The sequence below is a fragment of the Magnetococcales bacterium genome, from assembly GCA_015232395.1.
Classification (GTDB): Bacteria; Pseudomonadota; Magnetococcia; order Magnetococcales; family JADFZT01; genus JADFZT01.
On sequence record JADFZT010000036.1, the window covers coordinates 1 to 47,690 of the forward strand.

General features: G+C 55.2%; 40 protein-coding genes. 15 read left to right on the plus strand and 25 right to left on the minus strand.

Going from position 1 to position 47,690, the window contains the following annotated elements; translation table 11 throughout:
• The 4 genes from HQL52_11170 to HQL52_11185 all read right to left on the minus strand — a co-directional run.
• Positions 1-365, minus strand: a 365-nt coding sequence (locus HQL52_11170) for a hypothetical protein (GenBank protein MBF0370004.1), incomplete at its 3' end; no start/stop codon positions are given.
• 396 nt (positions 366-761) lie between these two features.
• The gene (locus HQL52_11175; GenBank protein MBF0370005.1) at positions 762-1,244 is read right to left on the minus strand and encodes a hypothetical protein; all 483 of its coding nucleotides are present in this window, start codon (positions 1,242-1,244) and stop codon (positions 762-764) included.
• A gap of 60 nt (positions 1,245-1,304) precedes the next feature.
• Positions 1,305-1,670: a hypothetical protein gene (locus tag HQL52_11180; GenBank protein MBF0370006.1), complete on the minus strand. Its 366-nt coding sequence runs from the start codon at positions 1,668-1,670 to the stop codon at positions 1,305-1,307.
• Between the two features lie 28 nt (positions 1,671-1,698).
• On the minus strand, positions 1,699-2,055 hold the full coding sequence (locus HQL52_11185; GenBank protein MBF0370007.1) for a hypothetical protein: 357 nt from the start codon (positions 2,053-2,055) through the stop codon (positions 1,699-1,701).
• Positions 2,056-2,333: 278 nt separating this feature from the next.
• On the opposite strand from HQL52_11185, the gene HQL52_11190 reads away from it, so the two are divergent.
• The 3 genes from HQL52_11190 (at position 2,334) to HQL52_11200 (ending at position 6,990) form a co-directional block, all read left to right on the plus strand.
• Positions 2,334-3,692 (plus strand): sigma 54-interacting transcriptional regulator, encoded by a 1,359-nt coding sequence (locus HQL52_11190; protein ID MBF0370008.1) that lies wholly within the window; start codon positions 2,334-2,336, stop codon positions 3,690-3,692.
• Between the two features lie 138 nt (positions 3,693-3,830).
• The gene (locus HQL52_11195; GenBank protein MBF0370009.1) at positions 3,831-4,994 is read left to right on the plus strand and encodes an S-layer homology domain-containing protein; all 1,164 of its coding nucleotides are present in this window, start codon (positions 3,831-3,833) and stop codon (positions 4,992-4,994) included.
• A gap of 208 nt (positions 4,995-5,202) precedes the next feature.
• Positions 5,203-6,990: a tetratricopeptide repeat protein gene (locus HQL52_11200; protein MBF0370010.1), complete on the plus strand. Its 1,788-nt coding sequence runs from the start codon at positions 5,203-5,205 to the stop codon at positions 6,988-6,990.
• Positions 6,991-7,123: 133 nt separating this feature from the next.
• On the opposite strand, the gene alr is transcribed toward HQL52_11200, so the two are convergent.
• Together alr and dnaB are read right to left on the minus strand one after the other, a co-directional pair.
• Complete coding sequence (gene alr, locus HQL52_11205; protein MBF0370011.1) at positions 7,124-8,302, minus strand: alanine racemase; 1,179 nt, start codon at positions 8,300-8,302, stop codon at positions 7,124-7,126.
• Entirely contained in the window at positions 8,303-9,673 is a 1,371-nt protein-coding gene (gene dnaB / locus HQL52_11210; protein ID MBF0370012.1) for a replicative DNA helicase, read from the minus strand.
• Positions 9,674-10,043: 370 nt separating this feature from the next.
• Here dnaB and radC point away from each other — a divergent pair, with 370 nt between their 5' ends.
• Both radC and HQL52_11220 read left to right on the plus strand, forming a co-directional pair.
• Positions 10,044-10,745, plus strand: a complete 702-nt coding sequence (gene radC / locus HQL52_11215) for a DNA repair protein RadC (protein ID MBF0370013.1) — start codon at positions 10,044-10,046, stop codon at positions 10,743-10,745.
• A gap of 707 nt (positions 10,746-11,452) precedes the next feature.
• A complete protein-coding gene (locus tag HQL52_11220) occupies positions 11,453-15,157 on the plus strand; it encodes a PAS domain S-box protein (GenBank protein ID MBF0370014.1) in 3,705 nt (1,234 codons plus the stop codon).
• Between the two features lie 37 nt (positions 15,158-15,194).
• On the opposite strand, the gene HQL52_11225 is transcribed toward HQL52_11220, so the two are convergent.
• Positions 15,195-16,574, minus strand: a complete 1,380-nt coding sequence (locus tag HQL52_11225) for an insulinase family protein (protein ID MBF0370015.1) — start codon at positions 16,572-16,574, stop codon at positions 15,195-15,197.
• Between the two features lie 206 nt (positions 16,575-16,780).
• Positions 16,781-17,440 carry an ABC transporter ATP-binding protein gene (locus HQL52_11230; GenBank protein ID MBF0370016.1) on the minus strand — a complete coding sequence of 220 codons (660 nt, stop codon included), beginning with the start codon at positions 17,438-17,440 and terminating at the stop codon, positions 16,781-16,783.
• A 294-nt stretch (positions 17,441-17,734) separates the two neighbouring features.
• Between HQL52_11230 and HQL52_11235 the strand changes: the two genes are divergently transcribed.
• Positions 17,735-17,935, plus strand: coding sequence for a hypothetical protein (locus HQL52_11235; GenBank protein ID MBF0370017.1), 201 nt, complete (start codon positions 17,735-17,737; stop codon positions 17,933-17,935).
• 183 nt (positions 17,936-18,118) lie between these two features.
• Here the strand turns inward: HQL52_11235 and HQL52_11240 are convergent, their stop codons facing one another.
• From HQL52_11240 to HQL52_11270, 7 genes are all read right to left on the minus strand, one after another.
• Positions 18,119-18,745 (minus strand): MucR family transcriptional regulator, encoded by a 627-nt coding sequence (locus HQL52_11240; protein ID MBF0370018.1) that lies wholly within the window; start codon positions 18,743-18,745, stop codon positions 18,119-18,121.
• Between the two features lie 471 nt (positions 18,746-19,216).
• Entirely contained in the window at positions 19,217-19,570 is a 354-nt protein-coding gene (locus tag HQL52_11245) for an STAS domain-containing protein (GenBank protein MBF0370019.1), read from the minus strand.
• A gap of 140 nt (positions 19,571-19,710) precedes the next feature.
• Complete coding sequence (locus HQL52_11250; protein ID MBF0370020.1) at positions 19,711-20,097, minus strand: response regulator; 387 nt, start codon at positions 20,095-20,097, stop codon at positions 19,711-19,713.
• A 71-nt stretch (positions 20,098-20,168) separates the two neighbouring features.
• A complete protein-coding gene (locus HQL52_11255; GenBank protein ID MBF0370021.1) occupies positions 20,169-20,597 on the minus strand; it encodes a hypothetical protein in 429 nt (142 codons plus the stop codon).
• 760 nt (positions 20,598-21,357) lie between these two features.
• Entirely contained in the window at positions 21,358-22,386 is a 1,029-nt protein-coding gene (locus tag HQL52_11260) for a rod shape-determining protein (protein MBF0370022.1), read from the minus strand.
• Positions 22,387-22,455: 69 nt separating this feature from the next.
• Entirely contained in the window at positions 22,456-24,837 is a 2,382-nt protein-coding gene (locus HQL52_11265; GenBank protein MBF0370023.1) for a hypothetical protein, read from the minus strand.
• A gap of 518 nt (positions 24,838-25,355) precedes the next feature.
• Entirely contained in the window at positions 25,356-25,592 is a 237-nt protein-coding gene (locus HQL52_11270) for a hypothetical protein (protein MBF0370024.1), read from the minus strand.
• 295 nt (positions 25,593-25,887) lie between these two features.
• On the opposite strand from HQL52_11270, the gene HQL52_11275 reads away from it, so the two are divergent.
• Entirely contained in the window at positions 25,888-26,886 is a 999-nt protein-coding gene (locus HQL52_11275) for a hypothetical protein (protein MBF0370025.1), read from the plus strand.
• 569 nt (positions 26,887-27,455) lie between these two features.
• On the opposite strand, the gene HQL52_11280 is transcribed toward HQL52_11275, so the two are convergent.
• Positions 27,456-27,989: a hypothetical protein gene (locus HQL52_11280; GenBank protein MBF0370026.1), complete on the minus strand. Its 534-nt coding sequence runs from the start codon at positions 27,987-27,989 to the stop codon at positions 27,456-27,458.
• 273 nt (positions 27,990-28,262) lie between these two features.
• Here HQL52_11280 and HQL52_11285 point away from each other — a divergent pair, with 273 nt between their 5' ends.
• On the plus strand, positions 28,263-28,469 hold the full coding sequence (locus HQL52_11285) for a hypothetical protein (GenBank protein MBF0370027.1): 207 nt from the start codon (positions 28,263-28,265) through the stop codon (positions 28,467-28,469).
• Positions 28,470-28,576: 107 nt separating this feature from the next.
• Positions 28,577-29,014 (plus strand): methylated-DNA--[protein]-cysteine S-methyltransferase, encoded by a 438-nt coding sequence (locus HQL52_11290; protein ID MBF0370028.1) that lies wholly within the window; start codon positions 28,577-28,579, stop codon positions 29,012-29,014.
• A 295-nt stretch (positions 29,015-29,309) separates the two neighbouring features.
• Here HQL52_11290 and rpmE read toward each other — a convergent pair whose 3' ends face one another.
• The 4 genes from rpmE to HQL52_11310 form a co-directional block, all read right to left on the minus strand.
• Positions 29,310-29,519, minus strand: coding sequence for a 50S ribosomal protein L31 (gene rpmE / locus HQL52_11295; GenBank protein ID MBF0370029.1), 210 nt, complete (start codon positions 29,517-29,519; stop codon positions 29,310-29,312).
• A 53-nt stretch (positions 29,520-29,572) separates the two neighbouring features.
• The gene (gene rho / locus HQL52_11300; GenBank protein ID MBF0370030.1) at positions 29,573-30,826 is read right to left on the minus strand and encodes a transcription termination factor Rho; all 1,254 of its coding nucleotides are present in this window, start codon (positions 30,824-30,826) and stop codon (positions 29,573-29,575) included.
• 496 nt (positions 30,827-31,322) lie between these two features.
• Entirely contained in the window at positions 31,323-31,961 is a 639-nt protein-coding gene (locus HQL52_11305) for a dephospho-CoA kinase (protein MBF0370031.1), read from the minus strand.
• Positions 31,962-31,970: 9 nt separating this feature from the next.
• Positions 31,971-32,753, minus strand: a complete 783-nt coding sequence (locus HQL52_11310) for a prepilin peptidase (protein ID MBF0370032.1) — start codon at positions 32,751-32,753, stop codon at positions 31,971-31,973.
• Between the two features lie 500 nt (positions 32,754-33,253).
• Here HQL52_11310 and HQL52_11315 point away from each other — a divergent pair, with 500 nt between their 5' ends.
• Positions 33,254-34,672 (plus strand): S-layer homology domain-containing protein, encoded by a 1,419-nt coding sequence (locus HQL52_11315; GenBank protein MBF0370033.1) that lies wholly within the window; start codon positions 33,254-33,256, stop codon positions 34,670-34,672.
• A 260-nt stretch (positions 34,673-34,932) separates the two neighbouring features.
• Here the strand turns inward: HQL52_11315 and HQL52_11320 are convergent, their stop codons facing one another.
• The 5 genes from HQL52_11320 to HQL52_11340 form a co-directional block, all read right to left on the minus strand.
• Entirely contained in the window at positions 34,933-36,321 is a 1,389-nt protein-coding gene (locus HQL52_11320) for a sigma-54-dependent Fis family transcriptional regulator (GenBank protein MBF0370034.1), read from the minus strand.
• Positions 36,311-37,930, minus strand: a complete 1,620-nt coding sequence (locus HQL52_11325; protein ID MBF0370035.1) for a PAS domain-containing protein — start codon at positions 37,928-37,930, stop codon at positions 36,311-36,313. Before HQL52_11325 ends, HQL52_11320 begins: the two co-directional genes overlap by 11 nt.
• A 214-nt stretch (positions 37,931-38,144) precedes the next feature.
• Positions 38,145-39,350: a type II secretion system F family protein gene (locus tag HQL52_11330; protein ID MBF0370036.1), complete on the minus strand. Its 1,206-nt coding sequence runs from the start codon at positions 39,348-39,350 to the stop codon at positions 38,145-38,147.
• The gene (locus HQL52_11335) at positions 39,350-40,285 is read right to left on the minus strand and encodes a shikimate dehydrogenase (protein ID MBF0370037.1); all 936 of its coding nucleotides are present in this window, start codon (positions 40,283-40,285) and stop codon (positions 39,350-39,352) included. The genes HQL52_11330 and HQL52_11335 overlap by 1 nt, the downstream gene beginning before the upstream one ends.
• Positions 40,282-41,043, minus strand: a complete 762-nt coding sequence (locus HQL52_11340) for a Nif3-like dinuclear metal center hexameric protein (protein ID MBF0370038.1) — start codon at positions 41,041-41,043, stop codon at positions 40,282-40,284. The genes HQL52_11335 and HQL52_11340 overlap by 4 nt, the downstream gene beginning before the upstream one ends.
• A gap of 209 nt (positions 41,044-41,252) precedes the next feature.
• Here HQL52_11340 and HQL52_11345 point away from each other — a divergent pair, with 209 nt between their 5' ends.
• The 5 genes from HQL52_11345 to HQL52_11365 all read left to right on the plus strand — a co-directional run bounded on the left by HQL52_11345 (position 41,253) and on the right by HQL52_11365 (position 47,456).
• Positions 41,253-42,374, plus strand: a complete 1,122-nt coding sequence (locus HQL52_11345) for a hypothetical protein (protein MBF0370039.1) — start codon at positions 41,253-41,255, stop codon at positions 42,372-42,374.
• A gap of 355 nt (positions 42,375-42,729) precedes the next feature.
• Complete coding sequence (locus tag HQL52_11350) at positions 42,730-43,797, plus strand: uroporphyrinogen decarboxylase (GenBank protein MBF0370040.1); 1,068 nt, start codon at positions 42,730-42,732, stop codon at positions 43,795-43,797.
• Between the two features lie 2 nt (positions 43,798-43,799).
• On the plus strand, positions 43,800-45,209 hold the full coding sequence (hemN, locus tag HQL52_11355) for an oxygen-independent coproporphyrinogen III oxidase (GenBank protein ID MBF0370041.1): 1,410 nt from the start codon (positions 43,800-43,802) through the stop codon (positions 45,207-45,209).
• A 320-nt stretch (positions 45,210-45,529) separates the two neighbouring features.
• A complete protein-coding gene (gene hemG, locus HQL52_11360) occupies positions 45,530-46,906 on the plus strand; it encodes a protoporphyrinogen oxidase (GenBank protein ID MBF0370042.1) in 1,377 nt (458 codons plus the stop codon).
• Between the two features lie 145 nt (positions 46,907-47,051).
• On the plus strand, positions 47,052-47,456 hold the full coding sequence (locus tag HQL52_11365) for a response regulator (protein MBF0370043.1): 405 nt from the start codon (positions 47,052-47,054) through the stop codon (positions 47,454-47,456).
• Positions 47,457-47,690 lie beyond the last annotated feature (234 nt).

Sequence of the window (47,690 nt, forward strand, 5' to 3'; positions counted from 1 at the left end):
TCCTGGTCGGAACGCCTTTCCACCCGGCTGGGTCGATGCACCCAAGCCGGACCCAACCAACCCCAGGGAATCACCTCGCCATTGAGGTCGGGCAGGGAAAGACCTGCCTCACTCAACGCCAATACACGATGCTGTTTGGCCCGGTGGCCTCTCACCATCACCAGAATGGCACAACCGATCAACACCGATACCAGAGCCCCCACCAACCCGATACGCCAGCGACCGCTCATCCCCATAAATCCCGCCATCCCGGTCAGTACCCCAAAAAAAGCCAGGCGATGGGGGGTTCCCCAGCGGGGGGAGGACAAGGGGAGGTAGAGGGGCGTTTGCAGCCCTTGCCGGCGATAGGTTTCCATCGGGTTCATCCAGTGGTTTCCTTTCCTGTGTGCCGATTTTCCAGCCGATCTTTCGACCCGCCACACCTGCCAAAAAAAATCTCTGGAGCCAGGGGGGGCAGGGGATCGGTTCTGAACGTGGCGAATGCATCCATTGGCTTGAAAAGGTAGGGGAGGGGAGGTCATCCCGCAAGGTGGAGAGGAGAATGGATCGACAGGTGTCGGGTTCTTGTGGAGCTGAGGAATAAAAAGGGATGATGAATCAACGGAGTTCAAAAAAGGTCAACCGAAAAAATGCCGCACCCTGACCTGACGGTGGTTTCCTGGTGTCTCCCCAGGAAACCACCATAGGAGTTTATAGCCACTTATTCTCTGATTCAGCCTTTACTCAGATTTAGCCTCCTATTCGGTACAACCCCTGAGGCCCTATTCAACCTGTTTGCAGATGGTGCGGATGCGATCAGCCACCCGTTGACGATCCTGATCGAGTACCTGTTTGAGATCATCGAAGGTGGTGAGCACATTTTGCCATTTTTCGATCAGCTCCACCGACAGCACTGGAGCCATGGTTTCCGGGTCAAAATCAGCCGGGGTGGCGGTGGCCCCCTCCTGGGTCAGATTTTGGGCATCGAATGTGGCCAACATGCGATCAAAAAGCGCTTTTTGAAACGCCTCCCAAGAGGCCTCCTGACCCGCACCGATGCGGAAATGGCGCTTCATATCCTGGAGAGTGCCATCCCTGGGGCCCAACCCTTTCCAGCTCCCCTCCGACCCCGAGTGGAAGGCTGCCGGATTATGGCACATGGGACCACACTTATCGGTGTCGTAGGCACTCACCACCTGGGGAAGGGTGGCCGTGGCCAAAAACAGCCCTGCGACAATCATGGTTTTTCTGCTGCAAACGTTCATGATGCTCTCCTTTGACCCTGTTTCAGGTGGAAGTGGTTGACTGGTTGGCATGCCTGATCATCACTCTGGAAACCCGGCGGCTGACCCAAGAGATGTGGCCTCTACCTGGCGCAGGGCATTGACGATCATGCGGTCATAGATCGGCGTGCTGACCGGGTTGCGATTCAACACCAATAGGCGAAATCGCTCCCAGGCCGAATTCTGGGTGGAAGGGGAAACGAAACGGGCCTGCATCTGCTCAAAATGCCCCTCCCGTGGCCCCAGCCCCTGCCACGCCATGGGTCCACTCCCTCCCTGCCAGGCCATGGGCACGTGGCACATGGGACCACAATAACTCGACTCCTGGGCCCAACCCGGTTCATTCAAGGAACAGTTGCCCACCAGAACCACCGCCGAAACCATCACCAATTTTTGGATAGCGTTCATGGGATCAAACTCCTCTTTGGCTTACCGGTCACATCTGCCCACCTGACCGCTGGATCTCTCCTGGGGATAAATCTCCGATAGAAGCGCCTGTGGCATTGGACCCGGCCCCCTGGAGCCTCAATGCGATCTCCTGGGCCAAGGTCTCTGGAAGATAGGCTTCCATCCAACGATTCAACGCCGTCATCGTCGCTGGATCGGGTTGACTGGGAATCTGTCTGAACCGGGCAATGACCCAGTTTTCAGCGTTCAGACGATAGGCCTCGATGAGCCCTTCGATCAGCTTTCGAACCAAAGTAAAATTTTCCGGAGAGAGCTGGAACGGCAGGGGGTCCATCGTCACCTCGTCATCCGGAAAAGAGGAGCCTGGTTTCCAATCCCAATCCATCTCCCCAGTGGCAGCCTTTACCCTGGATAAGAGCAATTACCAGGCCCAATTCAGAGGGAATGGCACTCTGATATAAAACAATCATTTCTCTTTATTTAACTGTCAGTTGCGAAGGATCAAATCCGGGGATCCGGCAGAGAGTCCAAAAGGATGTGGCGACTTGTGAAGGGTTGTGCCATAAATGACATGTCAGTATGTGTTGGATGTCATTTTCGTCATATTGCTACCCCTTGATGACCCTGGAAGAGGCCCTCTCCGGGGATGACCGGGAGCGACCGATGTCTGAACAACCCGACAGCCAGAATCTCCTCAACTGCCATCCGGAGCCGGCCCTGCTGCTGGACCGGGCATTTCGCATTTTGGCGGCCAATCGCCCCTACCTTGAAAACTATGGCGGGAATAAAACCGGAGCGGTGATCGGGGCGTTCTGCTTTGCCACCTCCCACCATCTGGATCAACCCTGCGCCCATCACAACCATCCCTGCCCCCTGGCCCGGGCAGCCGAAACGGGTGTGCCTCAGCGGGCGCTGCACATTCATCACACCCGCCGGGGGGCGCTCTATGTGCATGTGGAAATCCTGCCCATCGTCGGGGACGACGGCGCCATCGGACCCTTCGTCGAAATCATCCGGCCCATCACCTTTGCCAGCCCCCAACCTTCGGCGACCGGCTTGGTGGGAAGTTCTCCAACCTTTGTCACCATGCTTGACATGATCCACCGGGTCGCCCCCAAGCCTTTTCCGGTATTGCTGCTGGGAGAGACCGGCACCGGCAAGGAGTTGGTGGCCCGGGCCATTCACGGGGCGAGCCGTCAATCCAAGGGACCATTTGTACCGGTGGAGTGTTCGGAGCTTGCGGAAAATCTCTTCGAAAGCGAACTTTTCGGCCACAAGCGGGGGGCCTTTACCGGGGCTGTGGCTGACAAGCCGGGTCTTCTGGAAACCGCCCACGGGGGAACGCTTTTTCTGGATGAAGTGGGGGAGATCCCCCTGCAACAGCAGGTTAAATTATTGCGCGCCCTGGAGACCCTGAGCTTTCGTCAGGTAGGAGAGACCAAATCCCGGCTGGTGGATTTTCGTCTGATTTCAGCCACCAATCAGGATCTCAAAGGAATGATGGATGCGGGCACCTTTCGCCCGGATCTCTACTACCGGATCAGCGCCTTTCCCATTCAACTCCCCCCCCTGCGTGAGCGGGTTTCAGATATTCCCCTGGTGGCCTGCTCCCTGTTGGAGCGCATTACGTTGGATAAACGGGTGACCCTTTCACAAGCGGCCGCCGCTCTCCTGAAACACTATCCCTTTCCAGGAAATGTCCGGGAGCTGCAAAACATGTTGGAGCGGGCTTTTCTGCTCTCAGGGGGAGGTCTGCTGTTACCGGAACACTTTCCCGACATCTCCCCCAATGGATCTCCCCCACTCCCCCAGCCGGAAAACCAACTGACCCAAACCCCAGCCGAAGAAGAACCGATTCTATCGCTGAAAGAGGTGGAACAGCGCTATCTGATCCAGGCGCTTGCCCGCTATCCCAACGACCGGCAAGCCCTGGCCGATCAACTGGGAATCAGCCTGCGGACCCTTTTTCGGAAACTGGAGGCATTGCCCTCTTCCCTTCGCAACGGTGACCCAAAACAATGAACGCCCATCCGACCTCAAGCCTGGAGACCCTGGAACCATCAAAAGCAATAGCCTCTTACCGAACCCGGGCCTACCTGTTAGAATGATTCCTTCTGATAGCGAAAGAATCCCCTTCTCATAAACTAAAAAGGCCTTCCCATGCCCCCCCTCCACCGCGTTCCCCTGCTGCTCACCCTTCTGCTGCCACTCCTTATGCCGGGTCAAGCCTGGGGATTTACCGATGTCACCAGCGACCGGTGGGGGTATGAATCCATCGAAATCCTCTCCTCAGCAGCAATCACCAGTGGCTGTGACAGCGAAAACTTTTGCCCGGACAACACCCTGCAACGAGCTGAAATGGCGATCTTTCTGCTCCGCAGCCAATATGGCTCCGACTATGCCCCCTCTACCGCCACGGGGACGGTATTCGACGATGTGGCGGCGGACTATTGGGCGGGTAGCTTTGTGGAGCGGCTCTCCGAGTTGGGTATCACCAGCGGCTGCACGGCCACTGAATTTTGCCCCAGCCGGGAGATCACCCGAGGAGAGATGGCGATCTTTCTGCTTCGGACCAAATATGGCTCCGACTATCAACCCCCCTCATCCACGGGAGCGGTTTTTGGGGACATTTCAGCCGACTATTGGGCCGCTTCGTTCATCGAACAGCTCTCCGCCGAAGGGCTCACCGACGACACCTTCGACACCACCCGCGAGTGTGACGAAGGCCACTTTTGCCCGAGCCTCACCATCAACCGGGCGGAAATGGCGGTTTTTTTGGTACGCACCTTTGAGCTGACCGCTGATGATGATTCCGGTAGCGGCACACAAACCGGGGAGATGGCTCTGACCAGTAGCGCCATTGAGGATGGGGAAATTCTCGACGATTACAAATGCGAACAGAAGGTGGATGATATCGAGGATTCCATTCCCCTGGCCTGGTCCGGGGTGCCCGACTCTGCCGGGTCGCTGGCCATCACCATGCACCACTACCCCAACTCCGAAGACACCACCCAGGCCAACGCCTACCTGCTGCTGTGGGATATCGACCCGTCAGTCACCGAAATAGCCCACGGTGGGGCGGATGATGGCGCGTGGTATATGGGTTCCAATAAAGACGGCACCGCCATCTCCTACACCTCCCCCTGCTCCCCTTCAGCCGGAAGCCACGAATATATCCTGACCCTCTACGCCCTCTCGGAAACCCCGGCCTCCCTGCCCAGCTACAGCACCCTGGATGTCACCTATGATGTGCTGCTGGAAGCCATCGAGAGTGTCACCGTGATCGAAACCACCACGTTAACTTTTGAGGATGTGACGGAATAATCCTTTATTTATCAAAATTTCGGACACAGTGCCCCCCTTACGCTGGCGTTTGGGCGGAGTGAGGGGAAGGAAAACGATCGCAAGGCTGAGACGTGATATGAACTGAAAGGTCTTCCCCCGGATGGAACGAATATGGCACCGTAACCTAATGGAAACCGGAGCAGTGACCGGTAGAAAAAAACTGGGCCATCAACACCAAGGATCTCCTGTGAGCGACCAAACCACTCTGACCCTCCCCGAAGCCCTGAATCTGGCGATGAGCCATCAAAAAGCGGGCCGCCTACAACAGGCTGAGGTCATTTATCAAAACATATTGAAGGCCCAGCCCAATCATCCTGCTGCCAATCACCTTCTCGGTGTTTTGGCCATTCAGGGAGGGCGATATGAAGTGGCAACAAGCTTGATCAAAAAAGCGATCCAATGCCAACCTAATATTGCCGACTTTCACCTCAATCTTGGCAGTGCCTATCTGTTGGCAAAAAAATTTGACCAGGCCATCACCTGCTTCCGTCAAGCCCTGACCCTACAACCCAACCTGGCAGAAGCATTTTGCAACCTGGGCATCGCCCTTTGGGAAACCGAAAGGTGGCATGATGCCATCGTCAGCTACAATCAGGCGCTTGCTTTTAAGCCAAATTACCCGACGGCTCTGTTCAATCTGGGTCTCGCCCTGGCAAATCAAGGGCAATCGGAAAAGGCGCTCACCTATTATCAAAAATCCCACGAACACCTTCCAAATTCTTACAGATACCTAAGCAGTTATCTGTTCATGTTGAGTCATCTGCGCATCAACGATCCTGGAATCATTATCGACACTCACCAAAAAATGGAGCAAATCCATGCGCGGGTAGGCCGAGGAAAGATCCAACCCCATGATATCACCGCAAGAAGCGCAAACCCCCGTCTGCGGATCGGCTATGTCTCCCCTGACTTCCGAAATCACGCAGTCAGTTATTTTATCGAACCCATCCTGCGCAACCATGATCGAAGCCGGTTTGAAATATTTGCCTATGCCGAGGTATCCAAGCCGGACGCAACAACGCACAAACTGCGATCACGGGTGGATACCTGGCGTTCGACGATCAAACTGAGTGACGAGCAACTAGCCAAAACCATCCATGCGGACCAAATCGATATCCTGGTCGATCTGGCAGGCCACACAATCAATAATCGTCTGACCACCTTTACCTATAAACCAGCCCCGATTCAGGCCACCTATCTGGGCTATTTTGCCACCACTGGTCTGAAGAGCATGGATTATTGGATTACCGATACCACTATCCATCCCCAAGATGACATGCAGTGGACAACTGAATCTCTCTATCGGCTGCCGCGTTGTTACATGTGCTATCAACCCCGTGCGGGTCTGCCCGAACCGGTAAAAAGCCCCCGAGGGGATGAGACCGTTATTTTTGGATCCTTCAATACCATGGGCAAAATCATGCCCAAAGTCCTCAATGCCTGGTGTCAGATCTTACAACGCGCTCCAAACTCCCGTTTACTGCTGAAAAATAAAATGCTGGGAGACAAACACCTGGCCGAGGAAATGCTGGCCTATTTTACTCATCACGGGATTGAACCGAAACGGATTCACCTTGTCGCCAGAGTCCCGACCTACAACGACCACATGGCCATGTATTCGGAAATGGATATCGCCCTGGACACCTTTCCCTATACTGGCGCAACCACCACAGCGGATGCCCTGTGGATGGGAGTTCCTGTGGTGACTTTGGCAGGCCGCCATTTTGTCGAACGCATGAGCTTAAGTCTGTTGTCAGCGGTGGGACATCCAGAATGGAGCGCCGAAAATCTGGACGACTATGTAGACTTGGCGGTTGATATGGCAGCCCGGGGAGTCAGGTCCAGCCAAGAACGGCAGGCGCTCCGCCAACAGATGGCTGCATCCCCTTTGTGCGACCCACAGGGGATGACCCAAAGCCTGGAAGAGGCCTATCGGAAAATGTGGCTGATGAAAGTAGCTGAACAGGAAGAATAAACCGTTTCAATTGAAAATCAGATATATCGTGATCTGCCAATCTCCCTTTTTTTTCATCACTCTCATGCAGATAGGGATCCAGGGCGTAGATCGTAGACAGCCATTTCAATGTTCGCTCAATAGAGCCACGCTATCACGTCCAATCTCCTCCCAAGTAGTGCCTGGGAAGCCGCTTGCCCAATCGGCAGATCACCTCATAGGGGATGGTTTGCTGCCAGGATGACATCTCCTCCAGAGAAATCGCCCCGGCTTCGCTCCCTCCCATCAAAGTCACCCGGTCCCCCACCCGGGCTTGGGGAATATCGGTAATATCCAGGGTGATGAGATCCATGCAGACCCGTCCCACCACCGGCGCTCGACAACCGTGCAGCGTCATCATCCCCCGGTTGCTCAAAAAACGTGGATAGCCATCGGCATAACCCACGGGAATCTGGGCCAGGCGGGTGGGACGGCTGGTGGTGAAGGTGTGGCCATAGCCGATGGCGGTGCCGGAGGGGAGTTCTTTCACTTGCAGAATGCGGCTCAGCCAGGTGACCACCGGTTTCAGTCCGGTTTCCCGGGTATCTGGAAAAAAAGGCGAGCCCCCATAGAGCATGATACCGGGGCGCAGCCAATCAAAGTGGGTCTCGGGGTGAGCCAGAATGGCGGCGCTGTTGGCGAGGGAGGCGGTCAACTGGAGCCTGGCTATTTCAGGCTGTTGCAGCAGCCCCGAAAATCGGTCTGTTTGCGCCGCTGTTTCCGGGCGTTGTGGTTCATCGGCACAGGCCAGATGGGAGGCGATGCCCACCACCCGGATCCCTGGCAGCCTGGTCAACTCTGCCAGCACCTCCGCCACCTCCTCTACCCCAAACCCCAACCGCCCCATCCCGGTATCCACCTTCAGATGGACCGCTACCGGCCGCTCTTGGGGGGCGTGTTGGGAAAGCCTCCGGGCTGCGGCCAAATCATACAAAAAAGGCTCCAGCCCCAGATCCACCACCCGGGACTCCTCCCCGGGTGAAAATCCGGAAAGAAGCCGAATGGGGCCGGTGATGCCCCCCCCACGCAACGCTTCAGCCTCCTTGATCAGGGCCACACAAAACCCCGGGGCACCGATCTGCTGCAACGCCCTGGCGATGGGTACCGCACCCAGGCCATAGCCATCGGCCTTGACCACCGGAAACACCTCTACACCATTTCCAGCGCTACCTTGAGTTCCAACCCGGCTTTGACCCCCAGCCTTTTTTCGAGCCAGGTTAAAATTATGCACCACCGCTTCCAGGTCGATCTCCAACCAGGTAGGCCGACCCGACCCTGGCGTTTGGGTATCCATTCAAAACCCCTGGGGGGCTGCATGGTTTTCGAAGCGGGTAAATTTTTTCAGGAAGGTGAGCTTGACCGCCCCGACGGGGCCGTTACGCTGCTTGGCGATGATCGCCTCGGCCAACCCTTCCAGGCTCGGGTCGTCCTTTTTGTAGACCTCCTCCCGATAGACAAACATCACCACATCGGCATCCTGCTCAATGGCCCCGGACTCCCGAAGATCCGAAAGAATCGGTCGCTTGTCGGGCCGTTTTTCCACCTCCCGGGAGAGCTGGGAGAGGGCGATGACCGGTATGCTCAACTCCTTGGCGACCGATTTGAGCCCCCGGGAAATTTCGGAAATCTCCTGCACCCGGTTATCGCTGCTGCCGGAAGATCCGGTCATGAGCTGGAGATAATCGACCACGATCATCTGAATATCCTTTTCCCGCTTCAGGCGTCTGGCCTTGGAGCGCAGGGCCATCACCGAAATCGCCGGGGTGTCGTCAATATAGAGCGGTGCGGCGGAAAGCTCCCCGGCGGCATTGATCAGGCGGCCATATTCGTCATCCTTGATCCAACCGGTTCGCAATCCCTGGGCATCCACCCGGGCGGTGGAGGCGAGCAGACGCATGACCAGCTGCTCCTTGGACATCTCCAGAGAAAAAACCCCCACCCCCACCTTGTGCCCCAACGCGGCATTTTCGGCAATGTTCATGGCCAGAGCCGTCTTGCCCATGGAGGGACGCCCTGCCAGGATGATCAGATCCGATGGTTGCAGGCCAGCGGTCATCTTGTCCATATCCTCATAGCCCGAAGGCACCCCGGTGACCGCCTCCTTGCGCTCCATGAGCTTGTCGATACGCTCAAAGACCGGCGTCAGGATTGATTTTACATCATAATAGGCTGAACGCCGCTGGTCCCGCCCTTCAGCGACAGAAAAAATCCGCTGCTCGGCATCATCCAGCACCTCGTCCACCTTGCGCCGGGGATCCCGATAGACCCCTTCGACGATCCCGGTAGCCTGTCGGGCCAGCTCCCGAAGCACCGACTTGTCGTGAACCAGGCGGGCATAAGCCTTGACATTGGCGATGGCAGGGACAGTATTGACCAGTTCGGCCAAGTAAGCTGCACCACCAATGGAGGTTAACTCTTCCTGCTTTTCCAGATACTGTTTTAATATAACCGTATCCGCAGGCTCTCCCCGGTCGTCCAGGGTTTGGATCGCTTTGAAGACAATACGGTGTGCGGCCACATAAAAATCGTCTGGAGCCAGGACATCGGCCACCTGGTCCAGGGTATCGTTATCCAGGAGAATGGCCCCCAGCACCGACTGCTCCGCCTCCATGGAGTAGGCTGGCTGTCTGGAAGCAGGACCGTCGATTCCGGCATCATATCCCATGCTGGAATAGTTCAGCTCCGGGGCCATGTTCGGGGCCATCTCCAGGGGAGGGGCATAGGCAGCCAGGACAGAGGGATCCAGGGTGTTCAGAGCCGATGGGTCCGGAGAGATCCCAGCCGGTGGGGCCAAGGAGAGACTCTCCTGTTCCAGCCCGGTTTTTCCTTCCACCGGCAGACCGGGATCGACAGAAAACGGGGGCTCGGTTGGTATTTCATTCATAAGGGTTGGTCCCAGGGTTGGTCCATCAGGGGGGGTTCGACATGACAGGGCACATTACACTACGGTTGGCAACTGATCAAAAGGCGACTTGCAAAACAGGTGGTTTAAGGGCGAAATATAGATTCATTTCCTTCAAGACGGCTGACACGGTATGACGGTACGGGATAAAGACGGCGGGCTGCACTATGGTCATCGGGGCCGACTGCGGCGACGGTTTCAGCAGGAAGGGCTGGAAGGGTTCGAGGATCATCAAGTCCTGGAACTTCTGCTCTTCAACGCCCTGCCCAGGCAGGATACCAATAAAATCGCCCATCGGCTGCTGCAACGATATGGCTCCCTCTCCGCCGCCCTGGAGGCAGACCCCAAGGATATCGCCACCATTCCGGGCATGGGGCAGGCTGCCGCCGCCTTTCTCAGCCTCATTCCCCCCTTGACCCGCTACTACCTCACCGATCGATCCAAGCGGATCAAAAAGCCCCTGAACGAAATTCACCGCAGCCTCAACTATGTCATCCCCCTCATGGCAGGCCGCACCGAAGAGGTGTTCTACGTCCTCTGCCTCGACAGCCAGTGCCGCCTGCTCTTCCCGGCCCTCATCAGCCACGGTACAGTCAAGGAGGCTCTGGTTCACCCCCGTCATGTGGTGGAAGCCGCTTTGCGCCACAAGGCAGCCAGCGTCATTCTGGCCCACAACCACCCCTCAGGCCACCCGGAACCCTCCCGCTCCGACATCCAATTTACCCAGCTCCTGCAGAGATCGTTGATTCCCATCGGTATTCGGGTGTTGGATCACATCATCGTCACCGGCAACGAAGGCATCTCCATGGCCCAGGAGGGGTTTTTGGATGATTGATGCCCGTCTCGGGACCAGCCGGTCGCGACTGCCGGGGCTTGGTATCCTGTTTTTCCTGAAAATTCACCTGTACTTCGACTCGTCGGTTAAGCAAAATATACTTAACTGTAAAAAGTAAATTCAAACCAATCAAACCAAAATGCGGTTTTTCTCCCAAAATTCGATTCAATCCTGTTATCCTGACACAAAAAATTGTTTGGCCTTTTAAAAAACAATCGAAATATTCGGTTACTTTATCTGACATCAAGGCATGAATACCATCAGAGCAAAATCCACCCCAAAGGTAGAAGGGTAGCTGGAATCCCCGCTCCCTTTGGCAGCAAAGGTCCGGGGTGTTGGATGCTCCATGTTCAGATATAGCAGGCCTAACTAAAAATTGGACACTCCTCCCTGACTCGTCATCCCCGCGAAGGCGGGGATCCAGGGAGATAATCATGGCCCTCAAGGAAAAAACAAATCTTCAGTAAGGGCGGAATTTTGTTGAAAGTGAAACAAGATTTGGAAAGGTTCGTGTCGGCCCCTCTGGATTCCCGCCTTCGCGGGAATGAAGGCAAAAGTGCAACGGCATATGTCCAATTCTTGATTCGAATTGCTATAAAATGGCGAGAGGCTAAACTCCAGGCAGACCACGCTTTCCAGTTTATTCCGGAACAAGGTTCGCTTTTTTTCAACCTCTCTGGACCAATACTGACCCAACCTCAAGGTTCATGGCCCAGCAACCACACACCCAACAGCCGGGAGAGGCCATCGATTCTCCCCGACAACGCCGATCTCCCCTGCACAAGGGAATAACCATCCTGTTGCTGGGGATGGCGCTCATCGGCAGCTACTGGGTTTCCCTCAACAACTATCTCCTCTTCCACAGCCTGGCCGAAGGGTTCAGCATTGTGGTCGCCATCGGCATTTTCATGGTGGCCTGGAACACCCGCCGATTTCACGACAACCATTTTTTTCTGTTTTTGGGCATCGCTTATCTTTTCATCGGCATTCTCGATCTTTTTCACGCCCTGGCCTACAACGGTATGGGTGTTTTTCCCGATCGCGGTCCCAACCCGGCCACCCAGCTCTGGATTGCCACCCGCTATCTGGAGGCTCTCTCCCTGCTCATCGCCATTCCCTTTCTGAAACGCACCTTTCAGGGAGAATGGCTGCTGTTTCTCTATACCGTTGTAACGGGGCTGTTGCTGTTTTCGATCCTGGTCTGGGACATTTTTCCCGACTGCTTCGTTCCGGGTCTGGGGCTCACCCCCTTTAAAATTATCAGCGAATATGCGATCAGCATGATTTTGCTGGCCAGCCTCATGGCGCTCTTCAACCATCGCCATGGGCTGGACCGGGAAGTGTGGCGGCTGTTGGCGGGTTCGATTCTCCTCACCATCCTGGCCGAGATGGCTTTTACCTTTTATATCAGTGTATTTGGCTTTTCGAATTATATCGGCCACATGCTCAAGATCGGCTCCTTTTATCTCATCTACCTGGGGGTGATCAAAAAAGGCCTCAACCATCCCCTGGAGGTGCTCACTCATGATTTTCGCCGTAGCGAGGAAAAATTCCGGGCCATCTCCCAATCTGCCCGGGAGGCGGTGATCTCCATCAACGAACGGGGTCAGGTCACCTTCTGGAACAACGGCGCCGTCACCATCTTCGGTTTTCCCCCGGAAGAAATTCTCGGTCAATCCCTGGACCGGATCATCCCGAAAAGATTCCGCCTGGCTCACAATCAGGCACTCCTGCGGGCCAACACGTCGGGGCAGACCCGGCTGGCTGGCAAGGTGGTGGAGCTTTTTGGTGTGCGCAAAACCGGTGAAGAGTTTCCCATCGCCATCTCCATCGTCTCCTGGGCGGTGGAGGGGGAGCGCTCCTATTCTGCCATCGTTCGGGATATCACCGAGCGCAAACAGCTGGAGGGAGATCTTAAAAAATTTCGCCATCTGATCGATCAATCCCGGGATGCCATCTTTGTGATCGATCCCGATTCCGGGCAATTTTTGGACGCCAACCATTCCGCTGCCGCGCACCTGGGATACAGCCGGGAGCAACTGCTCACCATGAGGGTCATCGATATCGATGGGGCAATCACCTCACCCGAGCAGTGGCAGGACCATGCAAACCAACTGAGAGAGGTCGGCGATCTGGTTTTCGAAGGAACCCATACCCACCGGGATGGTCACAAGATTCCCGTGGAAATCAGTGTCCGCTATCTCCACACCCCGGACAAACCCTATCTGGTGGCTTCCAGCCGGGACATCACCGAGCGAAAAAAACTCGACCAGGAGCGGGATGACACCCAAAAACGCCTGAAGCATCAACGGGAAACTTTGCTGCATTTGGCCAAAAACCGGGAAATCATGGCCGGTGATCTCAGCCAATCGATCCGCCTGATCACCGAAGCCGCTGCCCGGGGGCTGGGGGTGGGGCGGGCCAGTGTCTGGCTCTACAGCGAAAACCGTACTGCCATTCGGGCATTGGATCTTTTCGAAGTTCAAACCGGGGCCCATTCAGGGGGGCAGGCGCTCTTTAAAAAAGATTTTCCAGGCTATTTCAGCGCCATGGAAGATGACCGCATCATTGCGACCAACGACGCCCAAAGGGATCCCCGAACCTTGGAATTTCGGGATCCCTATCTGATTCCCAACGGCATCTCCGCCCTGCTCGACGCCCCGATTCGCTCCCAGGGGGATACCATCGGCGTGGTGTGTCACGAACATCTGGGCCAACCCCGCACCTGGACCACCGACGAACAACATTTTGCCGGTTCCATCGCCGACATGGTGGCCCTGGCCATGGAAGCGAGCCACCGCCTGGAAGCCGTGGTCCGACAAAACAACCAGCTGGCCTTTCAGCAAACCCTGATGGAAACCATCCCGGTGCCGATTTTTTTCATGGACACCGAAGGGCTCTATCTGGGCTGCAACAAGGCCTTCGAACTTTTTCTCAAGGAGTCCCGGGAAAACATCATCGGCAAGACGGTTTTTGAGACCGCCCCCAGGGATCTGGCCGAAGAGGCCCATGGCAAGGATGGGGAGTTGCTTTCAACCGTGGGTGTTCAGGTCTATGAATCGGAATTTCAGGATGCCCGGGGGGAGCGCCACAACGTCATCTTTCACAAGGCCTCCTATACCGATGCCGGTGGTCGAATCAGCGGCCTGGTGGGGGTGATTCTGGATATCTCCGAACGCAAGCAAATGGAGCGTTCACTCCTGAAAGCCTCTGAGGAAGCCAAGGCCGCCAACCTGGCCAAAAGCGCCTTTCTGGCCGCCATGAGCCACGAAATCCGCACCCCCCTCAACACCATTCTCGGCATGAATGAACTGCTCGTGGAGAGCCAGCTCAATCCCGATCAAAACCACTATGTGGATATCTCCCTGCGCTCCGGCAAGGCGCTCATGTCGCTGATCAACGACATTCTCGACCTCTCCAAAATCGAAGCCGGACAGATGGAGCTTTATCTGGCTCCCTTTGATTTTGGCAACCTTCTGCAAAACATCATCGACATCCTCTCGGTCCGGGCCAAGGACAAGGGAATCGATCTGAAATCCCGCATCTCCCCCAACATTCCCTTGACCGTCCGGGGGGATCAGCAACGTTTCCAGCAGGTGCTCATCAACATCATCGGCAACGCCATCAAGTTTACCGAAACCGGCTCGGTGGTGGTCAAGGCGGAACCGGAAACCGATGGCCGTCTTCTGCTCTGTGTCACCGACACCGGAATGGGTATTTCCGAGGCCAACCAGGAGGTGATCTTTGCCCCCTTTTCCCAGGCGGACAGCAGTGTCGCCGGTCGCTTCGGGGGGACTGGTCTGGGGCTTGCCATCAGCCGTCATCTGGTCCATCAGATGGGGGGGGAAATCTGGGTCAAAAGCCAGGAAGGGAAGGGGAGTTCATTCTGTTTTACCGTCCGCTTTCCCGCCGTTGATAGCCCTGAAACGACCACCTCCACGACCCTTTCGGAGCGGCGGGCGCTGAATCGGGATTTTTTAAAAAAGGTCGGGGTGGCCAAGGCCCTGTCGATTTTGCTGGTGGAAGATAATCCGGACAACCGCCTGCTGGTCAAAGCCTTCCTCAAAAAAACCGCCCACCAAATCACCTATGCTGAAAATGGCCAGATCGCCTTGGAAAAATTTAAAACCGGCCACTTCCATCTGGTTTTCATGGATATTCAGATGCCGGTCATGGATGGCTACACCGCCACCATGAAAATACGTGCCTGGGAAGCACAAACCCGAGCCAAACCCACCCCCATCATCGCCCTGACCGCCCATGCCATGCGGGAGGTTTCAGAGCGCAGTCGGGTGGCGGGCTGTGATTTTCATCTCCCCAAGCCCATCTCCAAAGGGCGGCTTTTGGGCATTTTGGATCGCTTTTCCCGGATTCATTCAACCGATACCGGGGATAGGGAAAAGGCGGGCTGAAACCAAAACCATTTGGCCCGCTTACCTCTTGGCCCACTCAACTCAGCTTTTGCAAAATGGGCAAAAGCTCCCTGGCCTTGGGCCCCACCAAGACCACCACCCTGTTTTCCGGTTGGGTCAATGCCCGGGCCAGCTGGGGCAGCGCCAAAGGATCCACCGCCTGGATACACTCCCAGGAGCGGGAAAAAGGCTCCTGGATCTCAAACAGCGGATCAGCCACATACCGCTCCATCATCTCCGAAGGGCGATCCAGCGCGCTCATCAACCCGGCCCGCCAACGGGTGATCAACCGCTGCCACTCCGCCTCCGGGGGGGGAGCCTCTCCCAGACGATCCAACTCCGCCATCAGGGCCAGATAGACCTCCTCCAGATTGTCCGGAGAAACCGAAGCCCCCACCTCCAGAGCGCCGGTATCGGAATGGAGGGTCATGGAGGCCCAAACGTCATACACCAAGCCCTTTTTTTCCCGTACCGTGGATTGCAGTCGGGAGGAAAAACCGTCGTCCAGGAGGCGACGTAGCGCGGCCACGGGATGATAGTCACAGCTGCGCAGGCCACCGGTCCGAAAGGAGATGGTCAGGCCGAATTGTGCGGTCTGGTCGTTCACCGCCACCCAGTGGGGGCCGACAGGCATGGGGGGGGGGAGGGGGGGCAGAGCCAGGGATCCCGCCCCGGGATAGAGCTTGGGCGCCGACGGCAAGCTGCCCAACACGCGATCACAAAGAGCCACTGCCTGCCCCTGCTCCACAGGCCCGAAAAAGGCGATAGCCATGTTGGAAGCACAATAATAGTTGCCCAAAAAACGCCTCAAAGCGGCCTCATCAATCCCGGCCAAGCTTTCCCGGGTGCCCAATATGGGGCGCGCCAAGGGGTGTTCGGGCCAGAGCTTTGCCCCAGCCAACACCCCCATGTTGGTCATCTCCCCCTGGTCGTTTTCATCCTCCCGCATCTCCGCCAGCACCACCTTGCGTTCGGTCTCAAGCCCAGCCAAAGCGGGCTGGGTAAACATTTCACAAAACAGCTCCAAAGCTTCATCCAGATGCTCCGGAGGCATGGTGATCCAGTAGGCGTTGGTCTCCTGCCCGGTGGCGGCATTCATGTCAGCAGCCAGGGATTCCAGCTTTTCGTGAAAGCGGGTGGGGTCGGGAATGGAAGCGATCCCCTTGAAAAGCATATGCTCCAACAGATGGGCAATCCCGACCTCCTCTTCCCGTTCAAAGCGGGAACCGGCCCGCACAAAAAGGGTCACCCCCACTTCGTGGAGCCAGGGCATGGGAAAGGTGGCGACCATCAGACCATTATCGAGTCGGCTCCGCTGAAACCGGGGCTCGGGTATGGGCAGCGCCGAAAATGGAGACCTGGCAAGAGAGGGAGAATTTTTCATGGATGGCTCTGATTTGGATCGATTTTGGGCCATGACAAGATCCGCAAAGTCGGATTGATTATAAGGATGGCAGGCGCTTCACCGCCGAAAGAGTATACCCCGATCCTCTCCCGGGAAAAGGCGTTGTGATCAGGGAGGGTGCCCGTTTGGATGCTGGTGTTTAAAGTGATTGATTTAATAAGAAAAAAACACCCCCATATTCACCCCCCCAAACCCTGGGAGCCAGCCGGAATGATTCTTCAGGAAAACGGACTCAAGCGCCCCCCTTCCAGGCGATAAATCTCCTCGGCAAACAGCTTGGCCCGCTGGGGTCGGCTGGTAAAAGCAATCAAGCCCCCTGCCTTTGCCGCCACATAATCCCCCAACCTGGCCGCCATCTGCCCCTCCCCCCTTTCGGAGAGCCACCCCCCCGGCTCATCCAACAACAGCAATCGGGGATGGTTGGCCATCACCGCAGCCCAAGCCACCCTGGCCCCTTCAGCTGCGGACAATCCCGCCAAAGAGCGTTTGATATCCCCCCCCCCAAGCCCGGCCAGGGTCAATGAGTCGGCCACGCGCTGATGGAGATTTTCCCCGGAGAGACCCAGGCTGGCTGGTCCCAGGGCCACCTCTTCCCCCACCCGGGGGGTTAAAAATTGCCGGGTGGGATCACCAAAAAGCAGTCCCAGCCGTCGAACCCGCTCCCTTTGGGGGACTAAGATCAGAGGCTCCCCCATGAGCAAAATCTGCCCACTCTCCACAGCCAGAAGCCCCGCCATCACCCCCATCAGCGTGCTCTTACCACTCCCTTCCTCTCCCAGGATCGCCAGGCGCTGCCCTTGGTTCAGGGTGAGTGACACCCCATCCAAAAGGGGATCCCCCCCTCCGGGCCAGGCAAAAACCACCTCCTCCAGTGTCATCAACGCGTTCATCTTAGGGAGTGGAGCATGGGACCAAAGTGTCGTCAAGGTGGGGCGCGAATTTGCCGATCATTATAGTAAGGGCCGATTTTTTTAACCCTGAACCAAGTGCTTGGCGGGAAATACAGAAAGTCGGCCCTGGAAAAGAGTGGCTGGGAAGAGTGAAAAAAAGGATTGATTTTATTTATTGGCCTATCTTTTGCGACGCTTCATCCCATGGATACCATCAACTGGCAGAATCCCTTTCCTTCTGGTACGACCATCCTCCAGCAGGAAATAAATGGAGCCGAAACCATGAAATATGCAGTTGAATTTTTTGACGGCACACAGACCGGCTGGTTATGGATGGATCAGGAGGATGTACCGGAACTCTTGCGCCAGTCCCATCAGGCTGGATTGATGCTCTTCAAAGCCAAGGTGCTTCGGGTGGTACCGGAGAGGGAGTGGCGACGCATGGAGGCGCACATGCCGGCAGCCCAACCCATGATGGTGTGACCCCTTGGCTGGACACCAACTCTTTGGGCAGGAGCGTCCTGAAGTGTGGGGGAGGGGGCGTTACGATCGACTGATCCAATATCCAGTCATCGGTTATCCACCTTAAGCTGCTGGTGTCCACCCCACGCCCTGACTTAAGGGCCACTCTCCCAAGCGCCCCTCCCAAACGCCCATCCCCCCGAGCTATTGGCGCTTTTTGGGGGGAGTCATGGGATAATCCGCCTTCAGATCAAATTGACTCCGATAGGCCTCAGGCTCCATTTGGTGGCTTCTTTTGAGGTGAGATTTTAGCAACTTGACCGATTTGCCACAGATCAGGCAGGTAATACCCTCTGGTGTAATCGCCTGGTCGGGAGAAATGTTGGGAGCTGCCGCCGGTTTTTTAGCAGGCTTTGGGCTCTTTTTAGTAGCTTTGGCAGCGGCTTTGGGCTGGGCCTTCTTGGGCTCGGGCTTGGCAGCGGCTTTGGGCTCGGGCTTGGCGGCGGCTTTGGGCTCGGGCTTCTTGGGCTCGGGCTGGGCCTTCTTGGGCTCGGGCTTGGCAGCGGCTTTGGGCTCGGGCTTCTTGGGCTCGGGCTTGGTGGCGGCTTTGGGCTCGGACTTGGGTGGGGGAGCAGGGTCTCGGATAATGGGGGGGGGGGGCTGGGCTGCTTGGATCGGGGATGGATCGGGGGAGTCTCCCTGGGGAGGCTTTGTTTGAGAGGTAGGCTTGTTCTCCTCACCAGACTCCTGTTCCAGCTTGGCCCAATACATTTTTATCAGGAAAAAACCGATGGTGCTCAACAACCCCACAGTACCAAAAATGCCGTTCATTATTTCTCCCTCCCTCTCGCCTGACCCTCTCCTCCCCCCGGATTCCCACCATCTCAAGTCAGGATGGTCTGGGTTGGACCCGGTTGGGAAAGCCAAAACAAACGATCACTCTCTACCCATCCAACAACCCATTGAGCTACCAGGGAAGAAAAAAATGGGTCTCATCGAAGCGTTCTGAAATAAGTGTTGCTGAATCAACTATCACTCGTTCAAAGATATCATGCCATTTTCCAGGTTGCCACACCACGGCCTCTACCACCGAAGACAAAATATTTACCTATCAACAAAAAAATCCTTCAAAAAAAACAAAAACGCCCGAATAACCCCAAAAAAAAACCAGCCCCAGGGCTGGTGGATAAAACAAAACCGGTTTTTCAGCCCTGGAAACTGGGAGGAAAATATTTCAAAACCATCGAATCGACCCAACCGAGCCTCAGCCAATGGCGAGAGGATAAAAGGAAGAGGGGGCAATCATTCAGCCTGCGAAGAGGTCTCTTCCTCACGCACCTGCGGCTCCCAACGCCGTGCCTGAATCTGGAACAGCCGGTTAAACTGGGCTATTTCCAAAAGTTTTTCAATCTTGGGGGCGCAGTTGATGATAGCCACATCCGAGGCCTCCCCCCCCGCATGTTCCCGCAACAGCAGCAACATGCCCAGAGCTGAGCTGTCCAGATGGGATACCGCAGATAAATCAACAGTGTATCGCATCTCTGGCCGTTTATTTCGATAGGAATCCCTGAAGAGTTTGTGAATGGAAAAGACAAACCCGCCGGAAATGGCAATACGCACTTCATCTCCATCGGTATGGGTATGGATATTTTTCATCTGAGCGTTCTCCTTCTCCCCCTTGGCCACGAAACCCGTGTGGCGATCACGATCACCGGTCGGTCTCGATTGGAGATCGGATGGTGTGCCGGTCATAAATGGATTCATGCCTGTTCCTTCTTTGGAATGATCCGTGGAGATTAAGCTACCCGGGCTTTATCTGTCTGACTCCAAGCCAACACCCCTTCGATCTCCTTGAGAAGGTGGCCAATGACAAACGGTTTGGCGATGACGGCATCGGGTTTGATCCGGTTTTCGATGCAGCCATTGATCACCTTTGGTGAGGCGGTCATGGAAATGATTTTGATCGACTGGTCCATCTCTCTCAGTTGGGTCAGGGTCATCGCCTTGGCAGCTCCGGGCATCAGTTGATCCAAGAGGATCACATCGAAGCGCTTCTGGGAGGCTTTTTCCAGGGCCTCCAGCATGGTTTGGGCTATCTGGATCTTAAATCCCTTCCGCTTGAGAATTTCACTGAGATTGCTTCCGAAAATGGAATCATCGTCCGCTACGAGAATATGGGTCATCTCCTCGTCCTCTCTCACGGCAACTGGGCAAGCCTTGGATTCCAGACCCGATCCCCAGTGAAATGGAACGTTTATGCGGTACAGGCTTCCTGACCCCAGCAGGCGTTCAACTGACCGGGATTCTCCATGGGCTGTGACTCTCTAACCTTGGCGCGTTGAGAATGGCCGTGGCGGGACCAGAGCATCTCACAGAGGCTTCTTTCCACCTGGGCCGGCCAAAGCTTGGGGCTCAATTCCAACGCCCGATCCAGATCCGAAAAAGCGGCTTCCAGATGGTCCTGACTCAGGCGGGAACTACCCCGGTAGTAATAGATCAGGGCTTGAATCTGACGCATCTCTGTGGCCGACTTGTAATAAAGATCTGTGGCTTCTGAAGTAGCTTCCTGCCAACCGATGATCTCGCTGGTGTCGATGGCAGTGGTGAAATAGACTTCGCTCTTGTCAAATTCACTCCGCTTCATCAACCGCTTACCAGCTGCTACCAGTCGCATCACATTCATGGTCACTCTCCTTGTTGGAGAAAATCGTCTTTCGCTTCCCTGTGACGATTGATTGAATCATTCATCCGTTTTTTGTTGTCTCCATACTGACCCGGGGAGCACCACAAAAAATATTGAAGAGTTCTCCACGCCGGTTTTTTATTATGGAAAAGTCCGAGGCTGAATCAATACAGGGAAAATGTTATTTGTCGATTGTTTTCGTTGAGTTTTTTGTGGTTTTCTCACTAAAAAAATACCCTTGGGAGCACCCCATATTCCCTGTGAAACCTGTTCACTTGGAGCAAAAAACCCCAAGGAAACAGCTCCTCCCCAGCCAAAAAAGCCAAAGGGGACAAAACCCCACGATGAGGGAGATATGTGAAACTGATTGAAATATCAGGATAAATCAGAAACAAACGTAGGATGTGGTGAGCTGTGCGAACCGCATCAATCAAAACCCCATGGCATCATCCAAGCCATTCCCTCATCAACCACCTCATTGGGTTCACACTACCAATCCAAAGGATAGAGGCTCTGGTTCAAATACCTGGGAAAGTTTTTGAACTGGTTGAAATGCCTGGGAAAGTTTCCGAACGATGCGGTTCGCACAGCTCACCGCATCCTACAGGAGAAAAGGGAAGAGGAGGGGAGAAGGGAAAGGAAAGGTCCATTTTGTTGGGAAAATCGTTCCCTGGTCGTTCCAATGCACTCTCCAGGAATCGACCAAAAAAAAGGGGGCCGGTTTCCCAGCCCCCATTATATCTCTTTCTGGATGGGACGATCAGCCCCCGGCCACCTCACCCACCTGACTCCAATAGTCCGGCGGCAACTCAGTCGCCAACTTCAAGGCGCCCGCACATCCGGCATAGTCGGGATCCGCCACCCGGGAAATGTTCACCTCGCCGAAGTCACCCAAACGGCTGGCCAATGCCACATCCAATCCCCGAATCTTGGAACCACCACCCGCCAGGATGATGTTGCCCACCGCCTCTTCCTGATCTTCCGGATCAAAGGTGGTGACCAGCTCTTCCAGGCTATCGAGAATGTTGGGCACAATCGTCTCGCAAGCAGCGCGAACCTCCCGAGTCACATCATGGGGTACCGGCTTACCACCCGCCCGCAACGTCACCACCACTTCCCCCGGAGGCTCACCCACAAAACCGTGGGCATCCTTGATTTTTTGGGCCAGAAACGGCGTCATCTGCACATCCGGATAGGACTCGGAGATGGCGGCTGCCAACACTTCGTCCACATAATCCCCCGCCTTGAGCAGGGTCAGCTGGTCGTCAACGCCAGGGATGTTGCCTTTCATGGCGGCGATGTCGATGGTGCCGGCGCCGATGTCGATGATGATGGCGTTGTTCAGTTTATTGAGACCATAGGCCACCATGAACGGCTCGGAAACCACCAGGGAGATATCCATCAAATCCTCGGTGATCCTGAGCAGCTGCCCTTTGTTGGTCACTGAGGCCCGGGCCGGTACGCCGACAATGCCGCACACCTGATCCCCGGGCCGGGGGTTGGCCAGGGTGATGACATGCTGAAGCAGTTCCCGAGCAGCCTGGGTCTGCTTTTCGCTGTCTTCCTTCAACACCCCTTCAGAGAGAGGAAAGCAGAGGTTCATGAAAGAACGCTTTTCCAGGGCCTCTTCACCGATGGCGCTGGTGCGATTGAGAAGTTTGACACCGATAATGTCCCGGGGATAACCCACCACGGAACGAACCATCTCCTTGGCACCCCGGTTGGACATGATGGTGGTCCGGGAGGTACCCAGATCGATGCCGAGAAACAGTTGATTGGAGTTATCCATATTGCTCCCTCTTTAGCCTTCCAGGGGTGAAAACCATTGATTTCAAGCTAAACCTGAATCCCAGTTGGGTTAACAATGCCCCAGCTGAGCCCGCTCATCCGATTTTTTTTGCCCGTTGCCAAATCCCAACACCTCCGTGGCGATGCAGGTCATGGCTCCTCCCAGACAATTCAGGGTGCCCATGATCACCTGACCACCCCCTTTGAGGATCTGCCCCACGCCCCGCACCATGGCCATCACCCCATAGGAGACCCGACCGACCAGATCCGCTCCGGGAATCGACAGAGATTTGGAGGTGGTCCCACGGGGGGTGGACTGGCTGCTTTTTTTGCGAAATGGCGCTGAAAGGGTGGCTGAAAAAAACCGCCCCGCCCCAATCACACCACCCACCATATCCCCCAGCAGGTGTACGACACCGGTGGCAAGCCCCTCAACGGGAATCGCCCGGGGCGCCAGACCCCTTTCCGGCTCCAGCACTTCACCCATCTGCACCCTCTCCTTGGACTGCCGGAAAAGGGTCGGATCCTCTGGAGAAAAGGGGGTGGGCATTGGGGTCGGGGTCGAAGCAGGAGAGGCTTTGACCTCTGCCTGGGGGGCCGCTACCTGGGGTGTTTCGGTCCGGGCGGCCATTTGAGGCGTTTCGGTCCGGGCGGCCACCTGGGGGGCCTTGGCGGTGGATTGAATGGTCGGCGCTTCCACCTGACCCGATTCCGGTTTCCAGGGGGAGAAGGGATCTTGAGAAACGGCTGCTTCCCCTTGGCCATCCGGATCGGCGAGATTTTGCCAAATCCGCTGTTTTTCCCCTTGGGCCGGGGTGACCGGGGTGACGAAGGGCACCTCTTGTGAGGCAGGGGGCTCCTCCGGGGCTTGCTCCCCGGCATCGACCGTTTGCACCTCGCTGGCAGACAGAATCACCGTATCCTGATTCGCCAGCGTTGCTTCGACTGCGGCCCTTTCGGTGGATTCGGTAGATTCGGTGGATTTGACCTCTTCAGCCATGGCGATCAGTTGGGGGGCCTGCTCAGCGGCCTCTGCCTCAACCGGGTCTTTGATACCCTCCCGGGCCAAAGCGCCCAGATCTGATTCGGGCGCAGCCGACGAAAGAATGGCTTCCCCTTGGGTGGCTGCATCCTGCCCTTCCACCGGCGGGAGGGGGTCCAGATTGCGTACCGGTTTGATCAAACTTTGGGCGGCCAATTCAGCAAATGAAAGACCATCCCCGGTGAGTTCCTCATCGCCAGCCACCTCCTCCAAAACCTGAATGGCGGTTTCGGCAGCGGTCACCGTGAGGGGGGTCTCATCTGCGGTTTCCTCGTTGGCAGCCTGCTGTTGGAGCGCCGGGGTCTCAGGGGCGCTGGGAGCCGGGGCCAGTGGAGTCGGGACTTCACTCTCCTTGCCGGGGGCATCGAAAAGATCGTTGAGAATATCCGCCAGGTTGCCGTCACCAGCTTCCGCCACCTCCAGGGTCTCCCCACCGACACTTCCCTGGCTCTCTTCCCGACTCTGGGCCTCTTGGCCAACCCGCTCCCTGGATGGAACACTCTTGGGGAGGGGAATCGCCGCTTGCAGGGGCTCCACAAACGAACTGTCCGTGGCAGCCTGCTCCACCGGATCGCCGGTCATCACTCTTTGGGGGGGAGGCGCCTTCCTGAAAACGGTTTGTGAATTCACGGGTGCCACCTCCGAATCAGGCTCGGTGGAAGGCTCGGGGGGAGGCTCGGGGGGACGGGCCGTTTCGGGCAGGGTTTCCTGCTGAAGGCCCGGAATCTCTCCCGGAACATAGGGGATCGGGGAGCCGGCTTTATAGGCCCGGGTTCCCGTCTGGATACCGATCCGGCTTTTCCGACGCCCCCCCGGAAGCTCCTGGCCCGATCTGAGCAGGCCGGTTTCCGGAGAGCCGGGGCCAATTTCCAGCACCGAGCGACGCACCTGGGACAAATCGTCGTAAGCCTGGTTAAAGCGAAAGAGACTTGGTTGCAGGCCCCGGGGTCGATTCCGGGTGGTGGCAGGCTCGGTATCGGTGGCAGCGGGCAGGGAAGAAGCGCTACTTGCCTGGGCTTCCATCAGTTCGATGCCGGTTTCCGTGACCACTGGCGTGGGCGTATCACCCGATATTTGGGAGGAGGCCCGAAAAGGTCCGGCGGCTTTTTCCACGCTGGGGGTCAGAGCCTGGCTATCCGGGGTTTGGGTGGGCTTTTCAGTCATGGGGCTTCTGGTCTCCTCGGTGGGTTCGGCCAGTTCGATTTCCCGGCTTTGGGCTTCCCCCTCCCCTGAAGGTGGGGAAAACCTTTTGCGGGCGTTCCAACTGGCATCCAAGCCTTTTCTTCTGTCCGCCACCCGGGTGGCCGCTGCGCGAAAGGCAGCCAAACCCTGTAACGTCTCCCCTCCCTGTGGGGTGGAAGTCTGGCTGGCTGGGGGATCGTTGCTGGGCGGTTCGTTCCCTTGAGACATCAGAACTCCTTGAAAATATGGACCTGCCCGGAAAGATTAAAACCCGCCGGACGGAAATTTTTACCTCATCAACCTTTGAGCGATCCCACCTTCAGCAGGGGATTTCCGGATCAAGCCCCTCTTCTGATGGCACGGGGATTTCCCTTTGGGGCAGCGCCACAGCTGGCTTTTCCCTGGATTATGTTGGAATCGAATTGGATCAAAGAGAAGGGGGAATGGTGAGTGGTTTTACCGGAGTCACCTCCCCGACAACCCCAGCCATCCCAACCTGCTTCCCCCTGCCGCTCCAAACCCCATCACAGACGCTCAATGACAGCTGTCCAACATCGCAACATAGGCCACTTTAACCCTGTTTTCAACCGATTTTTCATCTGATACAGGGTAGCTGGAAAGATCCGACGGGATCGATATCACTCCTCGCAACCATTTCAAGCAACCTTCCAGGAAGAGATAACCTCTAAAATGAGACCGCTTCCAACGGGAAGGCGTCCTGATCGGATCCTGACCGCTGAAACCACTCAAGCGATCATTTCCCGGATCGTTTTTTCCAGAAGTGAACGAATCTTCTCCATTGTTTCCCCCCGATCCCCGGCAGCCTCACCCATCAGGTCAGTCACGGGTTGCAGTTCCGCCATGATCTTCTCCCCAAGCCCGGTGTTGAGTCGCTGTAGTTTTCGTTCATATTCGAGATCAAACTGTTTTTGCAGCCGGACTTTTTCTGCATCCATCCACTGTTGCAGATTTTGGATGACCATGAAAAATTTTGCTCCGGACACTGTCACATACTGCAACAATATCAATGAGATTATCAAAACAATAGACAATTCATGAAAATCACGACGGCGGTGTCGGCCCCTTCTTAAAACAGACAGCCCGACATTTTTCTCCCCCAAGGATGGCAAAAAAGGGTGTGAAAAGGGGATTTTTCTGGAAAACAGGCATCTATTTTGATAACTTCTTGTGTCTTGTTAACGTAGGAGCGCTCTTTGACGCTTCACGATCAACTCTAAATTTCAAACCGAAAACCGGGATTCTTGAGGGAGATAACCCATGCCTGCAAAAACCATGATGTTCAAGGTACAAGGGGCCGCACAATCATCCAAGCTCGGCGGCATGGCTGGCAAAACCTACACGGTGGGTAAAGTCTCCTCTGCCGGTAACGGGCTTGCCAACTGGCTTTTTCTCTCTCCCACCGGTGGTGCAGGTGGCAGCTCCATGGCCGTCAAGATCGAAGGCACCCGGCAGGTTTCCCAAATAGCAGGTCTCGCTGGCAAAACCGTCACGGTGGGTAAATCCCCCACCATGCTGGGAGGTATCGGCCAATGGTTGGTGCTCTCCCCGGCGAAAGGCGCCGCCGCTGCGGGGGCTGCCGGAGCCACCGGAGCTGGAGCCGCTGCCAAGGCTGCTACCACCACCTCCTTCATGATGCAGGTGGAAGGAGCTGCTCAGGCCACGCAACTGCCAGCACTTTCAGGTAAAACCTTCACCGTCATGAAGCCACCCATGATGGGTGCTCCCGCTCAAAAATGGCTCTTCCTTCAGCCCACTGCCGGAACCAGCACTGGCAAGGGAATGGTCGCCTTGAAGCTACAACATGGTGCTGCCGGGCAACTCTCCTCCCTCGCTGGCAAAACCGTTACCATCTCCAAAGCCCCCATCGCCGCAGCTGGTGCGGGCAAATGGATCATCATGAAGCCGGTGGGTGGCGCAGCCGCCAAAGCCGCAGCCGGAATTGGCGCAGCCGGAGCCGGAGCTGCCCTGAACGCTCAACCCATCGCCTTTACCACAGCAGTTCCTGCTGCCGGGGCTGGAGCTGGCGCCGGTGCAGGCACCACCCAGGCTGCCGCTGGAGCCGCCAACACCGCCAAAGCCGTAGGCGCTTCCGGCACCATCTGGAAGGGAACCGGTCTGAGCCTTGGCCTGGGCCTGGGACTCGGAGCCTGGGGGCCTGCGCTGATTGCAGGGGCCGCCATCGCGGGTGTGGGTGTCTATGGTTATCTCAAGGGCAAGGATGCCAACGATGGAGAGCTGGAAGCACTGATCTCCTGATCCTACCCTTTCTCAGCAGCATCACACATTAAAAAAGCCCGGCCCCGAAATCGAATCGGGGGCCGGGCTTTTTTTTTGGCCTGCATCCAAGGCTTGAAGGCTACAGTCTCTCCAAAGAAGAAGGGCGCACGTTTAATCCATGTAGGATATGGCGAGCAACGCGAACCGCATCAATGAACCATCAATCAAGGCTGATACGCCTTCTTATGCTTGAACAAACATAGAGTCAAAAGACAAACCTTGGGCTCCGCCCAAACCCGTTGGGGATTTTGAAAGCATAGAGTCAAAGGATTAGAGTCAAAAGACAAACCTTGGGCTCCGCCCAAACCCGTTGGGGATTTTGAAAGCATAGAGTCAAAGGATTAGAGTCAAAAGACAAACCTTGGGCTCCGCCCAAACCCGTTGGGGATTTTGAAGGATAGAGTCAAAGGATAGACAAACCTTGGGCTCCGCCCAAACCCGTTGGGAATTTGAAAGCATAGAGTCAAAGGATTAGAGTCAAAAGACAAACCTTGGGCTCCGCCCAAACCCGGAAGGGGGATAATCCCCCTTCACCCCTACCAGTAAAATCAATAGCCCCCCCGACGCATCCGGTTTTCCATGCTCCGCCGCTTTTGACCCTCCATGTGACCCTGCCCCTGACCCTGACTGGGACGACGCATCCACAAACCAGCACCACTCTCAGGATTGCGCAACTTGATCTCAGCAGAACCCCGGGTAATGGTGGCAGCATAAAGATTTTGCTCCCCAGCATTATGGAAAGCCGAACCCAAAATCGAAAGCTGCTCCCCCTCCTTAAAATCAAACTTTTTCAAATCCACATACCACTGAGGAGCCACATGGACGTTATAATAGCCCTCATCAGCAGTCTTGAAAGAAAGGTGCAAACCATCCTCATTCATATCAGGGTTGCGGACCGTCTCAACCCCCTTGATCTCCCCCTGGACGGTTTTAACTGTACCTTTGGCATAGTCCACCATCCCCCCACCATCACCGTCCCCAGTGGGATAGAGCCCCTGAGCCTGAACCGATGTGGGCAGCCACATCAGAGCTATGGCCAATAAAATGGTGCTTACAGATAAAAAACGATCTTTCTGCTGCATGACAAACCCCCTTTTTTTGGTCAAACGAAACAAGGGGACCAATCATTGGTGGATGTGCCTTGTTGGAAAAAAATCCCACCCAAGCCCCCCCTGCGAAACCTCTATTTTACCAGAGCGCCCATAGGCAATCCACACGTATCTCCTGCCAGGAAACTCAGCCCAAAAAAGGCTATCCAACCCTCAGAAATCATTTTTTCCTTAATCTTCCCAGCCAACGAACCGATCAGTAGTGCAAAGAGGGAAACAAAACAAAAATGGTCTCCGGAGGAAATCATGCTAAGTATATCCAGAGCGGGATTGCAGCGACTTTACGGTGAGTTGGCTTATCAACGGGCCGGTGCTGCGGTGGTGGAACCGGACCTCGGTCCTGGTGAAGATCCATCCCCCCGCATGCGTGGCCGTGAAGAGTTTGCCGGAAAACAGGAGAGTGGGGATTTTCAGGCGATCTTTATGAAGGCTTTGGAAGAGGGCGAAAAATAATCTGATCCAGCTGACCTTTCCCCCCCCTTTTTCAAGCCATAATCAACGGCTTGGGGGAGGGCACTTCTCCAAGCCACCATTTTTCATCATCGTGTAAAGCCAAAACCTTGAACCATTACGCATCGGCTGTTGGCAAGCTTTGGATCCTGGAAGCTGACGCCGGTCTGTTGAAACTCTCCTGGTCCCCCCTGGCCCACGCCAAGCTCTCCCCGGTAACCCGTCTCTGGCTTGATCGCTATTTTCACACCCCCTACGACCTGCCCCCCTTACCGCCACTCAACCCCCAAGGCACCCCTTTCCAAAAACGCGTCTGGGAAAAACTGCTCACCATTCCCACTGGTAAAACCACCACTTACGGCGATTTGGCCCAAGAGCTCAAGAGTGCACCACGGGCGGTGGGACAAGCGGTCGCTCGCAATCCACTCCCCATTTTTATTCCCTGTCATCGGGTGGTGGGTGCAGGAAAAAATTTTGGTGGATTCAGCGGTGGGGAGGGGATTGAAACCAAGCGGGCGCTGCTGACCCTGGAGGGGTGGCGGGAATAAGCTTCCAAGAGATGATCCAACTTTCCCGAATTCCGGGAAACCAATTCAGCCCATGGCGTTGTTCCAGGATAAAATGGCGCGTCTGTCTTGATTGATGCGGTTCGCGCAGCTCACCACATCCTACGCAGATTCCCCTGGAGTGGTATAACAGGGCAAGGCACGTGTGCCATTCTGAATGAGAATGACTGATCATTCAGAACACACAAAAAGGGACGGCTCCTCCTAAGCTTACGGAAGAGCCGAACCAAATTCCGCATTCCGGATCCCGATAAACCAAGCCGGGATCCAAGGATGACTATTTTTCAGCTTTGGCATACTTGCGCCGGAAGCGTTCCACCCGCCCTGCGGTATCCAACAGCTTGTGTTTACCGGTAAAGAAGGGATGGCAGGATGAACAGACCGCCAGGGACTGATCAGTGCCGGTGGAGCGGGTAACGATGACTGTTGCACAGCCCGCGCAGGTAAAGGTGCACTCTTTGTATTCAGGGTGAATGCCTGGTTTCATGATGGGTTAAGCTCCCTGGGTGTCCGGGTATCTACCAGCAAATTTGCTGGCCGCTAGCTATTCATGCTGGCGAAAAACTCGTTATTGTCTTTGGTTGCGCGGATTTTGTCCAGCAAAAACATCATGGAGTCCTGGGGACCCATGGGCATGAGCACTCGACGGAGCACCCAAAGCTTGCTGAGTTCGTCGCGTCCGGTCAAAAGTTCCTCTTTGCGGGTGCCGGATTTGGCGATGTCGATGGCGGGGAAAATCCGCTTGTCCACCAGCTTGCGATCCAGGTGGAGTTCCATGTTGCCGGTGCCCTTGAACTCCTCGAAGATCACTTCGTCCATGCGGGAGCCGGTATCGATGAGGGCGGTGGCGATAATGGTGAGGGAGCCGCCTTCCTCGATGTTGCGGGCAGCGCCGAAAAACCGCTTGGGGCGCTGGAGGGCGTTGGCGTCGATACCACCGGAGAGCACCTTCCCGGAGGAGGGGGCCACGGTGTTGTAGGCTCGGGCCAGGCGGGTGATGGAGTCGAGCAAAATCACCACATCCCGTTTATGCTCCACCAGGCGTTTGGCCTTTTCGATCACCATTTCAGCCACTTGCACATGCCGGGTGGCGGGCTCATCGAAGGTGGAGGAGACCACTTCCCCCCGCACCGAGCGCTTCATGTCGGTCACCTCTTCGGGCCGCTCGTCGATGAGCAGCACCTGGAGGATCACTTCCGGGTGATTTTTGGCGATGGAGTCGGCAATCTGCTGCATGAGCATGGTCTTACCGGTACGGGGCTGGGCCACGATCAGGCCTCGCTGTCCCATGCCGATGGGGGTGACCAAGTCGATCACCCGGGGACCCATGTCATCGCTGACTTCCTCCAGCTCCATGCGCAGCCGTGACTCTGCATAGAGGGGGGTCAGGTTGTCGAATAGAATCTTGCCCCGCGCTTTGGCGGGCTCTTCGAAGTTGATCTTTTCCACCCGGAGCAAAGCAAAATAGCGCTCGCTCTCTTTGGGGGAGCGGATCTGCCCTTCCACCACATCGCCGGTACGCAATCCAAAGCGACGAATTTGGGAGGGAGAGACGTAGATATCGTCAGGGCCGGGAAGATAGTTCGTATCCGGTGCCCGCAAAAATCCAAAGCCGTCCTGGAGAACCTCAAGCACCCCCTCTCCATAGATCTGACCGTTGTTGGTGCTCTCGGACTTGAGGATGGCGTAGATCAACTCCTGGCGGCGCATGCCGCTCATGCCATCCACTTTTCTCTCAGCTGCGAGTTCCGACAGCTCCGAAACGCTCTTTGCTTTCAAATCCTTAAGGTTCATCGCATCCCTAATCTTTCCGGTATTCACGAGTCCTGACGCCAAATCGCTCGTTCCATAAGCTTGTGACCGGTGGATAAACCGGAATTCATCAAGCGGATGGATCGAAGGCGGAATTTTGTCAGGGAAGCTATGTTAACGCGGACGAAGGTTCACTCGATTTTGAGTAAAAACGGATAACCGGCAATCACCGGTCGGTGTGTGGGATTTGCCTCTAAATTTTTTTTTGCGTGGGAACTGCCTCGGAAAAGAGGAGCCTACGAGCATTTTTGTTATTAGAGGAGCCTGGGGCCTTTTTAGAGGAGTCTGGGGCTGATTCTAGGGTGTGGGCTCATTCGGAGTGTTTATTTTGCCCGAAGAGTCCCGGACAGGCCCCTGCAACGTACATCGACGGTTTTCCTGTTGTCAAACTGAAAATCCACATCAGGCTGAAAAAAGTGCCTTCCGGGGGTTTGTTTTTACTGATTGACTGAAAGTATTTGACTGCAAAGCGGCTTCGTCAATGCCATTTTTCCGGCCAGGCCGCTATTCTGGGAGTCTTGTTTATCCTCACGATCTCTTCCCAGAGGGCGTTTACCTGGCTGCGGGTCTTTTCCAGAGTGCCTCGATTGTCGATCACCCGGTGGGCCATCTGGATTTTTTCGGCTTCGGGCATCTGCCGCTGGATGGCTTTTTGTTTCACCCCATCGCTCATCCAGTGGCGTTCGGCCAGCCGCTGCCACTGTTTTTCCCCACAGGCGACCACCACGGTCAGGTCACAGAGTTGCGCCTCCCCGGTTTCGAAGAGCAGGGGAATATCGAGGAGGGCGATGCCTTGGGGGGTTTGCTGATGGTAGTGGCTCAAAAGTTTTTTTTGCAGGGGGCGAATCCGGGGATGGACCACTTTTTCCAGCCAGGTGCGCTCCCGGGGGTTGGCGAAGACCTTCTCCCCCAGCTTTTTGCGGAGGAGGTGGCCTTGCTCATCGAGAATCCCCGGGCCGAAGTGCGCCACCACCTCTTGCAGCCCTTCGGTGCCGGGCTCCAGCACTTGGCGGGCGAGTTGGTCGGAATCCAGCAGCAGCGCCCCCTTCTCTTCCAACATTTTGGCGATGGTGGATTTACCGCACCCCATGGAGCCGGTGATCCCGATGATAAACATCGATTTATCCTACAGCACCAGTCCCCAATACCAGTCATAGATCCGTTGGCCGTAGAGGAGAAACACCCAGGCGGAGATGATCAGGTAGGGGCCGAAGGGGATGGGTAATGAACGATCACGGCCTGCGATGAGGATCCAGGTGAGGCCGACGACGCTGCCCAGTACCGAGGAAAAAAAGATGGTGAAGGGGAGTGCTTGCCATCCCATCCAGGCGCCGATCAGGGCCAGGAGTTTCACATCGCCGAAGCCCATGCCGACTTTGCCGGTGATTTTTTCAAACAGCCAGGCGAATCCCCACAAGCCGCCGCCGCCTGCCACCACACCGATGATGGAGTCCATCAAAGTGGCGTGGGGGGCTCCCAACCAGGGTAGTGCGGCCAGCAGCACCCCCAGGACGATACCGGGGAGGGTGATGACGTCCGGGAGGATGTAGTGATAGAAGTCGATCACCGTCAGGACGATGAAGGCGTAGGCCAGGATGAGGAGGGCGACGCTTTCCAGGGAGAAGCCCCAGCCGTGGATGATGCCGACGCTCATGAGGGCGGTGAGGAGTTCCACCAGGGGATAGGTGATGGATATTTTTTCGTCGCACTGGCGGCATTTACCTTTGAGTCGGAGCCAGCCGAAGATGGGAATGTTGTCGGTCCAGGGGATTTTGCTTTTGCAGGCGGGACAATGGGATGCGGGGAAGGCGATGTTTTCTTGCAGGGGAATCCGATAGATGCAGACGTTCAGAAAGCTCCCGATCACCGCGCCGTAGACAAAAACGATCACACCCAATTCCCAATACATGTGCGTCTCCCAAATAAAAAAAAGAGTTCTCTCCTTAAGATTCCCGCTTTGGGAGGGAATCCGTCAATAGTTGACGCGCTTCCAGGGGCGAATCCGGAAAGACCACCTCTCAATCACTTTATGAGACTGAAAGCAGAACATCACAATATAAAACTTTTAGCTTAATTTTCTCTCTGAAAATTGATGGTTTTGATTCATAAAAATGTATGAAAAATTTTAATTGAGATCTTAAAAATAAATCGTTTTACATTCCGCATGACTCTGTATAAATCATAAAAAATCAATCCAGTTGCTCATGACCGGAAAAATGGTTCATCTATAAATCAATACATGGAGAACAACAAAATGGTACCACCTGGACCCTAAATCCAAACAGGAGGAAATAAACTTAAATCTGAACACTTGGCTGTCTCATTCCAGGCTGGTGCTGCTGCGAATGGGGAAACGGATCATGCAAAAAGTTTGCACAGTGGACAATCCGGCTGAATGGAGAAGGAACCATGTATCATTCTACAAACCGGGTAACCGGAAAAACAGTGATGAAGTTGATCTTCGGGTTTTTGGCTTTTTATGTAACACCCCTTTGGGCTTTCACAGATGTTCCCAGTGACCGATGGGGTTACACGTATATCAACATACTGGCGGACAATGAAATCACCAGCGGCTGTGACTCGGAAAACTACTGTCCGGACAACGATCTTCAACGGGCGGAAATGGCTATTTTTCTACTCCGGTCACAATACGGTTCAAGCTACTCCCCATCCACCGCAAGTGGTGCCATTTTCGATGATGTTTCAACGAGTTTCTGGGCAGGAAATTTTGTGGAACGGCTATCGGAACTGGGTATCACCAGCGGTTGCGACGCCAGCAATTTTTGCCCCAGCCGGAATATCACCCGTTCGGAAATGGCCATCTTCCTGCTCAGAACCAAATATGGCTCCGACTACTCGCCGCCAACGGCCACGGGTACGATCTTCGGAGACATCTCTGCCGACTATTGGGCGGCATCCTTCATCGAACAGCTGGATGCTGAAGGTTGGTCTGATGACACCCTGGATACCACCAGAGAGTGTGCGGAAGGCAATTTTTGTCCCAGCCTGACCATCAACCGCGCTGAGATGGCGGTATTTTTGGTAAAGACCTTCGGGCTTGAAGCAACTTCCGGCAGCGAAGTTGATGGAGATGCGGCCAACGGTGAACTGCTCTTTAACGCCCAAGGCTGTGCTGATTCAAGCTGCCACGGGGCGGATATCTCGGAAAACCTCAACAACATTCAAAACGGAACGGATTCGGACACCATTGACAATGCGTTTGAGAGCGTCTCCGAGATGGCTGCCATGGGGTATGCCTTCAGTGATCAGGAGGTGGCTGATCTGGCTGCCTGGATTACAGAATACGCCTCTTCAACCGTTACCGGCGATGCTGTAGACGGAGCCTCTCTCTACACCAGCAAGACCTGTTCCGGATCAAGCTGCCACAACACCAATGCCAGGGAAAACAAAAACCGGATACTGGCCGGACTGAATACCTCCCTGATCGATTATGCGCTGACCAATGTCCAGCAGATGGAATCCTTGCAGGGAACCCTAACGGCCCAGGACAAGGCCGATCTGGCCGCCTATCTGGATTCGTTGATTGTTCCTGTGACTGAAGGAGATTCCGAACAAGGGGAAGCTCTGTATGGCGGAAGTATTTTCTATGGTTGCAGCCAAGCCTCCTGTCACGGCAGCGATCCGACTGCAAATCTCAACAACATCCAGAATGGGGTTGACCCGAAACAGATTGCCACAGCGCTGGTTTCGGTCACGGAGATGCGAGGGGCCACCCCGCAGTCTCCCACATTTCTCTCCTACGATACCAATGTCACCTCCCGAAGGATCGCCAACATTGCCGCCTGGATTCAGGAGCAGATCCAGTAGATAAAACCGCTTGACTGGAAAAACTCCTCGACCAAAACCACTCTAACAGTGATGGAGAACACATCGATATTGGCTCTACAGCGTACCTAGCGACGCTGTAGAGCTTTTTTTAAGCTGAAGCCAACGGCCAGCCTGATCCGCCTATCCCACAATGATATCCAGATTTTTCCTGTAAAACGACCGACTCTCCCATAGTGGTTCCAATGGAAAATGGCACAGAAGAGGCAGCTCCCCTCTTTGATATACGCGTTCGAAGGTGCTTACTCGACGCCGAGCTTGGAAATCCGGTAACGAAACGAACGAAAAGAAAGCCCTAATAATTCAGCCGCCTTGGTCTTATTCCCCCCAGCCCTCTCCAACGCCTGACGAATCGTCTTCGCCTCAATATCACTCAACAATCCCTCCAAATCCACCCCACTCTCAGGCAACTCAAACTCCCCCAAATCCTCTTCACTGCTCCTCCCAACCTGCTGAGGCTCCCTGATATGATGAGGCAAAGTGAGAATGTCCAGCGTATCCCCGGTGGTAAGGGAAATCGCCCCCTCAATCACATTCTCCAACTCCCTCACATTTCCCGGAAAAGAATACCTGGCCAAACAATCCGCCGCCGCAGGCTCCACCCGACGCACAGGCAACTCATACCGCTTGGCAAACTTTTCCACAAAACGATTCACCAATAACGGAATGTCCGGCTGACGCTCCCGCAACGGCGGTAAATGCAAATTCACCACATTAATCCGATAATAAAGATCCTCCCGAAAACGACCCTCAGAGACCTCCTTGCCCAAATCACGGTTGGTCGTGCAAACCAGCCTGGCATCCACAGGCTTCTCCGCACCGGAAGTCCCCACCGGCCGTACCGCACGCTCCTGCAATACCCGCAATAACTTTACCTGAGTGCTCAAAGGCATCTCACCAATCTCATCCAACAACAGAGTGCCCCCGTCCGCCTCAACAAACACCCCCTTGCGACTCTGGGTCGCCCCCGAAAAAGCCCCCTTGGTATGACCAAAAAGCTCACTCTCAATCAACGTCTCCGGAATCGCCGCACAGTTGATCGCAATGAACGGACCCTTCGAACGGGAAGAGTGATCATGCACATAACGCGCTATGAGTTCCTTGCCCGTGCCCGACTCCCCCGTTACCAAAACCGTCGCACTCGTGCGCCCCACACGTCCCGCCAACTCCAAAATCCGCCGCATCGCCGGACTGTTGCCAATCACCCCCCGCTTGGGCCGACTCTCCTCCAAAGCCACCTTCAAACGAGTGTTTTCCCGCTTTAAATCAACCTGCTCCAAAGCCCTTGCCACCACCAGGTGGAGATCCTCCATCGGAAAAGGCTTCTCCAAATAATCAAAAGCCCCCTCCTTCATGGCCGTCACAGCCGTCTCCGTAGAAGCAAAAGCCGTGATGAGAATCACCGGAAGCTCCGGCGTACGCCCCTTGGCCTCCCGTAAAATATCCAGCCCACTCACATCCGGCAGCTTCAAATCAGTAATCAACAAATCCCACGATCCCGACGCCAACGCCTTGCGAGCCCCAATCCCATCCCCAGCCCCTTGAACGGCATGACCCGCCCCTTCCAAGGCCATGGCCAAAAGCTCCCGGAGATTTTTTTCATCATCTACCACCAATATTCTAGCCATCAGCCGCTTCCATGGTGAGTCGTACCCGCAACCCGGTCCCTTCCCGGGCATTTTCCAACACCAAGCGCCCCTGATTCAAATGCATCAGCTGCACCACCACCGCCAAACCCAACCCCGTTCCCGCAGAACGCGTGGTAAAAAAAGGCTCCAACACCTGCCCCATCAACTCCGGATCAATCCCGGGCCCATCATCGGAAATCTCCACCTCCACCTGCTTGGCCAAATCAGACATCAAATGCCCCGACACCTGAAGCTTGCGAAAAGTCACCGTCAACCGACCCCCATCCGGGGCAGCCTGGGCCGCATTGATGAAAAGATTCCAAAAAACCTGCCGCAAATGATCCCCATCAAACAGAATTTTTTCCCCTCCCGGAATCAAAATGTCCAATTTCCGATTCTCTCCCCAACGGGGATCCTGCCCCAACCGCTCTTGGACATCCATCAAAAAAGAACGCAGATTTATGGGGTTACGAGAAGCCTGGGGGGGGCGGGAAAAAAACAGAAAATCGTTGATCAGCTGGTTGAGACGCCGAATCTCCTCCTGAATAATCTGCTCCAAACGCCGCCGCTCATCCCGGGACTCCCGTAGCGCCAACATCTGGGTAGCAGAAAGAATGGAGGCCAGGGGATTGCGGATTTCATGGGCCACATAAGCCGCCATGCGACCCGTCAAAGCCAACTTGTCCCGCTCCGCCAGCTCCCGCTCCAGCCGCTTGCCCTCCGATAGATCCCGAATCACAATCAGCGTGCCGATCACCGCTTGCCGATGGTCGGTCAGGGGCGCCAAATTCACCCCGAGTATACGCTCACGCCAAGCCATTTCCAAAAAAACCGTCTCCCCCCCGGCCCGGTCAATGGCCCACTTGAACTCCGGAAAAATCGCCACCAGAGGACGCCCCACAATCCCCTCCGGCTCCTCCCCCAAAATCGGTGCCACTTCAGAGTTGACGCTGCGGACAATCCCCTGATTATTCACGGAAAGAAGGGCGTATGGCATCGCCTCGATGATCTGCTGATTCAAGGAAGCCAGGTTGGCCAGACTATCCTGCTGCTGATCAAAGGCAATCTGCAGCCCCTGGGCCTTCTCAGCCAGTGCCCCCCCCAAAAGTGCGGTGAGAAAAAAAGCCGCCCCATGGGAGACCATCCGCCCCAAAAGCACCCGGGAGGAAGCCAGAGGGACTTCGAACAACATCGAGTTGACCGTCACCCCCACCACCAGCAGGAGCACCACCATCCCCGCCACCAACAACGCCTCCCTGCGACCCAGCAAAAGCGCCGTATTCAAAACCGCCAAACCATAAAGAAAGGGGAGAGGGCTGTGAAAACCACCGGTGAGAATCACCAGGCCCGTCACTAAAACCGGATCCATGGCGCACTGCAAACGGGTCAACATTTCCAGACCCGAACGACTGCGCAACCAGATGAGATAGACCAGAGTGGTGGTGAAGAGCAGGCCCAGGAAGAGATAGAGAACCTGAACCTGAAGATCCGGACGCATCCCCGCCTTGGGTTGAAATACCCAGTGGGTCAGCAAAAAAAGCACACTGATGATGACCAGGCGGTAGAAAGTCAGCCTGGAGAGCTGGGAAAAACGGTCGGCGTTGGTCACCATGGGAGCGGCCCCCCGTTGCCGCCGGATTGCATCAAACCCTCAAACAGATCCCAGGCATCAACCGGAAAACAAGAGCTCCCGGTGCCAATCCTTGCCCCTCTCAGGATGGCCTTGCCTTAAGATGAATCTCTCTTTTGACCAGACAAAAAAACATCCACCCCCGGGCAGAAAAGAGCACGGGGGGGATCAACCAAAACCATCCAGCAGGGGGAAATCAACCCACCACAGAACCCATCTGGAAGATCGGCATGTACATCGCTACCACCAGGCCACCGATGAGAACACCGAGAATCACCAGAATGATCGGCTCCAGCAAAGCGGTCAGGTTATCCACCGCCCGATCCACCTCCTCCTCATAAAAATCAGCAATCTTGGCCAACATCTCCTCCAGATTACCGGTGGATTCACCGATGTTGATCATCTGGGTGACCATGGAAGGAAAAAGACCCGATTCGAGCAAAGGTTCCGTCAAGCTGCGGCCTTCGGCGATGGAGGAGCGGGAGTTCATGATCGCCTCTTCCACCACCCGGTTACCAGAGGTCTTGGCGACGTTTTCCAGAGACTCCAAAATGGGGGTACCCGCCGCCACCATGGTGGAAAAGGTGCGGGCAAAACGGGCTACGGCGGATTTTCTCAAAATCATGCCGAAAACCGGTAGATTCAGAGACAATCGATCCATCTGGTAGTGAAAATTTTCGTTGTTGTTGTAGAGTCTCTTGAAGGTAAAAATGGTCCCACCGATGACGATCAACACCAGCCACCAGTTGGCCTGTGACCACTCTGATATGGAAATCACCACCCGAGTGGGCATGGGCAGCTCAGCGCCAAAATTGCTGAAAAGATCCGCAAAGGCCGGCACCACGAAGATCATCAAGACACCGGTGATGATAAAGGCGATCACCAGCACCGCGATGGGGTAGGTCATGGCGGATTTGACCTTGGCCTTCAAGGCTGCCGCCTTTTCCTTATAGACCGCCAAACGAGAGAGCACCGCCTCCAGAATACCCGACTGCTCACCAGCGGAGACCAGATTGACGAACAGCTCGTCAAACATGACGCTCTCTTTGTTCAGCGCCTCGGTCAGGGAGGTACCCGCCTCCAGGTCATTTTTGACCCGCATGGTCACTTCACCCACCGCCGGGTTTTCCGAACCCTTGGAGACCAGATTGAAACACTGCACCAGGGGGAGCCCGGCTCCCACCATGGTGGAGAGCTGCCGGGTGAAGATCACGATCTCCATTTCGGTGATGTTGTTACCCCCGAAAAAACCGCCGCCGGATTTGGGCTTTTTCTTGACCTTGATTTTTTTCAGCCCCTGCTTGCGCAGCTGGGCCATCACCTCACCGGTATTGGCCCCCTCCATGTTGCCAGAACGCTTTTCACCGCTCCTGGTAACGGCTTCCCACATAAAGGTTTCCATCAAATACCTCCCACAAGCCGCCGTAAATGATTGCGAACCATATCCACCGGCATCTCCTCACCGGTCCAAATCCGAAAAGCCAGTGCCCCCTGATGAATCAACATGCCCAAGCCGTTGGCGCCAGCCAATCCCCGGATACGGGCCTCTTTCAGAAGAGGGGTCTCCAAGGGTGAATAGACAATATCATAAATGAAGGCCTCTTCGGGCAGTCGATCCAGATCAATCCCCAAAGAACCCTCTCCATTCAGGCCGACACTGGTGGTGTTGACCAAAAGATCGCATCTCTCCAGGGGTAAATCGGCCGCTTCCTTCAGGGAGATGGCCTCTACTTCAGGTAGCTGGACATCGTTTTTGTAAAAACCGACTTCATCCAGCAACTCGGGACGCATGAGGTCGTCAAGCAGACGATGGGCGCGCTCAGCGGTGCGGTTGACCACGGTAATGCGACCCCATTCACCCGCCAGAAGCAGCCCGGCCACCACCGCCTTGGCCGCTCCCCCCGCACCCATGAGAATCACGTTGGGTCTGGCTTTGGTGGGCTGATAGACCTCATCCAATGCAGCCATAAAGCCCGCCGCATCGGTGTTGTAGCCCCAAAACCGGCCATCCTGCCCCAAGGTCACGGTGTTCACAGCCCCAATCCAACGGGCTTCCGCGCCCACACCGCCAATACACCGGATGATGGTTTCCTTGTGGGGAATGGTAATGTTGAAACCGGCGCAACCCACGGCCTTCAGCCCCACCACCAGCTCATGGAGATGTTCAGGCGCCACCGGAAAAGGCAGATAGCGATAGTTGAGCTTGAGGGCGTCCAGAGCCAGATTGTGCATGGCCGGGGAGAGGGAGTGGGCCACGGGATGACCGATGACCCCCAACAGGCGGGTGTGGCCATCGATGGCAAAACAGGAAAAAAGATTGGGATCAATATCGTTCATATGGGATTGGGCACATCATAATGATGGTGAACAAGACCAAATCGACTGGCCAGCAAATCCCCAACCGCCTGGATTCCGAACCGTTCGGTGCGGTGATGGCCAGCAGCGATGAAATGAATACCTTCCTCCAGGGCATAGTGATAGACCCATTCTGTCGCCTCCCCGGTGATAAAAAGATCCGCCCCCACAGCCACAGCCTCCCGAATCAACTCGGGTGCGGCTCCGCTGACGATGGCGATTTTTTGAATCCGCTCCGGACCAAACGGCAAGACCAGAGGCTCCCCGCCGATCACTTCCCGAATCCGCCCGGTCATGCCTTCGATGGAGAGGCTTCCGCTCCGGGGCTGACCCAAAAAGGAGAGAGGCGTTCCCCGATAGAGACCAAAAGGGGCTCCCCGCTCCAAACCGAGTTTGTCCAGCAGAAGAGCATTGTTGCCCAATTCTCCATGGCAATCCAGTGGTAGATGATAGGCGGCAAGAGCCATATCCCGCATCAGGAGATATTTCAGCCGCTCTCTGAGGCTTCCTGCTATCACTCGGGAATCTTTTTCCCAAAAAAGACCGTGATGTACCAAAATCAAATCCGCCTCACACTGCGCCCCCTTTTCAAAGAGCGCCATGCAGGCCGAAACCCCGGTCGCCACCACCCGAATCTCCCTGGAACCCGCCACCTGAATACCGTTGGGGGCATAATCGGCCAGGGCATCTGCCCCCAGGGTCTCATGCAAAAATCGCTCAATCTCCTCAAGATAGACCATAACTGTCAGAAATCCTTGCGCTAAAAGGCATTATCGGGGACCATGTATAGAATCGTTGCAAACCGGTCTGTCTTGATATTCACTGGGTTTTGGCTGTAGAATTCACCGGGTTGTGGCCATAGAACCACTTACGCTGCAACCAGCAACGATTTTGTATTTTAAAGCAATCCACTTAAAAAGCATCAAACTGTCTTGGAAAGACCTTCCCCATGTCTTCACGTCGGGATCCTTTCACGCTTTTGCCCATCGATTCCGAACGGCTTCGCCGCATCGAGACGAACCCCTATCTGAACGCCCGGGATAAAATTTCCCGTATTCTCGTCAAGTATACCCTGATCGACTCCTACCACAAATTTCGCAAAGCCCGTCTGCCCTATCCCTTCGTCCAACCGGCACTCCTGCGTCCCGGCTCGGTAGCCGCCACCCGGGAATATGTCCTGCACAACAATGCCCTGGTTATTTTGGTCGATGGCATGCTTCCAGACAAGTTACGGAAACATTTTCACTATCGGGAGGGCAATCGGGTCCGCAAAAAAACCATCGCCGAGGTGGCTCCGGACATTCAGGGCATGGAAAACTATTCCCGCAACCATCGTCGGGTGACCAATCCAGGTTTCGAGGGGCTGATGCGCATGCTTCTGCCTCTGGATTATGCCCTACTGGTACAAAATTCCCAGGAAGAGGGTCGCCTTTCCCGTAATTTCAGGCTAACCAACTTTCACGTCAAGATCGAACGCCTGACCGATAACGCCTTGCGGGGATTGGGCACCCATCTCAACTATCTCACCCGCAGTCTTTATGAGCGGGGGGATGCCTTTGTGGAATCCCTGGAGAAAAAATTTTACGAATATCACAGCTTTTACCACAACGCTGCCGGTCGCCGCTCCGCTTCAGCCCTGGCCACCCAGCTGTTAAACCGGGAGGGATTGCAAGGCACCATCTACATCGCCTCACAACAGGATCGGCGTCTCACGCTGCTCTCCACCAGCGGTGAGTCCCGGGAAACCCATATCGAACAATATCTCCTGCTGCTGTTGCCTCCGGAGCGTCTGGCCCAGTTGAAAAAATGGGGCCGAAAGCGCGACCTGGACATTCGTCGTAACTATCTGGTGGCCAAACACGGCCAGGATGGGGGGGTGGTGCTCTTTCGCATACGCTATGAACACACCGCAGCTGGCCGTCCATCCCCGAATGGAGCCTTGAAAAGCCATTTTGATCCCAAGGAAAAGTGGATCCGGATCAAGGATGAGGCCATACTCCCCCTTAATCCAAAAAAAGATGGCGAAATCGCCTATCAGGTCGCTTTCCAAAATACAAAATCAAACCAGTAGGGAGGGGAAAAAATAATCCACAGGCCCCTGTGGAAAACAGCCGGACAACACCCTGATTCAAAAGTTGATAACCTGACCCTGGTCCGGTAAAACAGAATTTATCCCCAGATCATACACGAAAAGACACCTGGGTTTACCAATGGGTTGAACTATCAATATTACCTTGTTTTTCAACAATATATAAAATTTATCCACAGTTTCCACAGGCCCTTTATCTTCTACAATCTTTTAACATTTTTAAAATCTAATATTTGATACATTCAAGGCGGATTTTCTCAAAAGCCTTCCTGATCGGGAAATCTCGACAGCGAAACAGGGGAAAATCCCTTCACCACCGACCATTTTAAGGGATTCCATGGAACCCAAACACCCCTTCATCAGGTCTTGTCTGCGTTTGCCGGTAGAACAAACTCCCCTTTGGCTCATGCGCCAGGCAGGTCGTTATCTGCCGGAATATCGGAAGCTTCGGGCTCAGGCCGGGGATTTCATGTCCTTGTGCCAAAATCCGGAGCTGGCCACTGAAATCACCATACAGCCCATACGGCGCTTTGATCTGGATGCAGCCATTCTGTTTTCAGACATTCTGGTGATTCCCCACGCCATGGGCATGGGGCTCCATTTTGTCACGGGAGAGGGACCGATATTGGCGGATCCCATGCGTCAGAGTGGCGATATTGATCGCCTCAAGGTGGTGGATCCCAATGTTGAGCTGAAATATGTGATGGATGCCATTGCCGGAATTACCCGGGAATTGGCCGGTCGTGTTCCCCTGATCGGCTTTTCGGGAAGCCCCTGGACCGTGGCCACCTATATGGTCGAGGGAGGCAGTTCCAAAACCTTCTCCCGGATTAAGGGGATGCTCTACGACCAGCCGAAAACGTTGCACAAGCTTTTGGATCGTCTGGTGGATTCGGTCGCTGATTATCTCAATGCCCAGATTGAGGCCGGGGTCTCTACCGTACAGATTTTTGACTCCTGGGGCGGAGCTTTGGGGCCCAAGGAGTTCAGGGAATTTTCGTTGAACCCCATGGCCCGTATCGTCGAGCGGCTGCATCGGACCAACAGCAAAGGGGAAAAGGTTCCGGTCATTCTCTTTGCCAAGGGGTGTGGGCAGATGCTGGAGGAGCTGGCGGATACCGGCTGTGATGTGCTGGGTCTTGACTGGACCACCGATCTGGGAGAGGCCAGAAAGCGGGTGGGGGATCGGGTGGCTTTGCAGGGCAATATGGATCCCACGGTGCTTTATGCCCAACCAGCGCGCATTGATGCGGAGGTGGAACGTCTGCTGACCGCTTTTGGTTCCCATCCGGGCCATGTCTTCAATTTGGGCCACGGCATGTCTCCGGACATGAATCCTGATCATGTGACCGCTCTGGTGGAGTCGGTCCATGGAATCAGCCGTCGGATCAGGGGAGCTTCCTGATCATGAGTGGTTCGGGCCTCTCTCAAAAGGTGGTGTTTGACCGGAAGCTGATCGATAAATATGACCGGGCCGGGCCACGCTATACCTCTTATCCCACCGCCCCTCATTTTCATGAAAAGTTTGGTCCGGAGCAGTTCCGCAAGATGGCGGCGGATTCCAATGTTGGACCTGACAAGCGACCCCTGTCGATCTACGTCCACATCCCCTTTTGTGATACGGTCTGTTATTACTGCGCCTGCAACAAGGTGGTGACGCCGGATCGGTCGAGGGCGGCGCACTATCTGGAATATCTGTTCCAGGAAATCCCCAAGATGGGTGCGCTGTTCGATAGGGATCGGCCAGTGGTGCAGCTTCATTTGGGTGGGGGTACGCCCACCTATCTGGATATCGGTCAGCTGGGTCGATTACAGGAAGAATTAGGCAAACATTTTAATCTGATGGGGGATGACACCGGGGAGTATGGCATTGAGGTGGATCCCAGAGAGGTGCCTGACGGGACTCTGCAAGGCTTGCGGGATTTGGGTTACAACCGCATCTCCATCGGCGTTCAGGATTTGGACCCCAAGGTACAAAAGGCGGTCAACCGGATTCAGCCCAAGGAGTTGACCTGGCGGGTGGTGGAGGAGTCGAGAGCGGTGGGGTTTCACTCCATCAATCTCGACTTGATTTATGGATTGCCTTTTCAGACGGAGGCGGGGTTTACCAAAACCCTGGAGACGGTGATTCAGGATTTGGAGCCGGATCGTCTGGCGGTTTTCAACTATGCCCATTTGCCACAATATTTCATGCCTCAGCGGCGGGTTAATCCCGAGGAGTTGCCGGAGCCGGAAGAAAAGTTGCGGATTTTGGAATCGGCCATCGAGGTGTTGACCCGGGCGGGTTATGTTTATGTGGGGATGGATCATTTTGCCAAGCCTGAGGATGAGTTGGCCACGGCCCAGCGCAATGGTGTTTTGCACCGTAATTTCCAGGGTTACACCACCCATGGTGAGTGTGATCTGGTCTCTCTCGGCACCACGGCCATCAGTCAGGTGGGGCCTTCCTATGCTCAAAACCTGAAGGGGCTGGAGGAGTATTATCAGCGCTTGGATGGGGATGAGATTACGGTTTTCAGGGGGTTGGAGCTGACTCGGGATGATCTGATCCGGCGGGATGTGATCATGCGATTGATCTGTGATTTTCAGTTGGATCGCACCCAGGTTGGGGAGCGGTTGAATCTGGATTTTGACGACTATTTCAAGGATTCCCTGCCGGATATCGCCAGAATGGTGGATGAGGGATTGTTGGAGGATGAAGGATCGATCATTCGTTTGACGCCGGGTGGGAGGCTTTTGATTCGCAACGTCTGCATGGCTTTTGACTGGTATCTGAAAAACGCCGAACAAACCCGATCATTTTCCAAAACCATCTGACTTTATAGTGGTATAGCCATTCGAATCAAGAATTGGACATATGCCGTTGCACTTTTGCCGTCATTCCCGCGAATGCGGGAATCCAGGATGTCTGGCACGAGCCTTTCCAAATCTTACATCACTTTCAGCAAAACGCCGGCCTTTCTTGATGATTTGGTTTTTCCTTGAAGGCAACCATCAACTCCCTGGATCCCCGCCTTCGCGGGGATGACGAGTCAGGGAAGAGTGTCCAATTTTGAGATAGAACTGTTATAATGAAAGGTCTGAGTCTGGGGTTGTCTTCCCCAGGGTCTTGATCTTGCTTTTTTCAGGATGACTCAATGAGCCAGGAATCCACCATCGTCATCGGAGGCGGCATCTCAGGCCTCGCTACCGCCTGGTTTCTCTACCAGGAAGGCTACCCCGTGCAGCTCCTGGAGTCCCGGAGCCAGCCCGGTGGCACCATCCTCACCAGCGATCATCAAGGCTATCGCATCGAACATGGACCCAACTCCACCCTGCAACGCCAAGGCGCCCCGGACGACGCCCTGGGACGGTTGATCGAACAGCTGGATCTGGAAAAAGAGGTGGTCAGCGCCCCCCCAGCCGCCCAAATCCGCTATGTGGTCCAAAACGGCCAACCCCAACCCCTCCCCACCAGCCCCCTGGCTTTTTTAACAACCAGGCTTTTTTCCCTGAAAGCCAAACTCCGACTCCTGGCCGAACCCTTTATCGGACGCGCCAAGGAAGAGGAGTCCATCGCCTCTTTCGTGCGCCGACGCCTGGGAAAAGAGTTTTTAAACTATGCCATCGAACCCTTCATCTCCGGCGTCTATGCAGGCAACCCGGAGCGGCTTTCCGTACAAGCAGCCGTACCGAAAATTTATGCCCTGGAGAAACAATACCGCTCCCTGATTTTTGGCGCCATCGCCCGAGGCCGGGTGGCGAAAGGGGCCGGGCAACCCGTTGGCCGGATGATCTCCTTTAAAAACGGCATGGGCCAACTCCCCGAAACAGTCATCAACCAACTACCCAAAGGCACCGTCCACCTGGGACACAAGGTGGTGGCTCTGGAACCCCAACCGGATGGCTCCTTCACCATCCATTGGGAAAAAGGGGAAGAAACAGGAACACTCAACGCCGACAGAGTGGTTTTGGCCCTTCCCGCACCCGCTGTGGCAGAACTTTTGGCACCCTTTGCTCCCGAAGCCGGAGAAATACTCCACACCATCCCCTACGCCCCCATCGCCTCCATCGCTTTTGGCTTTAAACGCAGCCAGGTAAAGCACTCCCTGGACGGCTTCGGTTTTCTCACGCCCAGAAGCGAAAAATTACGGATTCTGGGCGCGCTGTTCATGAGCACCCTCTTTAAACATCGCGCCCCCAAGGATCATGTGCTGCTCAACGTCTTTGTTGGCGGCATGATGGATACCGAGGTGGAAGAGACCGACGACGAAACCCTGGTCAACCAGATGCTGAAGGAGCTGAAACAGCTGTTGGGGCTTTCCGGCAAACCCACATTTATCTTCCTCACCCGTCACAAACGCTCCATCCCCCAATACACCTTCGGCCATCTGGATCGCCTGAAAACGTTCGATCAGATGATGGAAAACTACCCGGGGCTTCACTTTAGAGCCAACTGGCGAGAAGGTATTTCAGTGGCGGATTGTGTCAAGAATGCCGAAATCCTGGTGGACTCCTTCGAAGATTTTCATTAGGCTGCGAGCGTTGATACAAAGGTAGCGGAAAGGCTGGCTGGCCATTTTTTCGAAGTAGTGGCAGCTTTTTAGGGCCTTCCATACCGAAAACCATCTTATTTTTGGTTTCAATTATTCAGGGAGCCCCTATTTCAGGGGTGCAGTCATGTATAGTTTGGTCGTTGAGGATGAGCCTGTTTCCCAGGCGATTCTGCAAGGCATACTGGAACCCTTCGGACCCTGTGATCTGGCCTCCTCCGGTGTTGAAGGGGTGGCGATGTTACAGAAGGCCCTATCCCAGGATAAACGCTACGATCTGGTCTGCCTGGATATCCAAATGCCCGATATGGATGGCTTGGAGACCCTGAAAATTTTCCGTAAAATCGAACAGGAGAAGGGTATCCAGCGGTTTGGTCAAGTGAAAGTATTCATGGTGACCAGCCTCTATAATCGTCAATCTCTGGAGACGGCGTTTTACCAGGGAGATTGCGACGAATATATCGAAAAACCCATTGATCCAAACGATTTAATGGAACGGCTGCAAAAATATAAATTGATTGGCAGAACATAAGATTGGGTTGGCCGGAGCAGTACATCAGCAAGGGTAGCCATCCGGTTAGCGGGTTGATGGAAAATAGCCCCCATGGATGATCTTGACTCAATAAAAGCGGCTGGGGATCAAAAGGGCACCCAGCCAGTGACCTCTGCCGACCTGGATCAAACCAACCGGGCTTCGGCGGGCAGATCTTTCTTTGCCCCTTCCGCCTTCCAGGCCACCAGCATCCCCACCAGGGAGACGGTGCAA

Coding starts and splice junctions, on each gene's coding strand:
- HQL52_11265 (MBF0370023.1), bottom strand. CDS start 24,837: ATGTCTCAAGGGAACGAACCGCCCAGCAACGATCCCCCAGCCAGCCAG.
- HQL52_11280 (MBF0370026.1), bottom strand. CDS start 27,989: ATGCAGCAGAAAGATCGTTTTTTATCTGTAAGCACCATTTTATTGGCC.
- hemN (MBF0370041.1), top strand. CDS start 43,800: ATGAGTGGTTCGGGCCTCTCTCAAAAGGTGGTGTTTGACCGGAAGCTG.
- HQL52_11240 (MBF0370018.1), bottom strand. CDS start 18,745: ATGAACGGCATTTTTGGTACTGTGGGGTTGTTGAGCACCATCGGTTTT.
- HQL52_11310 (MBF0370032.1), bottom strand. CDS start 32,753: ATGTATTGGGAATTGGGTGTGATCGTTTTTGTCTACGGCGCGGTGATC.
- HQL52_11185 (MBF0370007.1), bottom strand. CDS start 2,055: ATGGATTGGGATTGGAAACCAGGCTCCTCTTTTCCGGATGACGAGGTG.
- hemG (MBF0370042.1), top strand. CDS start 45,530: ATGAGCCAGGAATCCACCATCGTCATCGGAGGCGGCATCTCAGGCCTC.
- HQL52_11195 (MBF0370009.1), top strand. CDS start 3,831: ATGCCCCCCCTCCACCGCGTTCCCCTGCTGCTCACCCTTCTGCTGCCA.
- radC (MBF0370013.1), top strand. CDS start 10,044: ATGACGGTACGGGATAAAGACGGCGGGCTGCACTATGGTCATCGGGGC.
- HQL52_11275 (MBF0370025.1), top strand. CDS start 25,888: ATGCCTGCAAAAACCATGATGTTCAAGGTACAAGGGGCCGCACAATCA.
- HQL52_11225 (MBF0370015.1), bottom strand. CDS start 16,574: ATGGCCCAAAATCGATCCAAATCAGAGCCATCCATGAAAAATTCTCCC.
- rho (MBF0370030.1), bottom strand. CDS start 30,826: ATGAACCTTAAGGATTTGAAAGCAAAGAGCGTTTCGGAGCTGTCGGAA.
- HQL52_11350 (MBF0370040.1), top strand. CDS start 42,730: ATGGAACCCAAACACCCCTTCATCAGGTCTTGTCTGCGTTTGCCGGTA.
- HQL52_11335 (MBF0370037.1), bottom strand. CDS start 40,285: ATGAACGATATTGATCCCAATCTTTTTTCCTGTTTTGCCATCGATGGC.
- HQL52_11285 (MBF0370027.1), top strand. CDS start 28,263: ATGCTAAGTATATCCAGAGCGGGATTGCAGCGACTTTACGGTGAGTTG.
- HQL52_11190 (MBF0370008.1), top strand. CDS start 2,334: ATGTCTGAACAACCCGACAGCCAGAATCTCCTCAACTGCCATCCGGAG.
- HQL52_11260 (MBF0370022.1), bottom strand. CDS start 22,386: ATGGATAACTCCAATCAACTGTTTCTCGGCATCGATCTGGGTACCTCC.
- HQL52_11305 (MBF0370031.1), bottom strand. CDS start 31,961: ATGTTTATCATCGGGATCACCGGCTCCATGGGGTGCGGTAAATCCACC.
- HQL52_11345 (MBF0370039.1), top strand. CDS start 41,253: ATGTCTTCACGTCGGGATCCTTTCACGCTTTTGCCCATCGATTCCGAA.
- HQL52_11245 (MBF0370019.1), bottom strand. CDS start 19,570: ATGAAAAATATCCATACCCATACCGATGGAGATGAAGTGCGTATTGCC.
- HQL52_11330 (MBF0370036.1), bottom strand. CDS start 39,350: ATGGAAACCTTTATGTGGGAAGCCGTTACCAGGAGCGGTGAAAAGCGT.
- HQL52_11230 (MBF0370016.1), bottom strand. CDS start 17,440: ATGACACTGGAGGAGGTGGTTTTTGCCTGGCCCGGAGGGGGGGATCCC.
- alr (MBF0370011.1), bottom strand. CDS start 8,302: ATGGATACCCAAACGCCAGGGTCGGGTCGGCCTACCTGGTTGGAGATC.
- HQL52_11365 (MBF0370043.1), top strand. CDS start 47,052: ATGTATAGTTTGGTCGTTGAGGATGAGCCTGTTTCCCAGGCGATTCTG.
- dnaB (MBF0370012.1), bottom strand. CDS start 9,673: ATGGGATATGATGCCGGAATCGACGGTCCTGCTTCCAGACAGCCAGCC.
- HQL52_11180 (MBF0370006.1), bottom strand. CDS start 1,670: ATGAACGCTATCCAAAAATTGGTGATGGTTTCGGCGGTGGTTCTGGTG.
- HQL52_11255 (MBF0370021.1), bottom strand. CDS start 20,597: ATGAATGTGATGCGACTGGTAGCAGCTGGTAAGCGGTTGATGAAGCGG.
- HQL52_11235 (MBF0370017.1), top strand. CDS start 17,735: ATGAAATATGCAGTTGAATTTTTTGACGGCACACAGACCGGCTGGTTA.
- rpmE (MBF0370029.1), bottom strand. CDS start 29,519: ATGAAACCAGGCATTCACCCTGAATACAAAGAGTGCACCTTTACCTGC.
- HQL52_11340 (MBF0370038.1), bottom strand. CDS start 41,043: ATGGTCTATCTTGAGGAGATTGAGCGATTTTTGCATGAGACCCTGGGG.
- HQL52_11315 (MBF0370033.1), top strand. CDS start 33,254: ATGTATCATTCTACAAACCGGGTAACCGGAAAAACAGTGATGAAGTTG.
- HQL52_11325 (MBF0370035.1), bottom strand. CDS start 37,930: ATGGTGACCAACGCCGACCGTTTTTCCCAGCTCTCCAGGCTGACTTTC.
- HQL52_11270 (MBF0370024.1), bottom strand. CDS start 25,592: ATGGTCATCCAAAATCTGCAACAGTGGATGGATGCAGAAAAAGTCCGG.
- HQL52_11175 (MBF0370005.1), bottom strand. CDS start 1,244: ATGAACGTTTGCAGCAGAAAAACCATGATTGTCGCAGGGCTGTTTTTG.
- HQL52_11250 (MBF0370020.1), bottom strand. CDS start 20,097: ATGACCCATATTCTCGTAGCGGACGATGATTCCATTTTCGGAAGCAAT.
- HQL52_11220 (MBF0370014.1), top strand. CDS start 11,453: ATGGCCCAGCAACCACACACCCAACAGCCGGGAGAGGCCATCGATTCT.